The sequence below is a fragment of the Pseudoalteromonas piratica genome, from assembly GCF_000788395.1.
In the GTDB taxonomy this organism is placed as follows: Bacteria; Pseudomonadota; Gammaproteobacteria; order Enterobacterales; family Alteromonadaceae; genus Pseudoalteromonas; species Pseudoalteromonas piratica.
In genome coordinates this window covers 872,501-929,020 of sequence record NZ_CP009888.1, presented here as the reverse complement: position 1 = coordinate 929,020, position 56,520 = coordinate 872,501, and the positions used below count along the sequence as shown (strand labels likewise).

Here is a 56,520-nt window from a genome sequence, read left to right as displayed (position 1 = left end):
AAAGCAACTTTGAAAAACAACAAGAGCAAATTGCTCATTTAGAGAACTTTATTCGCCGCTTTAAAGCTAAGGCCTCAAAAGCAAAACAAGCACAAAGCCGCGTCAAAGCACTTGAACGTATGGAAAAGCTGGCTCCTGCACATATCGACTCACCTTTTAATTTTAGCTTTAAAGAGCCGCCAAGCTTACCAAATCCACTGGTGACACTTGAGAAAGTAAAAGCGGGCTATGGCGATGTCACTATTATTCAAGACATCAAACTAAACCTAGTACCTGGTAGCCGAATTGCGTTACTTGGTAAAAACGGTGCGGGTAAATCTACCCTAATTAAATTATTAGCAGGTGAATTAGCGCCCCAAGCCGGTGAATTTGTTCACCACCAAGGTTTACGTATCGGTTATTTTGCACAGCATCAACTAGAGTCGCTCGATCCAAGTGCATCGCCACTACTACACTTGCAGCGCCTTGATAAAAAAGCATCTGAGCAAGAACTCAGAGATTTCCTTGGCTGTTTTGCATTTCATGGCGACAAAGCGCTCGACCCTGTGGCACCATTCTCGGGGGGCGAAAAAGCCCGCTTAGTATTAGCTTTGCTTGTTTATCAAAAGCCTAACATCTTGCTACTCGATGAACCAACCAACCACCTTGACCTCGAGATGCGCCATGCCTTAGTTATGGCTTTACAAGGATTTGAAGGGGCAATGGTAACGGTATCGCACGACCGCCACTTACTTAAAAATACCTCTGATCAGTTCTACCTCGTAAACGATGGTCAAGTTACACAGCTCGGCTATGAAATTGAAGATTATTATGCATGGCTGGCAAACAAAGACAGCAACAAAACGGGTGAAAGCAAAACGACAACACTTGAAAACAAACCAAATAAGGTGCAAAACCGTAAAGAGCAAAAACGCTTAGAAGCGGAGTTCCGTGCTAAAATGCAGCCACTGAAACGTGAAATTGCCAAACTGGAAAAGCAATTAGAAACCGTTAGTGAGCAATTACAAGTTGCTGAAAATGCACTTGCCGATGCCAGTATTTATCAGGAAGAAAATAAAACAGAGCTCACTAAACAACTAGCTGAACAAGCTAAACTCGCGCCGCAATTAAACGATATTGAAGAGTCGCTGTTGGAAAAGCTCGAACAATTAGAAACTGAGGAAGCTGAATTTGCAGCACAATTTGCAGACTGACCGACTCTGGCAGTTTTCGCTTGATTACTACAGCAAAAGCGCGCACAGCAGTGCGCTTTTAACCTTGCAAGACAGCTATGGTGCCAATGTTAACTTGTGCTTATTGCTAATTTATCTGCAAATGCACAACTTACCTATTGATGTTTCACAAATTGACGCGTTACATTCAGAAGTGTCTTTCTTTAACAAAACCTATACATCACCGCTTCGCCAGACAAGAAGCTTGTTCAAGTTGTCTTTACAAGAGTTACCAAATTACCCTGCGCTTAGAGCACATCTACTAAACGCGGAGTTAGAGCTCGAAAAGCACGAACAACAGATATTAATAAATGCCTATAACAAGACTAAACAACAAAATCCCGACGCTAAGCTCGCTTTGCATTACTACCTTTCTAATACCTTACACGTGTCAAAAACTGACCTAGATCAAACATTAATTCAACTTAGTTGATGCGATAAAATACCTGGGAAAAACCTTGATCTAAGTCATGATCATTTGGTCCTGCTTATTCTATTCTCTTTCGTGTTGACGTTAGAGGAGAAACACAATGAACAATCTATTTAGAGACTTTTTTCAGGATCCTGTGCTGTTTTTATCGTTCGGTATTTTAGGTGTTGTTATTGTTCTGTGCCTTTTCTACGTAGGCTTTTTCATCAACAAGATCAAAAACTCTGAGCCTAGCGAGTCATAACCAGTTTTATTAAAAATTTGAAAGTGTCAGCATTTGTCTGGCATTTGAAAAACCCTGTTAGAATTAAGCACGACGCACTAAAGCATCAAGCTAGGCAACTAGTTTGGTGCTTTATTTTTTTCTGCTACACTGAGCCCATCTTTATTCTTTGTACACTGTTATGGATCATAACTTTAAACCTGCTTGGTGGATGAGCAATCGCCATGCACAAACCATCTTACCGCGATTTTTTCGTCCAACCTTAGCTATTGATTACCATATAGAAGAAATAGCAACGCCCGATGATGACTTTCTGCAACTCATTTGGAGCAAAGAACATATCGTAGCTGACGAAAAACCCTTAGCGATTGTATTACATGGCTTAGAGGGAAACATTGATAGCTTTTATGCGAAAGGCATGATGAAAGCGCTCTCGCTCGCAGGGTTTGACGTGGTGTTGTTACATTTCCGTAATTGTGGCTACAAAGCAAATCTGCAAGCCCGTGCATATCACAGTGGTGAAACCACAGATTTGCATTTTTTAGTCAATACGCTAAAACAGCGCTTTCCAAGCAAACCCTTAATGGCGGTTGGCTTTTCGCTTGGTGGAAACGTTTTAACCAAATACCTTGGTGAATATGAACACAATAGCCAGCTAAATGCAGCAGCTGTAGTCTCAGCCCCTTTTGCATTAGCGTCATCATGTAAAGTGATTCAAAAAAGCTGCTTTAAGTTATATCAAAAATACCTGCTCGACAGATTAAAGAAATCCACAGCACGAAAACTGGAACACCTGAAAGACTCGATTAACCTCACAGCAAAGCAGCTGGAAAATATTTACGATTTATGGGAGTTCGACAACAAAGTCACCGCCCCGCTGCATGGTTTTATTGACGCAGCTGACTACTACTTAAAATCAAGTGGAAAACAGTATTTAAAACGTATCACAACCCCCACACTAGTAATCCACGCAAAAGATGACCCAATGTTGTCGCAAGAAGCAATACCAAAGCAAGAAGATGTCAGTAATGCCGTTAAATTAATGGTGTCGAAGAAAGGGGGGCATGTGGGCTTTATTAGCGGTAAAAACCCGTTTCGTCCTATTTTTTGGCTTGAGCAGCAAGTCCCTCACTTTTTCCAACAACAACTATTAAGTAAATAAAAATGATCGTACCAATTGACCAAATTGATCCAGATACCCTGACAAATCTGATAAAAGAGTTTGTTTTGCGTGAAGGTACCGACTACGGTGAAGAAGAAGCCGCTTTAGAACAAAAAATAGAGCAAGTTAAAATGCAATTGAAAACAGGCACTGCGGTATTAGTGTTTTCTGAATTGCATGAAACAATCAATATAATGCCTGCCAGTGACTTTCAGTCACATGTCGACTACGAGTAGAAAAAGCATTTGCTTTTTTCTACTCACACCTACAACTTAGTAAATTATTGCTATTCGACTAGTTTTTAATCTTTCTATCGCGATTCTATTGCTTTCAAAGTTAAAGCAAGCACAATAAAGAAAACAACGACACAGAATCGACTATGAAATACCTAATAAAAACAAGCTTAATAGCCTCTGCCTTAGCCCTTACCTTTACAAGCAATGCGGCAGAATTTAAAGCTTCAGAAAAAGCAATCAAACTGGCGCAAGAAAACTTACTTATCGATACTCATATTGATGTGCCATACCGCATTTATCACAAATGGGATGATGTCTCAAAAGCCACGGAAGGTGGTGATTTTGACTATCCAAGGGGCGTTAAAGGGGGCTTAAATGTGCCTTTTATGTCGATTTATATTCCGGCCAATTTAGAATTTGAAGGTAAAGGCAAAAGTTACCAGCTTGCCAATCAACTTATTGACGGCATGGAAGCGTTGGCACAACGTGCGCCAGATAAATTCGCAATCGCGACCAGCACCAGCGACGTTGAAGCGCAATTTAAACAAGGCTTAATGTCACTTGCCATGGGCATGGAAAACGGCTCACCAATGGAAGGAGAGATGGCAAACCTTAAACACTTCTTTGACCGTGGCGTTCGCTACATTACGCTTGCCCATTCGCAAAGCAATCACATTTCAGATTCATCTTATGATATTCGTCGTAAATGGAAAGGCTTAAGCCCATTTGGTAAAGAGTTAGTCAAAGAAATGAATAACATTGGTATGCTAATTGATGTATCACATATTTCAGATGATGCCTTTTACCAAGTTATGGAACTGTCAAAAGTACCAGTGATTGCCTCTCACTCGTCATTACGCAAATATACGCCAGGTTTTGAACGTAACATGGATGACAAAATGTTGTTAGCACTGAAAGAAAATGGCGGCGTTATTCAAATTAACTTTGGTTCAAGCTTTGTGACGTCTGCAGCAGGTGCTTGGGGCGATAAAATGAAAGCTGCACGTAAACAGGCAAAAGAAGAGTTTGGCGAAAACGCACCACAAGTTAAAGATTTCCGAAAAGCTTATGTTGCGAAAAACCCATACCCATTTGCAAGTCTAGAACAGGTGCTCAATCATATTGATCATGTTGTAAAACTGATTGGTATTGATTACGTTGGCATTGGCTCTGATTATGACGGTGTTGGCGACTCTCTGCCAATCGGTTTAAAAGACGTTGCTAGCTACCCTAACTTAGTTCAGGGATTACTTGATAGAGGCTATTCCGATAGCGATATCATCAAACTATTAGGTGGTAATACGATGCGCGTTTGGCGACAAGCTGAAGCGTATGCTAAAAAGCATTAAGCTTAATCATGTTTGGGCAACAAACGTTGCCCAAATTGCAACACAAGGATGAACAACTTGGAAAATAGCTTAGAAAGCATTTCATTCTCACTGCAACAAGCTATTTTTGATCTGCTTTTACAATCACCTAACTGTAAACTCAACCACATCTTTAGCCATTTAAAAGAGCAGAAACTGCTCATTTCGCTCGATAAAGATCCTGAACAAAATTTATTTAAGCAAAACTTCTTAGTGATGAATGCGCTCTTTAATCTGCAAACTGACGCCAATGCTCTTGGGTATGCCGTAGTAATCGATTCGATTAACATTCAGCTGATTTGCTATCAAGAAAAACAACTCTCTGACACCAATTCAAAGCTCGCAGATTACTATTTAGACTTTTCAAACATTGCGATTTCTAATGAAGAGATAAAGAGTTTATTAGATAGTTTTTGGCACTACTACACTGCTCGTAACCATTTTGAATTGCATGATGTAAATGACGCTTTCGATGTACTTGGCTTACCTAATAATGCCACTTTAAAACAGGTAAAACGCGCCTGGTATAAAATTGCCCTCACCTCACACCCGGATAAAACTGCAAGCCACAACTCTGATAATTACTTAGCGGCAAATAGCGCTTATCAAGCATTGCTTAAGCATTTTTCAAGGACCAAATAACGATGCTAACCTTTTCTCAAATCGCTCCCGAGCTAATACCATTATCGCTTTTATTGGAAGCTGATCCTGATGAACAAAAGATAAGAACTTATTTATCGAATAGTTTCTGCTTTGCAGCCACTCAGGATATTAATCTAGCGGGTGCCTGTGTATTTAAAGAGCAAAGTTCACAATGTATAGAGTTAATGAATATTGCTGTAGTTCCTTCCCATCAAGCGTTAGGCATTGGTTCAAAGCTACTGGCGTTCGCTATTTCAGAGCTAAAGCAAAGCGACTTTTTACGTATTGAAGTAGGCACAGGTACATTTGGCCATCAACTCGGTTTTTATCAAAAGCTAGGATTTCGCGTAGACAGCATTATTAAAAATCATTTTTTAGATAACTACTCAAAACCCATTTTTGAAAATGGTATACAGCATAAAGATATGCTCAGACTCGTATTATGCCTGCAAGATAGAAAAATTTAATTTAAAAATAAGAGTTCAGATATAGGAAAACTTCCAGAAACCGGATTTAGGTAAATATTGAATATCTATAACGAAGACAATAATAAGACGAAATATTTTGGATTATTAAATTAGGATAATAAGGGAAAAACAAGAAATGGTTGCGGGAGCCGATTTGATATGCGTTGGGCACCAACGACGACCGTAGGGCGAAATATACTTGATTAATAAATTTGAATTATATGGAAAAATAAGAAATAGTTGCGGGAGCCGATTTGATACGCGTTGGGCACCAACGACGACCGTAGGGCAAAGTAAGTTTGATTATTAAATTAGGATTATAAGAGAAAAACAAGAAATGGTTGCGGGAGCCGGATTTGATACGCGTTAGGCACTAACGACGACCGTAGGGCGAAATATACTTGATTAATAAGTTTGAATTATATGGAAAAACAAGAAATGGTTGCGGGAGCCGGATTTGAACCGACGACCTTCGGGTTATGAGCCCGACGAGCTACCAGGCTGCTCCATCCCGCGTCAGAATGGTTCACGAACGTGAACAAGCCTTAGAAGTTTTAATTCATTCTAAAAGAATTGGCTACCAAAAAGTTGGTTGCGGGAGCCGGATTTGAACCGACGACCTTCGGGTTATGAGCCCGACGAGCTACCAGGCTGCTCCATCCCGCGCCTGTATTCTTAAGCTTTGCTGCTTAAGTGAGGCGCTATAATATAGATTTATTACATTTATGCAAGCACTTTCTGATAAAACACGTTTAACTGCTCAAATTACAATCAACGCTTGTGTGGTTTGATCATTTCTTGCCAAGGATAGCTTTGATCACCCGTTATAATAAAATCAGGATTTTCAGTAGTTTCACGCTGGTTATAGGTAATAGGGTTAAACTCAGCATCAAATAGCTTTCCACCAGCCATTTCTACAATAATTTGCGATGCGCCTGTATCCCATTCCCCTGTCGGCCCTATTCGCATAAAAGCATCTGCACGCCCTTCAGCAATTGCACAGGCTTTTAATGAACATGATCCCAAAGGCAAGGTATCAAATTCTTGCTCGATGTATTTGCTCACTGTTGCGATATTTTGGCGACGACTAACAGCTAATTTCAACTCCGACTGACGTTGCACCTGTATTTTTGTATCTTCGCCATTTTCACGTTTAAACGCACCTAAGTCAGCCATCGCCCAATAGGTAACCCCTTCTGTTGGCCAGAAAATAACGCCAAATACCGGTTTGTTATTTTCTACCAAGGCAATATTAACGGCAAAGTCACCACTTTTAAGCACAAACTCTCCCGTGCCATCAAGTGGATCTAGCAGCCAATAACGCTCCCAGTTTTCGCGCTGTTCTAATGAAGGAATCGGCGTTTCCTCAGACATAATCGGTATATCCGGGGACAGTGCTTTGAGACCTGCTAGCAATACTTCATTAGCTGCTAAGTCAGCTTTTGTAACAGGTGTGTTATCCGATTTTTCACACAGCTCAATATCGTCCTGATGGTACACTTCTAAAATAGCATCACCCGCATGCTGTGCAATTTGAATACAAGGCTCTATAAATTCTTTCATTCGTTACTACTGTTAATCTAAATTAAGATAAGTGCTGCTTCGCTAATAACAAAGCTGCAACGCTGCGTGCTTCTGTAAAATCAGTTTGTTGTAATAATGATTGCCAATCATTCAAAGGCCATTTAACCACTTCTAACGGTTCTGGTTCATCTCCAGCTAGCTTTTCAGGGTAAAGACTTTGCGCTAACAAGATGTGCATTTTAGCATTAAAGTAACTGGGAGCTAACGACACTAATTTTAGTTCAGCAAATTGTTTTGCACCAAACCCGGCTTCTTCTTTTAGTTCACGATTACCAGCTTGCACTGGCGTTTCACCAGGATCAATTAGACCTTTAGGGAAACCTAATTGATAATCATGTGTGCCCGCACAATACTCACGTACTAATATTAAGTTATTCTCAGCATCAATAGGAACAACCAAAACAGCGCCTCGGCTCCCCCCTTTTATGCGTTCATATTGTCTCTTTTCGCCGTTCGAAAATGTTAAGTCAAGTGCCTCAACGGTAAAAAGCTTACTATGAGAAACTTCATCTATACGGGTGACTTCGGGAAGGGTTAATCCTTTTTTATCGGGCATCATAAAACTCTGTTAAACTACAGCTTAGATTTATAATAAAACGTTTAAACTAAAAAACCTATGTTAAATTGGCAGGAAATTGACACCATCTTATTTGATATGGATGGCACTTTATTAGACCTTCATTTCGACAACCATTATTGGCTTGAACTGATCCCGCAAAAACTTGCCGAAAAGCACGGCATAAGTAAAGAACAAGCGTTTGAAGCATTATCTAAAAAATATCAAAAAGTAGAAGGGCAAATAGAGTGGTATTGCCTAGATTACTGGCAACAAGAGCTCGACTTACCCATTGTTGAACTCAAGCAAGAGATCAAACACCTTATTACAGTTCGCGAAGATGTGCCTGAATTCTTACAAGCGCTAAAAAAAGCTGGCAAAACATTAATCTTACTCACCAATGCTCACCCTGACAGCCTGTCATTAAAAATTGAACAAACAGCATTTGATGTGCACTTAGATGCACTAATATCGACTCACGAATTTGGCGTTAGTAAAGAGTCACAAAGCTTATGGCAGCAGGTTGAGCAAAAACTTGGTTTTGACAAAGAGCGAACGCTATTTGTCGATGATAGCCTTGCTGTATTAGACGCAGCCAAGCTGTATGGTATTAAACATTTGCTGGCTGTGGCTAATCCAGACTCCACAAAAGAAACACGCACATTACCGGGCTATATTTCAATAGAAGATTACCGCTCTCTGTTACCTATTCGCTAATTTAAAATATGAGTGAATCATCAAGTTGACAGAATTGAAGGGAAGTCATAAGTTTTCAGAAGGGGTCAACTTTTATAGGCTTACCCCACATATCGGCACTACTCATGTTCACTATTTAATACTTTGAATAAGTAATGTGCTTTTGCCTAAAACAACTTAATGACTTATCAGCTACCTAAGGTGACAAAGTGTTTAAAATCGGTGTAATGATATTCTTATTTCTGATAGTGACCGCTTGCAATGATGATGCTCATGACCACCCTTCAATAAAGTCTGGCCAAGCACTCTACGAATATCACTGCGCTGGATGCCATCGACAAAGTGGCAAAGGAAATTTCTTAAAAGGTATTCCTGCCAATATAGGAACTGGGTTAGAAGAGTGGCAACTTGTTCATAAAATGAAACAAGGTGAGAGTAATACTAAAATGCCTGTCTTTAAAACTATGAGTAAAGGCGAAGCGACTAAAATAGCCGAATACATCACTTCACACTCACACTGAACAAACAAAAAAGGTCGCAATCTGCGACCTTCTTATCTTGCAAAGTAATTAAGCTGGATAACGTTCTTTTAAACCTTGATACACTAAGTCAGCAAAGTTCGCTTGGTTAATATCAAGTGACTTAACTACTTCAACTAAGTGCTCGTTATCTTCTTGTCCATGCCATACCTTAATATAGCTACCATCTTTATAGCCATGGTCCTGACGGAAAAAGTTCAGCGTATTTTTACCCACATATCCACGGTATAAATCATCAATATCCATACCGATTTGCGCCATACAACCAGCGAATGCCGCTGCATCAAATGTTTTATTTGCCACTGCACTTGCAGCTAATAACTCTAGAGTTTGCTTGAAGTCTTCAGCTTGCGTTGGCTGTTCAAGTTCACTGGTAAGTTGCTCAGCAATCTCTTGGTAGCTTGTTGTACCATCGATGCGAAGTGATAAACCAAAGTGAAAAATATCGACTAGCTCAAGAATAACCTGCTCTGTATCTGGCGTTTGTTTTTTCCACCACTTCCAACCGTAATGATCAAGCATTTCAGCGCATTCAACCCAAATAGCACGGTACCATTCAAAACCTTGGTTAAACCATTCAGCATGCACTTTGGTATTCATTGCATTTTGCATTTCAAGCATCGTGCAGATTTTATTCACATTCGCAGACATTTTTTTTCTCTAAAATTAAACTGGGTCTAGTGTATCAAAAAGCGTGAATTATTGCCTTAACTCAAAATCACACTGCGACTTTTTCACATAGCGCGCAGCAAACGTTTCACCGGTATTGAACTCTAATCGCATAGAAGATAAATCAAAACGTGAATGCGGATATTGGTCAATCCAATTCATTGTGGCTTGGCAAATTTCTTCAAGTTTATAAATACGAAACGTATCAACAACGACTACAGCCTCTTTTGGTTCTAAGTAGCTGCGAATAATATTTTCACTCCACGCAGTTTGAGAGTAATTTTGCTTTAAAAAGTAAGTGAGATCAGAATTATCAAAACCACTATTTAGGCCAGTCACGTTGTTACTCGCTTTTTGAGCAAATTGTATTAATGATTGACCACTGTTAATAATTTCTTCTCGCTCACCCGGCGCACAGCGACGCGTTGTGAACTTAACAGTACCATCAGAGCTATAACATTTACGTTGAACTTTATCGGCTTTTGCAAAAAACGGTAATACAAGAATGCATATCGCTAGTAAAATTTTCATTGTTATTCTCAACTAGAACGAATTATCAGATTTTGCCAAATTATTTAGGGACAAATCAAGTATTAGCAAACTGTTTACATCAGTTTCACAAAGATAATATCCCTCAAAATCATTAACTATTTGTTCTCAAAACGATTGTAATCAAAGATTCCATATTCAACTGTTAATGCTTGTTTAGCAGTTTTATGCAAAATGTCGCTATATCGCCAAAATTCTGGGTGAGTTCGCCTAATCGCAAACTGATTTTTAAGCGCTATATAACTTTTCTCTGAGTTAACGGCTTGCAGTTTGCCGACAAATTCATCCACTTGCTCTTTCTCTAAATAGAACAGCACGGCTGGGTAATCACCGATAAACCCATTAACTAAACTGGCTGTATCTTCCTTTGGTGCACGCTGTGCGCCTTCATTCAGTAAGCTTGAAATATTAAGGTGTGCATTATGATGCAGCAAACTATAGCTTGTGTGTTTGTCGCCATCTTTAACAAGAATAAACGATACTTGCGCGAGTTGTTCTACCGCCGTATTAGGAAGCCGATTCAATTGTTCAAGAGCTTGGCTCACGCCGTCATTGTCGAGCTCATAGCGGGTATTTAAGACAGCCGCCAAATGCTGCTTTATTTTGCTATAAAGCTCCCCTTGTAAATCATCCGAGCTAAACTCAACGCCTGAAGGTTGGTTAAATTGCTCATTCGATTTTAAGTACTCAACTAGGCTTTTTGGTGCCTCGCGATACCAATGTGCGTTTAACTTTTTACGTTCTTCAGGTGGTAAAAATGCCAAAAAGTTTTGCTCGCCTTCCATACGTAAAAAGTCCATATACAATCGCGTTATAAGCTGATGGCCAACATTACCATAAACATCAAAACCAGCGACGAGCAAATAGTGGATACGTTCGAATAAACTGTAGTCAAGTACCCACATGGTTTTTGGCGCTTGCCCAACAAAGCCTTTGACAACAGTCGCACTATCAAAATGCCTAAAAATAGTTAGTGCGGCATTATCATTATGCCCTTCTCCTTGCCAAACAAGCGACATATCAAGCCCTTTGCCATCAGCAAATGATGTATTCATTTTCGCATTTTTCTGTTCCAAGAATTTTGCTTGCAAGCGTGAATACTTCAGCCAACTGCTAATGGGTAACGCATTGCTTTGTTCTTGTGCAGGCATGGCTAAATAGTCATCCATTTGATGAAAGAACTCATCCATATTGGCATTACCAACACGCTTAGGCTCAACAAAGGCGACCCAAAAGTGATCATTAATCACATTTAACGCTACTTGCCCTCGGCAAACAGGGCCTTTAATAAAACCCATAATGATTGTTTGTGCATGGTCCAATAAAAATTGGTATTTCACTTCAGTTGGTATTTGAGCAAAGCTCTTGAATGGATTTGAGGCTACCTCCACTTGATAACTCGGCAATTGAGCAACCTCATAGTTTGTTTCTAGGAATAACTGATGCAGCCTAGCCAACTCTTTGTTATTAAGTGCCAACGGAATATGATTTTTAGCTAAAATACTGGCTTGATTACGTGTTAAGCGGTAATAAACGCGCTCTACTTTCGGGTCATCAAACGGTCGGCGGGTTGCTATCACCTCTATAGGCTCGCCCGGTGGTGTTTTTGAGCGAACAAGTTTGTAGTAAGTGACGTCATTTGCGTTTGTAAAATAGATATTGGTTAAAAACCAATGCTCATAAATATAGCGCGACATCAATTGATGTTTAGCTGAGTCTTGATTTAAAAACGCTTCCCACTTTTTTACCTGCTGGTGAGTATATTCATCAACAGGTGCTAAGCTTGCCATTTTCGCACCTTGCATTAGCCAGTGCTGTAATACGTTAAATTCGTCGTCACTAATGGCTGGAAAGCCATAAGGCATGCCTAAATTAGGCTGTTTTGCTACAGTATCTCGATAATTTTCGATGCTCGCACAATTAGCCGAACGGTCTAACGAAAAGTCATACTCGCTGCCAAGCTTGGCCACCTGTGGTAATGGGTTAGACTTCTTAACTAACAAACTGTTGTAAAGCACACTGGCAGCCAAGTTATTTGTTGGCGATTCGGGGTATTCATTTAATACTGGCGAAAAGCCAAGATCACGCCATTGTGAGGTTGATTGTGCATCAACAAATAAGCGATGCGGAGTGGCTGCAACCAAGCGAGTACCATCGTAAACAACTTGTTTGCTAACTCCTCGATCGATGCCCGCAGGTGAGGTTAATTTTAACTGACACGGCGCATCATAGCAGCCATGACAAACAACACAGCGACTTTCTAATACGGGCTTAACAGCATCATGATAAAACTGACCTTGGTCTGTTTGACTATCGACAATTCGTTGTTTCACTTCAGGCGAACCATATTTCTGCTGCCAGTTATTAACCGCCATAACAGTACAACCTGACACCACTAAAATTAGCAATAAAACAACGAACTTTCTCATTTATTCAACATCCTCGTCATCAAGGCCTAAATCGAATTCTGGCGCAAACTCAAGCCACGGTGATATAAACTGTTCACCAGTTTGAGTACACACCATCACAGCCAATTGTGGTCCCTTTTTTAAGTGTAATTGTGCTGACTCTACTTGCTCAACCACTGCTTGCCATGTGGCATTCACATCAAGCAAAGCGTAATCACTCAGAAAAACAGTGTGTGTTTCCTCATCATTAATCTTCTGGCACATCTCAGCCATCACCATTTCTGTTAAGGCCATTGAAACAAAAAATGCCGGTTCAGCATCTTCAGAAATAGGTGCATCAGGAGCTAGAAAAAATACGGGAATATCTACACTTTCCGTTGCTAAGTTATCGTGTTCCATTGAGACTCTCAAAATTAATAAGGTATTTCTCGCTATAATAGCAAAATAGTTGAATTTTTTGGCGATTTTCGCCATTGTGTGACAATTTAGAGACACTTCTCAAGGAAGGTTTATGACCAGTGTAATTGATAACTTCTTCACAACGCTCGGTATTTTTCTACTTATACTCGCGATTGCTGCTGTTTTCATTATTGTTATTTTTAATACTTTAGTGAAATACAGAAATTTTGTTGTAAACGCATTTGCACAAATTGATGTGCAGTTACACCGTCGTCATGACTTGATCCCCAACCTAGTAAACACTTGCAAAGCGTATCTTGACCATGAACATGCAACCCTTAAGCAAGTAACTGAAGCCCGAAATGCCGCACTTAGTTGTTTAGAACAAGCAAAGCAAGCACCCAGTAACGGCTCTCTTATTAAAAAGTTAGCTGGGGCTGAAAATATGTTAACGCAGGCCCTTTCGGGGCTACAGGTAACAATTGAGGACTACCCTGAATTGAAAGCCAATGAGACAGTGAAAAACTTGCATGAAGAGCTTGTTTCTACAGAGAATAAAATTGCTTTTGCTCGCCAGGCTTACAATGATGAAGTGATGCAATACAACACTTACAAGCAAAGCTTTCCAAACAATATCGTGGCAGCAAAATTTGGCCATAAAGATGACGCCAGCATGTTAGAACTAGCACAATCAGAGTATCGTCAAGCACCAAGCGTACAACTTTAACTGATGAAAAACTTCTTTCAGCAACAAGCTGAAAATAGGCGTGCCAGTGCATTATTGGTATGCCTTTTCTGCCTTGCAGTGGCCTTAATAGTTGTTATCGCTCAATGGTTTTTTGGCCTTATTTTTGATGCCCGTATTGCAAGCAATCTTAATCTTATTTTATATCGCGGTTGGGATGTATTCCGTGAACAAAACCCCTATCAGTGGCATCTCCCTTCAGCTGTTATTACATTTAGTTTAATTGCAATTACAGGTATTTATAAATACCGGCAGCTACGCGTTGGTGGTGGACAAATTGCCAAGCAATTAGGTGCCACACGGGTACAACCCAACACCTTTCATCCACTGGAGAAGCAACTGCTTAACGTTGTAGAAGAGATGGCAATTGCGGCTCGCACAACGGTGCCTAGCGTTTATATTCAATTGCATCAAAGCCAAGTGAATGCCTTTGCCGCAGGACATACCAACCATAACGCGGTTATTTCGGTTACACGTGGCGCACTTGAGAAACTCACCCGAGATGAACTTCAAGCTGTAGTTGCCCATGAATTTAGCCATATAGTGAATGGCGACATAAAATTAAATAACCGCTTAGTTGCCGCAACATTTGCAATTAGCTTTATTGGCTTACTGGGAGAATGGATTTTACAACACGCCGCAACATCTAGGCGTGGAAGAAACAATTCTTCGGGGTTTGAACTGGTTGCGGCTATCATATTGATTAGCTATGGCTATATTGGCACTTTGCTCGCAGATTTTATTAAAGCGGCAATCTGCCGTAGGCGTGAATACTTAGCTGACGCTAATGCCTGTCAATTTAATCGTAACCCTGAAGCGCTCGCTAATGCACTAAAAGTGGCTGCTGGATTACGTTTACCGCACCGAAACGCACATTATCACCAATATAGTCATTTGTTTTTTAATCAAACAAGAACGCCATGGGTCAGCTCTTTTTCAACACACCCACCAATTATTAAACGAATTCAAAAGCTTCAACCTAGTTTTAAAGCCCCTACAGATGGTTTTAAAGAACGCACAAATGTTGCCAATTACCAAGCGATGCAACTCACAGCAACACGCGAATATTTCAGCGAAAATACGATACCTATTATAAAACCGTCTGTACGTGCAAATACTGACCATTTATCAGCCAAATTATCGCAATTGGTGCATGACCCATACTCATGTTTTACGCTAATACCGATGCTTTTACTCAGTGATGATTTTGAACTACGTAGCAACCAACTGAACAATTTACTTTCGTCTCAATATGTCGATGCCTTTACCCTCGATATTGCTGAGGCTGAACTAGCTAAGCTATGCAATAAACAGCGGTTTGAACTGATTGAACTTGCAGCACCCAGCATTGATTGCTTACCAAGAAAGCAAAAAGACGAACTCGCTAATTTGTGTTGGCAAATAATATTAATGGTAGATAACAAACAAATAAATCTGCCACTTAATCATCAGCTGTTAGTTTGGCTTTATTTAGAAATCATCTTAATGCAAACCACTCGCGCCAAAAATAAATTGCTGTTAAAAACACGTAATACCAAGCAGTTAATCCAAGCTTGGCGTTATTTTGTCAGCTTAGTCGCAATAATTGGTCACAATGACATTCAAGATCAACAACATGCTTTTGTCGCTACTTGCCAACAATTCAATATGAAAGGGCTCACTGCTCTGCCTATTACACAATTTGATAGCCAATCTGCACATCAAATGTTAGCGGCCTTGATTAGTTTGCCTGTTAAAAATCGCAATGCATTTTTGCAAGCAATTGAATTTACAGCAAACTGGGATAATGAAATAAATGAGGCTGAGCAAACCATGTTGTATAGTTTTGCGCTACTACTTGATTTGCCTAGCGCTGTAACAGATTAATTAACCTCTACCAAGGTAAAACCTCACCATTCGAGTGCCAAAATGTGCCGGTATTACTGAGGTTAAGTTCATAAATGCGTTCAATTAAGCGACTAGCCGCCACTTCTGGCGAGATATCACCAGCAAAGCCTACCATGGCCGTTTGGACAAAGCCCGGATGCAAAATTGCTAAGCTAATATCGCGCGCAGCAAGTTCAATTGCGATACTTTTACTGGCTGCATTAAGTGCCGCTTTCGACATACGATAGCCAATATATGCACCGGAGCCATTATCTTCTATGGATCCCATTCGACTTGTAATCATTGCTACTTTACTGCCAGCAATTAAATTATCTTGCAGCGCATGTGTGACGCGAATCGGGGCAATGGCATTAACATTGATTTGCTCTTCAATACTTGCAAAGTCCATATCAGCAAGGCTTTCATTTTTAAACACACCGGCGTTATTAATTAAAATATCGACCTGCTGACCTGCTAAGGCTTTCTTTAAGGTGGTAATATCGTCAGCATTAACAACATCAATACCACTAATCACGTTTGCACCACTTGCGATAAGCTCATCACTGGCGTTTCGAACGACAGCCGTTACTTTAAAACCTTCAGAAATATACTGTTTTACAAAGGCAAGTCCAATTCCTCTATTAGCCCCTGTCACCACAACGTGTTTTGACATAAATCTATTTCCCAATAAAAAAGATACCCTATAGAAATGGTATCTTTTTGATTAAATACAAGCTTTCGTATTTTTGTAACTGAGCTATACCTCAATTACCGAGAAAAAGCCCCCTTGGGGATCGGTAATCACACTAAAACGACCGACATTCGGAATATCAGTTGCAGGTACGCACACGGTGCCGCCAAGTTCAGTAACTTGTGCTAAAGTCGCATCGCAGTTATCAACTTGGAAATACGTCATCCAGTGAGCCGGCATATCGCCCCACTCCTCATTCATTTCAAGCATGCCCGCAACTTGCTCATCACCAACAGTAAAAATGGTGTAAGGCATGCCATCCATATCTTCAATCTTGTACTGCCAACCAAAAACAGATGAATAAAACTCGCGACTGGCCGCAGCATCTTTAGAAGCAAGTTCGTTCCAGCAAACGCTGCGCGGTTCATTTTTAATTAGCGAGCCACAATGCTTGTTTCCTTGCCATATCGCAAACATTGCGCCATTTGGCTCGAAGAACATAGCCATGCGGCCTGCATCCATTACATCATGAGGACCTGCAATCACTTCAGCACCAGCTTGTATTGCCTTTGCTAATGTTTCATCAACACTGTCAACAGCAATGTAGTTTAACCAGTGGCTGGGTACTTTATTATCAATGCGTTCTTTTTCCATTTGATACATGGCACCGATATCCTTACCGTTTAACTGCAGCATGGTATAAAACAAATCTTCCCCGATTGGCTGATCGTCAAAGGTCCAATCAAACAATGAAGTATAAAATGCCTTAGCAGATGCCCAGTCTTGTGAGCATAACTCTGTCCAACAAAATGTGCCGGCTTGATGTTTGGTATAACTTGCCATGTGTGTTTCCTTATTATTTACACTCGCTGTTCTAAAGTTAACCAATTTTGCTTAAATAGCAATAAAAAAAGCGAAGCTATACAATAACTTCGCTTTTTAGTTTCAAGGGGTTGTTTGTAATTAAATTTTAAACCACTTAATCGCGTTATCAAGTTCGTCGGCTTGGTGCGATACCTGGTGTGATGCTTCAGCATTGGCAACAGAACTATCAGCTAACTCATCTGCATAATCACTGATTTGTACGATATTTTGATTGATCTCTTGAGCCACGGTCGATTGTTGCTCAACGGCAACAGCTATCGTTGATGTCATTTCAGAAATCTCTTGAATATCGGCAATGATTTCAGCAAATGCTTGCCCAGCTTTATCGGTTTGCTCTGCTGTTTGTAACCCTTGAGATTTACACAGCTCAATACTCTCTACAATATTCGCAGTGCTAGACTGTAGATCAGTAATAATCTGAGTAATTTCTTGAGTTGATTCTTGTGTTTTGACTGCAAGTGAACGCACTTCATCAGCTACTACCGCAAAACCTCGCCCTTGTTCACCTGCACGAGCAGCTTCAATCGCCGCATTTAATGCCAATAAGTTAGTTTGCTCAGCAATACCGCGGATTACCTCCATAACAGCATTAATTGCATTACTCTTTTCGCGTAATAAGTTCACCTGTTCAGCTGAATCCACCAGCTGATTACTGAGTACTGTCATCTGCTCAACAGTGGCTTCAATTTGACCTTGACCTGTAGTCGCATTTTGCGAAACGGTATCAACACGATTAGAGGTTGTCTCAGCATTAATCGCAATATCATGTGCTACTGCGCCCATCTCTGTAACGGCGCTAGCAACTGTTTCTACTTCTGATTTTTGCTTCATTAATTGCTGACCACTTGATTCAACAACTTGAGCAACACGTGTCGATTCAGTATTAACAATTTCAACAGAATGTTGAATCGTTTGCAGTACAGATAAGAATTTCCCCATTAGCCCATTTACACTATCAGCTAACATTGCCAACTCGTCTTGACCATGCTTTCGCACTTTAATAGAGAGATCGCCTGAGTGTGCAATACGGTCAATATCTGTAATAACACTATCAATGGAAGTCGTTATTGAACGAATAATCGTAAATAAGAAGCCTACTAGTGCAAATGCCAAAATTAGACTTGATGCAATTTGTTGTGCTTTAGCATCTGAATACACTTCTTCTTGAATGGCTGTTAGTTCTTCGCCAAGCAATTGTAATGTTTGCTTCAATTTATCTTCGGTTTCAGAAACATCGTTCTTTAAGCCGGTAGATTGATTAAAGCCGATCGCTAAGTAACGTTCTGATGCTTTCAAAAATGCATTTTGATACTGTTTTAGTAACGTTACTAACCCTCTTTCATTACTTGCAAATAAGAGTTTTTCCAGTTCATCAACTGTTTTATTGATACGCGCAATATATTTTTTATCACCACGCATAATAAAGTCTTTCTCACTGCGGCGAAGCTGCAATACCATCACGCTCACATCAAGGCGATTGATTTGCTTTGCTTGCTCCTCTAACTTGTGGACCGCGCCTCGCAACTCTTTTCGTAAGCCTGCGTTTTGGTTATATCCATACTCTTTATATAATTCATCTAACTTTACGAAATCTTGCTGTAAAGCAGTTAAATTTCGTTGCGTATCATTAAGCGCATTAGAATTAACATCAAAGCTAGCTAATTTTTGTTGTAATTTATTGAGTGCAATTTTGGCCTCATCGACACGATCGACCAATTCTTGTCGGAACTCAGGTGCTGGTTTTTCTAAAAACTTAACCTCAATACGCAATGTATCTGCAACAGCCCGCTCAGTAGCAATTAAATCTTCTGTAGCATCCACTAATACTTGCTTCTTCCCTGCAATGTAAACATTTAATAACGTGAGAGCAGCCATTGAAACCACTGCGACCCCGATTAAGAGTTGCAACTTAGTTTTGATTTTTATGGCTTGAAACATTTATACCTCTTTACTTCTTTGACGGTGGGGGAATTGTATAAGACCTGATTAGACGATTTATTGTTCTAACGCATGTATGTTTTCGACAATTGGCCCAATAACTTTAGGAAATTATTAAGTTTTTCCTAGCAGCACCTATTTAATACCCAAAAAAGATACAAAACAACACGATTTAGAAAAAATACTTTACTCTCAGCAAGATATGTCGCATATGCAACAATGTTAAAGTGGCATCTTCAATCTCAATAACAACATTGTATTCGCTTTCATCCAGTTTCAATCGCAAGGCACTGAATATTTGAGTAATGAGTGATATGCTGCTTGTGAATTACAACAATAAATATCGATTCTGGATTGCTTTAATCCTCATCTGACAAACTTGATGAGCGAATACAGTTACACATCCCCAAGCCTTCAAATCGTTATATGGAGTTTTACTATGAAAACCACAGTTTTTGCCTCAGCATTAATGGCAACGATATTTCCTCTTGCAGTTAATGCTGCAAGTAGTTCACAAAATCTTGGGCCAGATGTCGTTAAACCCGCACCTAAAGTGAGCATTGCAAGCCATGATGCATTTTTTAATCACCTCAAAGCACATTGCGGAAAAGCATATCAAGGTAAGGTTACCGTTGATAACCAAGATAATGGGGCATTTAGTGGCAAAAAATTGGTAATGCATGTGCGCAAATGCAGTGATACTGAATTACAAATTCCATTTCATGTGGGCGAAGATGCGTCTCGCACGTGGATCATCACCAAGACAGGTTCTGGTTTAAGTTTAAAACATGACCATAGAATGAAAAATGGCGAGTATGATGTCTCTACCATGTATGGCGGCCATACGGTTGATGCAGGTTGGCAACATGCCCAGTCTTTTCCAGCAGATCAGTATTCTAAAGAGCTGTTCATTAAACAAGGGATCCCGCAGTCTAACGGTAACACTTGGCAGATTTTTATCTATCCTGAAAGATACACGTATCGTTTAGTAAGAGAAGGACGAGAGTTTAGAGTCGATTTTGATTTAACAAACCCCATTACACCACCAGCAGCGCCATGGGGTTATAAGGATTAAACACTACACGTTAGTTCCGCAACTAAGGGGCCTGGGTTTGCTCTAGGCTCCGTTGGAAACTTCTCAAATTCTTGCACACCCGATATAACCCTTAAATTAAACGCATCACTTTTACAAAGCACGGCACTGTGGCGCAATAAAAAGACAGATTGCTTAGCAAATTCTTGGTAAGTACCTTCACGAATGGACAACTTATATTTATTAGTTGCAAGCTGAGTTTGGCGATAATGAATTTTATGGTCAAAATCATATAAGGCTTGTTGTTTACCTTGCTCTGATGCAACAACCATAATAGGTGTTAAAAGCATTAAATTGCATACGAGTTTCCGTAACATCTCTTTTCCTTTCAAACTCTGTTACGAGTTGACTATACCAACTTCTAAGTTGTCAAACCACTCAAGAAACTCTTGTACAGCCTCACCTTTAAAAATGCGACCATGTTGAGGAGCCATCATTTCAATATCAAGTTCGCGAACTCGCGCAATCCAGTTTTTCTTTGCGCTATTAGAGGGCATCCAACGTTGATGAAAATATCGCATTTTATCCGCATGGCTTGCAAAATCTTCGACAAACATAGGGGCATCAGGCTCTTCTAATGCCGCACCAATATCACCACTCATTAAGATCTTGGCTTCAGGATCGTAGACATGAAAATTGCCAGACGAGTGTAAGAAATGGGCTGGAATAAAGCGAAAGGTCACAGAGTCCAAACGTAACTCTTGCCCTTCATCGGGAATAGCTTTGTACTCAATGTTATCCATACCGAAGTGACGAATAAATCCCTCCCAGAGCCAAGGAGCATACAATTTGGCATTTGGTATGGTTTTATCCCACAAACCAAGAGAAGAAATAATGTCTGGATCTTGGTGTGATGCAAATAATGTGGTGACTTTTTCAAGCTCTGTATGGCTTAAAATACCTGCTAACATTGCCGAAAATAGCTCGATTCCTCCTGGGTCTAACAACATTGTTTGCTGACTGGTGACAATCATATATTGATTGGTATCGATAATCTTCTCTGATTTCCCCTGATCTCGGCCAAAAACGAGCCACTTATGATGCTTACCCTGATACAAATCGGTCGATTTCATTTAAATACCCTTTCTAACTCATCGAGTGTATTGAGATTCGTTTCAATTGCGCCTTTAATTCGCATAGCAGCGGAGCTTATATAGTCTGAGACGGACTCTAAGCTTGCACAAAACTCACCGGCTTGAGACGCTTCAACACGTGAGGTTACTGCAATATATTCGGCAGCACGCATTTGTTGTTCAATCTCTTCAAATTGCCACTGCAAATTTTGCAGTTCATGCTTTAACGACACCATCACGTCTTTAACATCACTCGCAGCTTTAACATAAAGCGCCCTGCTTTGAGCGTGGTCGCATAAACTTAAACTCTTAGCTAAATGTTGCTCTAGTTGACTCGCACGTAAATGATTTAAGGCGAGTTTAAACAATTGACCTGCGTGTAAATTAATATGTTCTGTTGTTTGAATCGTGCGGCTTGAGAATTCGTTAATAAAATTAGTGATTGATTTAAAGCCTAATGCAGCTTCACCTGCACGGATCGCAACTACGCGAGCATTCTTTGAAGTTAACGAGAGACTTTTAGCTTCAGTGAGAATGACTTCTAATTGCGCAACAATGGTTGCAACTGTAACGAAACACTTTATTTCTGGATGTTTTTTGACGCTATCCATAGAGCTCATTTACGCTTTATTAAGTATTTTCAAATATAGGAAATAAAAAAGAATTTTGCCTAGAATTTTAAAAATTTGTTTGCGAAATGAAGTTTGAAAGTGATGCTCCAACGAGGAAATCAACGCATAAAAAAGGCTCACCAAGGTGGGAGCCGAAAGTGCATTATTAACAACTAATGCGTCAGGGAAATATCTACAAGAAACGAGTTCTTGTACTTTTATAGACTGAGGGAACAACACAAAGTTCAAAAAAACTAATTAAATTTTTACAATAATTTTAAGTTATTAATTTAATTGACTAAATGCCAGCACAGATAAAATGATAACCACCCCAAAAAAATAATGGTGTCGTGCCAAATGTTCTCCGAAAATAATACGACCAATGAGCATTGCAGATAAAATGCTGATCGCGCGTTTTACTGCCTCAACAGTACTCGCATCTAGAAATCTTAAAGCATTAAATTGCAGCAAAACCGCAGCTGAAAAGCCTATTAACCCAAACAGCCAGAAGCGATTATATACTTTAGGAAATTCAACAGCGGTACGGTTAAATAAAAGTGCTATTGATAATATGCATACCATCACAATATTAACCCAAAGTGCATGAAAACTAACATGCGTAAACTGCAAAGCATATTGATCGATACAAATACACGCCCCCCAACTTAATGTAGTTAACAACATCAAGCCTGCACCAGGCTCCGTTACCCTAAAGCCATTACCAAGCAATTGGAAGGTAGCAAAAACACAGACAGCAATTAATAAATATGCTAACCAAGAAAGTACTACCGAAAAAAGCAATGCATTAATAATCGCTGCAACTAACGGCGTAAGCGACAAAACAGGTACTAGCAAAGAGAAGCGCCCACGACCAAGCGCCGCAATAAACGACACGGCACCGATTGCAGCCAATACGCCGCTGATACTCGCTAAACCGAAATAACTGCTTTCTTTAGGAAATTGTGCGTCAGAAACAAACCAATACGTTAAGTAAATTGGCAAGGTCATAAGACTAAATATTAGGCCAACAAACAAAGGATGATGCGTTTCAACTAACCGCTTTCGGCAAATATCAAAGAGTACCCATGCGAAACTTGCTAACAACAAAAACAACCAAGACAAAGTGTATCTCCTAATGGATGGATCTTTTTTAGCATCAATACGTATAAGGATATTATGTTGTTCAAAATAAGCTACTTATGAATTTACCAGTATTTCCATTACCAATCTTTTTGCTACCTGATGGTGTAACACGGCTGCGTATTTTTGAGCCGCGCTATCTTAAAATGGTGTCAATTGCCTGCCAGCAGAATGGTTTTGTGTTATGCGTATTTGATCACAACGCTGAATTAAATGTACCAGCCTGGGGAGCCTGGGTAGACATTATAAATTTCAGTCAGGAAGGCGAGTTGTTAAACATTGATATCAAGGCGAAAAGCTTAGTTAGTATAGAAAATGTAACTATGGACGATGATCAACTTCGATTTGCTGATTGCACTGAAATACCTCATTGGCCACCGCAAGACTTGTTGCCTCATCACACCTTGCTTGCCGAAAAACTAATGCATGTTTACGAAGAATACCCAGACCAAGCTGCTCTTTACCCAGAGCCTAAATTTGATGATATTAACTGGGTATGTGCTCGCTTTTTAGAAATATTGCCACTGTCGTTTGAGAAAAAACAGTTATTCACTAAAGAAGATAGCTTCGCAAATGCTGAGGATTTTTTAAAAGTGATTATTTTAGGTCAATAAAATGATCGCTTTTTATCAACCTATCGTAATGGCTACTAGGATTTTATTGTCAGAGCGCTATGATGATATCAACAACAACGAACAGTAACCGATCTTCAATGAAGCATAATGCAAGTTTAGATGGGAAAGAAATAGACAGTAAAACGTTATCAAGCTGGCTTATTGATATAGCTGATAAGCGTGATAAACGGGCATTTGCAAACCTCTTCAAGTGGTTTTCACCCAAGATAATGGGGTTTGGTCGTAAGCAATTCAACAACCCGGCGATGGCATCTGAGTTGCTTCAAGAAACAATGACCAATGTATGGCGTAAAGCGCATCTCTACAACTCAGAGAAAGGTGCTGCCACTACATGGGTTTACACGGTGATGCGTAATATTAGTTTTGATATGTTAAGAAAGATTCAAGCTAATCATGAAGACACATTAAGTGATGATATTTGGCCTCTCGCAGAAGCGCAAAATTCAGACGAACATGTATTTGCTGATCACTTGATGGACAAACAAATTGCTCGTTATTTGAATCGTTTGCCTGACAATCAAAAACAAATCGTACAGGGAGTCTACTTTCAAGACTTATCCCAAGAACAGCTTGCGAAAAATTTAAATATACCACTTGGCACCGTTAAATCGCGCTTGCGTTTAGCATTGACTAAATTGAGACAGCACATAGGAGCAGACAATGATTAAGCATCACCCACAACTTTCACTGCTCAAGACCTATTGTGCAGGTGAATTACCAGCAGCAATTTCCGTGATTATTGCTGCACATATCGAGTTATGCCCTCATTGCCAGCAACAAGTTGAAGCACTTACAACAAAAGTTGCTAAAGAGGCATTTACTTACACACATGAAGAAGATTTCGAACAAACTGACCTTTTGGAAGTTGATTTTGCCAGCATGATTGATGATATCACGCTCGATGATGGTATCGACGAGATTTCGGTTGCAGAGCCGCTAGAAGTTACACTAAACCAAGATAACTATTACTTACCGCAGGTACTGCGCAATTTGGACTTAAGTAGTTGGGCCAGCCTTGGAAAGCTTTCTCGTTCGCGAGTAGCACTCGATGATGCTAATTTGCACACAAGTTTACTCCATATTGACGCTGACGGCTCAGTACCAGAACATACTCACAATGGCTTTGAAATTACACTATTATTAGATGGTAGTTTTAAAGACGAAATGGGCGAGTACACTAAAGGTGACTTTATTTGGTTGGATGGTAAACATACTCACAACCCAATAACTGAACATGGTTGCTTGTGTTTAACCGTTTCAAGTGACTCTTTGCACTTCACGCAAGGATTGAGCAAATTACTTAATCCTATTGGTAAATTTATTTACTAGGAGGGAGCATGACTGCAGATAAGGATAAAATTGTTCTAGGTATAAGCGCCTGCTTAACTGGCGATCAGGTTCGCTTTGATAAAAGCCATAAAAAGTCTGACTTTTGCGTAAATCAGCTTGGCAAATTTGTTGAGTACCAAAAATTCTGCCCTGAAGTCGCTGTTGGACTGCCGATACCACGACCTACCATTAGACAAATAAAACGCGAAGACATGATCCATGTCTCTCGCCCTGATGGCTCTATGGACGTCACTGACAAAATGAATGATTACGCTACGAAAGCAGCGAGTAAAATGGCTAATTTAAGTGGCTTTGTATTCATGAAAGGCAGTCCAAGTTGTGGCATGGAACGTGTTAAAGTTTATTACGACCACGGTAAAGGGTGTGAGCACGATGGTGTTGGATTGTTTGCTAAGCAAGTAATGGCGCTTAACCCCAATTTACCATGTGAAGAAAATGGTCGCTTAAATGACCCTCACCTTCGCGAAAACTTCGTATTGCGCGTGTTTACTTACAAAAAGTGGCAAAACTTGGTTGCTTCAGGGCTTTCAAAACACAAACTAACCACTTTTCACAGCCAGCAAAAATATCTAGTAATGAGCCATAATGTGGCTGCTTACAAAGCACTTGGTAACTTACTTGGTGAAAAGCATGATTTACCGATTGAAGAGTTAGCTGAACAATATATATCGATGCTAATGCAAGCACTCAAAAAGCCAGCTTCACGTAAAAACCATACAAATACCTTACAACACTTGCAGGGCTATTTTAAAAAGCACTTAACTAAACAAAACAAGCAAGAGCTAAGCGAAAATATCATCGCCTATCACGATGGTTTAGTGCCATTAATGGTGCCGTTAACGTTAATCAACCACCATTTACAAAACTACCCTAACGAATACTTAGCTAATCAAGCTTACTTAGACCCTTATCCGAAAGATTTAAGGCTCAGATACGGACTTTAAATGAGTACAGTTTATTGGATTCGACGGGATTTTCGTTTAGACGACAATCCCGCTTTATTTTATGCACTTCAACAAAATTGTCAGCATGCGGTGTTTATTACCGCATACGATACCTGGCGAGAACACAATCACTCCGGCATTCAAATCGATTTTATTGAACGACACTTAAATTGGTTTAGCGATCAACTTACCAAACTCGGAATTAAAGTGAGCTTTATTGAGTGCGATACGTTTGATCAGCAAATCTCCCAATTATCAGAGTTTTGTCAAGAAAATAACATCACATCCGTGGTGGCTAATAGCGAGCCAGAGTTACGCGAAAAAATACGTGACAACAAAATTGCACAACAAGTTAACTTCACGCTTTACGATGCTGACACCATTTTGCCTTATGGTTCAGTGCTCAATAAACAAAATGAAATGTTTAAAGTTTTTACGCCCTTCAAAAAAGCGTGGATAAATGTACTCAAGCAGCATGGTTTTGAACAACGTTATCTTGCTGCTATCACGGTGCCTTCAAACGAGTTAACAAAGCAGAGCCAGTTTTCGCTCAAGTATGAAAAGCAAGACTCAAGTAAATGGCCTCTCGCGCATGAATTTATGCAACACGTATTACCTCGCTTTCTAAATGATAAAGTTATCGACTACGCCCGCGATCGGGATGTGCCAGCAATTAAAGGCACCAGCGGTATCTCACCATACCTAACTATTGGCGCAATTAGCCCTAAGAGGTTGGTTTACGATTTACTTTCTCACTACCCATACATTTTAGAAGACATTAAAGCCCCTATTTTTACTTGGCTAAACGAACTGATTTGGCGAGAGTTTTATCGCAACTTGTTGCTGTCATTTCCTGAATTAAACAAATTACACGACTTTCAAAGCAAGTTTGAAGGCTTTAACTGGCCAAATGACCAAGCTAAATTTACCGCTTGGTGTGAGGCGAAAACAGGATTTCCAATTATCGATGCTGCGATGCGTCAACTTAAGCAAACGGGTTGGATGCACAACCGCTTGCGCATGATAGTAGCAAGTTTTCTAACCAAGCATTTATTAGTAGATTGGCGCTTGGGTGAAGCCTATTTTATGCAGCACTTGATTGATGGAGATCTGGCTGCAAATAGTGGTGGCTGGCAATGGGCTGCTGGTACAGGTTGTGATGCACAACCTTACTTCCGAATTTTCAATCCTTTAACTCAAAGTGAGAAGTTTGATCCTGACGGCAGTTTTATCCGTAAATTCTTACCTGAACTTGAAAATGTACCAGTAAAATATATTCACCAGCCACAAACATACTTAGACTCATTTGGTGATAACTCTTACTGGCCACAAATTGTCGATCTAAAAGAAGCGCGCCTTCAGGCGCTTGATTATTACCAAAAAGAGTTAAACCGAGATGAGTAACACGCAACATATTGATGATTTTTTAGCTATGTATAATAAGTTGGACAAGTCCAACTTAGATTTACTTGAGGATATCTATCATCAAGATGTTGTATTTATTGATCCGCTTCATCGAATTGAAGGTTTATCTGCGCTTACCAAATATTTTTCTAACCTCTATGAGAATTTAGATGCAGGCCGATTTGAAGTAACGAGAGTGCTACAACAAGACAATGCTGTAAGCCTTTACTGGACCATGTATTTTTCCCATAGCAAAATAAAATCAGGCAAAGAAGTGTCATTTGAAGGTAACAGCTTTCTTGAATATCAAGATAATAAAGTGATACTCCATCGCGACTACTTCAATGCCGCAGACATGCTCTATCAACACATTCCTGTGTTAGGTGGACTTATTAACCTTGTTAAAAAGCGGGCAACAGCATGAATACGGTTCTAATCACAGGGGCGTCCTCTGGCATTGGTGAGTCGTTAGCAAAATATTACGCAGAACAAGGCTTTTGTGTTTATGCCTGTGGCAGGAACCAAGAAAAATTGACTGCTTTATCGCAACAGCATAGCCAAATCACGCCACTCGCGTTCGACTTAAATGACAAAGCCGCTATTTTTGGCGCATTGGACAAAAACGTAAAACTTGATCACATTATTCTCAATGCAGGTACCTGTGAGTATATTGATAATGCCAAGCAATTTGATGGCGATTTGTTTGCAAGAGTAATTAATACTAACCTTATTTCAGTAGGTTATTGTTTAGAAGCTTGGTTGCCTCAGTTAAACTCAGGTGGTCAGTTAGGATTAATGAGCTCAAGTGCAGTTTATGTTCCCCTAACGCGTGCCGAAGCTTATGGCGCATCAAAAGCGGGCGTTAGCTACCTTGCTAAAACCCTAAGTATCGATTTAGCGAGCAATAATATTGGTGTGAGTTGTATTCACCCGGGGTTTGTTGAAACCCCATTAACGGATAAAAATGATTTTCCGATGCCTAGTCGCATCACCAGTGTTCAAGCTGCACAAGCTATTTATCTTGGTATGAAGCAAAAACGTTATGATATTCATTTTCCAAGAAGATTTACTTTAGTGCTTAAAACATTTGCACTTTTACCCTTTTTTATATGGCGCAAACTCGCAATAAGGATGATTAAAGAATGAAAAGAATAGCCATTATTGGCAGCGGTATCTCTGGACTTACCTGCGCTTACTTACTATCAAAAAAATACGAAATCACCCTTTTTGAGAAAAATGATTATATTGGTGGTCACACCGCTACCGTCGATATTGAGTACAATGGCGAAAAACACGCTATAGACACAGGCTTTATTGTTTGTAATAACAAGACTTACCCAAACTTTTTAAAGCTGTTATCGCAAATTGGCGTTGCATACAAAGACACCGAAATGAGTTTTAGTGTTCATAATGTGCAAAGTCAAATGGAGTACAATGGCCATGGCCTCAATTCCCTATTTGCACAGCGTTCTAACCTGTTAAAACCTAGTTTTTGGTTTTTAATTAAAGACATTCTCCGATTCAATAAACTGTGTAAGCAGTTACATCAAACCGACATTGATCCTTCGCTCACTCTGGGCGATTTTTTAGATACCCATGCTTTTAATGATTTCTTTTGTCAGCACTATATCTTACCTATGGGAGCGGCTATTTGGTCCACCAGCTTACAAGAGATGCGTGATTTTGAACTCAAGTTTTTTGTTCGCTTTTTCTATAACCATGGCTTATTAAACATTAGTGACAGACCACAATGGCATGTAATTAAAGGTGGCTCTCGTGAATACGTTAAACCCTTAACGCGCCATTTTGCGGATAAAATTCGACTCAACAGTGATATAAAGCAAGTCACTCGAAACGACAACGGCGTCTCGTTAGAGTTTGCCGATGGTAGCGTAGAGCTGTTTGACGAAGTAGTTTTCGCATGCCATTCAGATCAAGCTTTAATGTTACTTGGTGATGCAAATGAACAAGAAAAGTCCGTTCTAGGTAACATTCCTTACAGTGAAAATGAAGTTGTGCTTCACACTGATATAAACATGCTGCCAAAACGTAAACTGGCTTGGGCTAGTTGGAACTACCGATTAGACAGTAATAATCCCCGACCTGCTGCGGTTACCTACAATATGAACATACTGCAAGGTCTTAGAACAGATACAACATTCTGTGTCACGCTTAATCAAACTGATCAAATCGAAAAGAGTAAAATTTTACGTTCGTTTATCTATCACCACCCGGTGTTTAATAAGCAAAGCATGGCGGCCCAACAACAACGTGACACTATTTGCGGTCAAAATAACACGCATTTTTGCGGGGCATACTGGTACAACGGTTTTCATGAAGATGGTGTGCGCAGTGCGTTAGATGTCGCCAAGCGTTTCGGTTGTGAGTTATAACTATGAATAGTGGCATTTACCGTGGCCAAGTAAGGCACCGTCGTTTTTCACCCAAGCCACATTCTTTTAGCTATAACATGTATATGCTTGCATTAGATTTAAATGAGCTAGACTTAGTTTCTGACACTAGTACTTTGTTTAGTTTAAAAAAGTTTGCCCCTATAAGTTTTTTTCAGAGTGATTATGTGAAAGGTGAACCGGGCAACTTAAAGCAACGTATTGCCAGTAAAGTTACACAGTTAGGTGGTAACTGGGATGGCACAAAAGTGATCTTTATGGGGCAATGTAGAAACTTTGGTATTTACTTCAGCCCTGCTAATTTTTTCTTTTGTTACAACAGTGATGACGAATGCAATACCATGCTTGTTGAGGTTTCAAACACACCATGGTTAGAACGTCATTACTACTTAGTAGACATAACTAAGCAACAGCGAACCGATAAAACGTTTCATGTTTCACCTTTTATGGATTTAGATATGCAGTATTGCTGGCGTGTTAAAGCGCCAAACGAAAAAGTACTGATACACATTGAAAACCATAAAGAGGAAAAAGTGTTTGACGCAACTGTAGCACTAACACGCTGTGAATTTAATCGTTCAAATATGCTTAAAACGTGGTTGAACACGCCAGCAATGACACTCAAGGTTGTAGCAGGCATTTATTGGCAAGCCCTTAAACTGTTTGCTAAACGCATCCCATTTATTGCGCACCCAGAGGCGAGAGGATAATTATGGAGCAGCAAAGCACCAGCTCAGCAAATATAACACAAGAAAATGATTTATCGTGGTTCACATCACGCTGCCGATCACTTGTATTGAATGCACTCAACAAAATAGAAAATGCCGGTCTTGAAATTGAAGAAAACGGACAAATCACATTCCTCGGCAATGAAAACAGTGAACTGCGTGGCAAGTTAATCGTATTAGATCCAAGCCTTTACGTCGATTTTATTAAAGGCGGAAGTATCGCTGCTGCAGAAGCTTACATCGCAAAAAAATGGACATCACCAAACCTAACCGAGCTCATTCGTGTGTTTGCCCGTTGCGGTGAAACGCTTGATTCTGTTGAAGCTAATAAATCATTGCTGACAAAACTTAAAAATTTCCTGTTTCACTGGGGCAATGCTAATACCCAGTCAGGCTCTAAAAAGAACATTCTCGCTCATTATGATTTAGGTAACGAGCTATACACTCGCTTTTTAGACAGTACCATGATGTACTCTAGCGCGATCTACTCAAATGACGCGACCGATTTACACGCAGCTCAACTGAACAAACTGAAAACGATTTGTGACAAATTAAAGCTGTCGCCTAACGATCACTTAATCGAAATTGGCACTGGTTGGGGTGGTCTTGCTATTTTTGCAGCGAAAAATTATGGCTGTAAAGTTACCACAACCACCATTTCTGATGCACAGTACGAATATGCCGTAGAGCGAGTTAAGCAAGAAGGTTTAGAAGACAAAATCACTCTGCTGAAAAAAGATTACCGTTTACTTGAAGGTAAGTACGATAAACTCGTTTCTATTGAAATGATCGAAGCTGTTGGTCATAAGTTTATGGCGGAATTTTTTGCAAAGTGTAATAGCTTATTAAAAGATTCTGGTTTAATGCTTATTCAAGCCATCACAATTTTAGATGCGCGATACGAACACTACCGCAGTAACGTGGACTTTATTCAGCGATACATTTTCCCAGGTGGCTGTTTGCCTTCGAATGCGGTTATGAATCAGCATATTGCTGAACAAACCAATATGATGATCGACAACGTGCAAGATATTGGCTTGCACTATGCACGAACTCTATACGATTGGCGTATGAAATTCGACAACGCCTGGTCTGAACTCACTCAGTTTGGTTTTGACGAGCAATTTAAGCGCTTGTGGCATTTCTATTTATGTTACTGCGAAGGGGCATTTATAGAGCGTGTGATTAGTACCCACCAGCTTGTTATGCGCAAGCCTCATTATCGCGATCAAGATGACCAAGAAGTTCTGGCTTACTAACCTTGTTTTATTCCAGCTAGCTTGGTTTTGCTGTGCGCTACTCACAGCAAATGCCAGCTGGCTGACTCCGCTAATCGTAGCACTACATTTCCTTTTATCGCCCACCAAGCGAAGCGACGCAAAATTATTACCATTTGCATTTTTCGGTTGTGTGGTTGATTACATACTCTTTCAATTGAATGTGATCAATTTTGCAGAACAGCAATTTCCTATTTGGCTACTCTGTTTGTGGGTAATGTTTGTACTTTCCGTTAATCATTCACTTAAATGGCTTAGCAACTGCAAACTATGGCTAATCAGTATAATTGGTGCGATTGGCGGTGCATTAAGCTACCTTGGTGCAATTAAGTTTTCAGCCATTAATACTTCACTCAGCTTATTATCTCTCTTTTTAGTCTACGCCCTCATTTGGGCACTACTATTACCTGCACTGATCGTTTTTCAAGGAAAGTTCGTAGAATTAAAACAAAACTAACCGGACGTTAGCCATGTTTAAACGATTACTAATAGCTTGTCTTTTTCTGGTTCCTAGTTCATTTGCCATTCAAACAAACCAACTTGTTAAATACGGTGAAGGTGAAATGAAAGTGCTTTTTTGGGAGCTGTATAAAGCCGAATTATTTGGCAGCAAAAGTGCTTACTCGTTTGATGATAAACAACTTGCACTAAAAATTACTTATTATCGCGATATCGACAAAGTTGATTTGATTGAAGCGACTGCTGATCAATGGCAACACATTGGTGTGGCTCATCAAAATATACCATTGTGGTTAGATGAACTTGCAACGATTTGGCCAAATATTAAAAAAAACGATATGTTGATTGTGACTCGCAATAAAGATAACAGTGCCAGCTTTTTCAATGACAAAGGACTACTTGGCACAGTTAAAGATCCTGACTTTGGCAATGCATTTTTAAATATCTGGTTATCAGAAAAAACAACTCGTCCCAAATTACGAGAAAAGCTAATTGGAGAAGCCAGATGAAGCAACTTTTATTGCTGACACTTTTTACTTTTTTAGTTGCCTGTTCGAGCCCTGATATCAATGATTATGCTAACACCACACCCAGTCTCAAATTAGAGGAGTTTTTCAATGGTAAGCTCACGGCTCATGGTGTTGTACTTGATAGAAGTGGCGCCCTTACCCGTCGCTTCAGTGTTGATTTAGTTGGCACATGGCAAGGTAATAAAGGTAAATTAGAAGAATGGTTTGTTTACGATGACGGTGAAAAACAAACACGTACTTGGTACTTAGAAAACCAAGGAAATGGAAACTACAAAGGCACCGCCAATGATGTGGTAGGTACCGCAATGGGCACAGCAAAGGGCTCTGCGCTTTATTGGCGCTACCAATTAGTGATTGAGTACCAAGGTGAACCACTTGAAGTAACCTTAGATGATTGGATGTTTTTAATAAATGAAAACCGCTTAATCAACCGCACTGAAATTATCAAATTTGGTTTCAAAGTAGGTGAAGTTATTCTTACTATTGAGAAAGAATCGTAATTTTAGAATGGGCTTCACAATTATTTAGAAGCCCTCATTTTAAGCTGCCTTTACTTCTTTGGGCTGAGCTAAATCAACCACCTTTAAACTGGTTTGAATATCAGACCAATGTAACAACTCTATTCGGCCGGCTTCATCTTCCACCAGCACAGTACAATTCTCGATCCAGTCACCATCATTGCAATACAAAACACCATCTATTTTTTTTATGTCCGGTTGGTGAATATGACCGCAAATAATCCCATCCACTCCTTGTTTTTTGGCTTCGTGCACTGCGGCATTTTCAAAGGCTGCTATTGCCTGTTTCGCTTTATGAATACGATTTTTAATCCATGATGCAAGCGACCAATAATGGCTACCAAATAAGCGACGAACGCGGTTATGCCAGCGATTAAGAAACAATAAAAAGTCATAGGCATTATCACCTATAATACTAATCAACTTGCTATAACGTGTTGCTGAGTCAAAATCATCGCCATGCACCAATAAAAAGCGCTTTCCAGTTTTTGCTGTATGGATAAAACTTTTATGCACTTCGACATTCATAAACGCTTCACCGACATAAGCACGAAAGGTGTCATCATGATTTCCAGGGATATAAATAACTCGAGTGCCTGAATTTGCTTTATGACGAATACATTCGAGCACTTGATAATGGCTTGGTTGCCAATAAAACTGCCGTTTCATCGACCATAAATCAATAATATCGCCAACCAAGTAAAGCACATCACATTCAGTGTTGGTTAAAAAATCCAGTAAGAAATCCGCCTTACAGTCTTTGTAACCTAAGTGAACATCCGAAATCCAAATGCAAGAATAATATTGCTTCGCCATAGCCGTTTCCTTATGTGTAATAAGGTTACGCTAAAAATATCCCGTGACAAATTGGCGGCACTTATAAGAAAACTTTATGACAGCAACCTAACTAATTTACCGCGACGCGCTTTCTTCTAAAGGGAGTATTTTGAAATAACAATAAAATGCCTGATAAACAAAATAAAACTGCGATGGTGGAAAAGCTTATCAATAATGGATTATTGAAATCCTCTCGTTCATCATAGTCCATAATGTGAAGCATCCAAAAGAAATCAAAGATACGCCAAATTGTGCTTCGCACAGTAATTACTTGGCCTGAATTAGCTTGTATATACAATGTGGTGTTGACGTTATCAGCAAAGTCTACGCGCCAAACATTGTTTTTATAGCCAACTTCCCTCGGCCCCTCTTTTAATAGTGATGCGGTCGCACGTAATTTTGTACTATCACCTAAATAATGAGCTTTTGCCTGTTTGATAATTTGCTGTTTGTTGGGCATGCCTAGCTTATCTCCCGTTTTGCCATGCAAATAAATTCGGTCTTCCTCACCGACCAATTCAATCACTGGGGTATCTAAGAAGTGTATAAAATTAATACTTTTCAATCCGATATCATATTGTTTGAATTTATTAAAATCACTTGTATATACATCTTGCAAAAAGGGATTTTCAAGCTGACGTTTTGCAAGGTGTTTGCCATGGACATATTCTAAAGGAGTTGCACTCATCACTAAGCCACCTAATAACCATGCAAACACTTGCAGTGCGAGTAAGTAACCTAACCACTTATGACATTTGCGCGCCAATTTAAACCACGACTTTTTCATTTTTATTCTCTTTTTATAGGTTTAGCTGTCAGGATAATGATCTGTGCGAAGCTAGAGATAAAAGCCAATCTAATGTAAAGTTAGCAATTACGCAATTACAGAGAAAAACATCAATGTCAGATATCCAATTTCTTAATGTCGACCTAGAAATCGAGTCAAAACAAGATATTGCCCAATTAGTATCAGACTTAGGTAAGTCGGCCATGGTACTTCACTACGACAAAGATGAAACGCGTCAGTTAGCGCGCATAGAGGCAAACATTGACGTCACTTCTCCTGATAGTGCAATTAACCACTTATGTGAACTTATTGAATCGTGCTCTCGCAACGCCTTGAAGCAATGGTTGACCTGCACTAAACGCACATTCGATATTGGTTTTCAAAGTGGTAGAAACCCTAAATGCTTCAATCAGGCTTTGCATGCAGATACCTTGCTTAGAATTTCAGCAATAGGTGCCGGTATTGAAATCACCCTTTACCCCGTTGAATAACAACGGGAGCATCATGAAAAGCCAAGGGTTTACGATTGTAGAGCTTATTATCGTAATTGTTATATTGGCAGTAATATCCATTACAGCAAGCATCTCGTTTTTATCACTTAACGAAGATGCAGAAGCTGCAAAAACGAAAGCACTTGCAGCTAACTTTAAACAAGCTGTTGATTTTGCAAAAACCAAATGGGCTATTGGCGGTAATCGTAATTACGTTGTCAATTTAACTAACTACCTTGATGGCAGTATTGATGTAAATGCTTTTGGCTATCCTGTTGGCGTAAACAAAGGTAACAATAACACTGGCACCATGGGCAGTCCTTTTCAAATTGGACGGGGCAACCGAGGTTGTGCTGATCTTTGGAACGCCCTACTTGAAGACGCGCCATCCATAGCGCATAACAACAATAACCAAGAGTATCGCTCTTATCGCTTTTCAAGTGGTTTAAACCCAATTACGCCAAGCGCAAGCGACAGTTGCACATATGTTTTACGCAAATTAGGCGACACTTCTGGCCGAAATAATGCGCTGATCAAAATTACCTACAATGCATCAACCGGCTCGGTTATTTTTGAAGACAATCGATAACTGCATTATTTTTTTGCAAAAATTATAAATAACTCTTCATACATTCCTTTTTGGAATAACAAAGCACTTTCTATTATTTTTTTCTTTGCCACGACATCGTTATATTTCACCATCAGAGAAGCACATCTAAGTGCTAATAAATTTAGCTTTCGGTTGTCGAGGAATAAAGAGCATGTTGTTAAGTCAACTATCGGCGCAAGCAAGTCCGCTTACGCCAGAGCAAGTACAAAAGTTACAAGCACTTACTGCTGAACTGAACCCAATTCAACAAGCTTGGGTAAGTGGTTACTTAGCAGCAAATGCCAATACAGCAGCATTATCAGGTCAGGTTGCGGGCGCAGCACCACAAGCTGGTGAAGCAGCTGCACTCACCATTCTTTACGGTTCACAAACAGGTAACGCAAAAGGCGTTGCTAACCAACTTAAAGCAGCTGCTGAAGCAAAAGGCTTAGCAGTTAAGCTTGTGAACATGGCTGACTACAAGCCAGCTCAACTTAAGAAAGAGAAATTTATTGCTGTTGCTGTTTCTACTTACGGTGAAGGTGAGCCACCAGAAGATGCTGAAAACTTGCACGCATTCTTAGCATCGAAAAAAGCACCAAAACTAGATGGCGTTAAAGTTGCGGTTATCGGTCTAGGTGATTCAAGCTACGAGTTCTTCTGCCAAACGGCGATTGATTTTGAAGAGCGCTTTAAAGCTCTAGGCGCAGAAACAGTAGTTGCGCGCGCTGACTTAGACGTTGATTATGAAGACCAAGCAACAGCTTGGATCGGCGGTGCGGTTGATGCATTCGAACCTGAGCTAAAAGCACAGTCGCAAGGCTCAGCACAAGTTATTCCGATGGCTGGCTTTGGTGCAGCACCAGCGCAAAGCCAATACACTAAGCAAAACCCATTTGCGGCAGAGCTAAGTGTGGTACAAAAGATCACAGGTCGCGACTCAACTAAAGACGTACGTCACATTGAAATCTCACTAGAAGGTTCTGACATCACGTATCTTCCAGGTGATTCTTTAGGTGTTTACTTTTTAAATGACGAAGCACTTGTTGATGAAACACTGGCACTGTTAAACATTGATGGCGCGACTGAAATCACGTTAGGTGAAGAAACCTTATCAATTCGTACAGCGTTAATTGAAAAACTAGAGCTAACTCAGTCTTACCCTGGTTTTGTTGAAAAGTACGCACAAGCAACTAACAACGCTGAACTATTAAAGCTAGTTGAAGATAAAGCTGCGATGCGTGAGTACATCGAAGCGCGTCAAATCTTCGATATCATCAAGCAAAACCCAAGCGATATTAGCGCACAAGATTTAGCAAACAGCCTACGCAAGCTACAAGCGCGTTTATATTCAATCGCGTCAAGCCAAGCTGAAGTGGAAGAAGAAGTACACTTAACGGTTGGTTTAGTTGAGTTTGATGCCTTTGGTGAGAAACACTTTGGTGGTTGTTCTGGTTACCTAGCACATCGTGCAGAAGAAGGCGTACAAGTTAAAGTATTTAGCGAGCATAACGACAACTTCCGTTTACCAAGCGATGATAACACGCCAGTTATCATGGTAGGCCCAGGTACAGGTATCGCACCATTCCGTGCATTCTTACAAGAACGTGATGCACGTGAAGCGGAAGGTGAGAACTGGTTATTCTTCGGTAACCCACACTTCACCCAAGATTTCTTATACCAAGTAGAGATTCAAGGCTATGTGAAGTCTGGCTTACTAAACAAAGTAGACCTAGCATTTAGCCGCGACCAAGCAGAAAAAGTATACGTGCAGGACCGTCTTCGCGAGAAAGGCGAGGAAGTGTTTGCATGGTTAGAAAAAGGTGCACATTTCTATATTTGTGGTGATGCAAACCGCATGGCGAAAGACGTTCACCAAGCACTTATCGACATTATTAAAGCCCATGGTGGCAAAGATGACGAGCAAGCTGAAAGTTACTTAAAAGAGCTTCGCAGCAACAACCGTTATCAAAAAGACGTTTACTAACAACTTGTTAGTACACCACTACACTGACCGTCACAGTAGAATTTTAGGATAAGCCATGAGCACAGATTACAAACCTAACAGCAAGCTAGACCCAAATGCTAAGTTTGCTGATAACGAAAGATTAAAAACGCAAAGTAACTTTTTACGCGGTACCATTGAAGCGGATTTAAAAGACCAACTTACCGGTGGTTTTACAGCGGATAACTTCCAGCTAATCCGTTTCCACGGTATGTACCAGCAAGACGACCGTGATATTCGTCCAGAGCGTACTAAGCAAAAGCTTGAGCCAATGCACAACGTGATGCTTCGTGCACGTATGCCAGGCGGTATTATCACGCCTAAACAGTGGTTAGCGATTGATGAGTTTGCTGGTGATAAAACCATTTACGGCAGTATTCGTTTAACAACGCGCCAAACATTCCAGTTCCACGGTGTATTAAAGCCGGGCATTAAAGAAATGCACCAAATGCTAAATAGCGTTGGTATTGATTCAATTGCAACTGCTGGTGACGTTAACCGTAACGTACTATGTACGACTAACCCAGTTGAGTCTGAGTTACACCAAGAAGCATACGAATGGGCTGCGAAGATCTCTGAGCACTTACTACCACACACCAAAGCGTATGCTGAAATTTGGTTAAATGGTGAAAAGACTGAAACAACAGAAGAGCCAATTTTAGGTTCAACTTACTTACCACGTAAGTTCAAAACCACAGTGACGATTCCACCAAACAACGAAGTAGATGTTCACGCGAACGATTTAAACTTTGTTGCCATTGCAGATAACGGCAAACTAGTTGGTTTTAACGTACTTGTTGGTGGTGGTCTGGCGATGACGCACGGTGATGTAAACACTTACCCACGTAAAGCGGATGATTTAGGTTTCATTCCACTTGAGCACACGCTAAAAATTGCCGAGCACGTCGTATCTGTTCAGCGTGATTGGGGTAACCGTGTTAACCGTAAGAACGCAAAAACGAAATATACCCTTGATACTTTCGGTACAGATACGTTTAAAGCAGAAGTAGAAAACCGTGCTGGCGTTAAATTTGAAGAAAGCCGCCCATATGAGTTCACACACCGTGGCGACCGTATCGGTTGGGTAGAAGGCATTGATGGTAAGCATCACCTAACACTATTTATCCAAAGTGGTCGTATTCTTGATTACCCAGGCCAACCACTGAAAACAGGTTGTCGTAAGATTGCAGAAATTCACCAAGGTGATTTCCGCATGACGGCTAACCAAAACTTAATTGTTGCCGGTGTGCCAGCGGATCAAAAAGACATTATTGAGAAAATCGCTCGTGAGCACGGCTTAATTGACGATTCACACTCAGAGCAACGCTTTAACTCTATGGCATGTGTGGCATTACCGACTTGTCCACTAGCGATGGCTGAAGCTGAGCGTTACTTACCTGAGCTTATCGAGAAAACAGAAGCGATTTTAGCGAAGCACGAAATTCCGAATGACGACATCATTATGCGTGTCGTAGGTTGCCCGAATGGTTGTGGTCGCGCCATGTTAGCTGAGATTGGTTTTGTCGGTAAAGGTCCTGGTAAATACAACGTTTACCTAGGTGGTAACCGTGAAGGTACGCGCGTACCTAAGCTTTACCTAGAAAATGTTGGTGAAGATGTTTACCTACCAGCATTAGATGAATTAATTGGCCAGTGGGCCAAGGAGCGCAACGAAGGTGAATGTTTTGGTGACTTCGCTATCCGTAAGGAAATCGTTGCCGAAGTGAAAGTCTCTAAAACAGACTTCCACGCTTAAATAAATTTCAGGGTGGCATCGCCGCCCTTGGTTAGGAATTTACGTATGAGTGAATTTAAAAATATTCTAACGCTAGATAAAGAAAGCCAGCAGGCACTCCTTGCTGATGCAAATGGCTTTTTAGTGGACAAAACAGCTGAAGAGCGTGTTGCGTGGGCATTAGAAAATTTGCCAGATACTCACTTTTTATCGTCTAGCTTTGGTATTCAAGCTGCTGTGATGTTACACCTAGTGACATCACAAAAGAAAAATATACCAGTGGTATTAACTGATACCGGCTATTTATTTCCTGAGACGTATCAGTTTATTGATGAGCTTACAGAACGCCTAGCGCTTAATCTAAAAGTGTATAAGTCTGAGTTAACCCCAGCTTGGCAAGAAGCTAAATACGGCAAGTTATGGGAACAAGGTGAAGCGGGTATTAAACAGTATAATACGCTTAATAAAGTTGAGCCGATGACGCGTGCACTGAAGGAACTTGATGCAGGTACGTGGTTTAGCGGACTGCGACGCCAACAATCGTCTACCCGAGCAGATAAGCAAGTGCTTGAAATCAGCCGTGGTACAGTGAAAGTGTATCCACTTATTGATTGGCACAGCCGTGATGTATATCAGTATTTAACCAAGTATGATTTACCATACCACCCGCTTTGGGAGCAAGGTTATGTGTCTATGGGTGATGTACATACTACACGTAAACTAGAGCCAGGCATGACAGAAGAAGAAACACGTTTCTTTGGACTGAACCGTGAATGTGGCTTACATACTGACGGTGGTGGGATTTAACTTTTTTTTGCTAAAAAGTGATGCGACACCATAGGCAAATTATTTTTTGCCAACCATGCTTGGGTGAGTTGCTGTAACTCACCACTTGCATGCATTTGCTCAACAACTTTATCAAAATCATCTCTAAGCTTTTTGTCCTTAAAGATAATTTTCGAGCCCTCATTGTGCAATAAATCCAAAGCCATAAACTCTTCTACCAACCCCATGGGTTTAGCAAAACGATAAAACTTTAACCAATCTGCAATTAGTATATCTACTTTATTTGCCAGCAACATTTTATTAATTGCGTATTGATCGCCACTTTCAAAATATCGCGTTTTCTCGTTATTAATGAGTGTATTGTAATCTGTTCCAAAGTTTAAACTTGCACCAGAAAAGCTGGCGATGCGTGCGCCTTCTAATGCCAAAATATGCTGTGCACCTTGCCATGCACTAATTCGCCTTAAAATAGCTCTGTTGTAAAAAAATAAACGATGCGCCGATACATAGCCTTCGCCAGAAAAATCACCGGTCCAGTTTATCGCGAGGTCGACACGATTCTTTTGGTAATACCGTTTAATTGCTTCATTAGAAACATTGATGTATTTGGGGTTTAACAATAATTTACTGAGAGCAGAAGTGATTAAAATCTCATAAAGCCCTTGTTTATGGACTTGCGTATCAGCCCTAAAATAAGGCGCAAAATTTCCCGCTGCAATTTTGATATCACTTGCAGCAAGATGAAAGCTCATTATTAGACAAAGAATACTAATGTATCTGGTCACAGCGTAAATTATGTTTTAAAAGATATAACACTAAGTATGACGTAAAATAGCGAAAGGTAATAATGCATATTATTGCTTATGCTTATTTCTATGCTCAGCTGTTACCCAAATAAATGTCAGATACATTTTCGTAGGAAGAGAAAGGATAATACCAAAGGCATAACACCCACCGCCAATCATCATGCCTGTTATTCCCATCGTTTGTTCGATGTGAGCAACATTAATTAAATAATAACCCAAGCCGATTAAACACAAACCAAGCACAATAACCAGTTTAAGCAGTGTAATTAGGTTTTTTTCACTCATTGGCATATACCCCTAGCTAAGATATATGCCAGTGAAAGTTAAAATGCTAGCGCTAATATCCGCTAACTAGATATAGATCAATTATCGCCGCTCAACCACAGCAGCAGTCATTCTCGAGATACAGGTCAACTCACCGGCTTGATTGGCAATTTTTACTTCCCAAACAGAAGTGCGCTTACCTAAATGAATTGCTCTTGCTGTGGCGTACACCATTCCTTTGCGGGCAGCTTTAATGTGATTGGCATTGATTTCTTGTCCCACACAATAATATTTATCGGTATCGACAACAAAATTGGCAGCATAGCTCGCAACGGTCTCAGCAAGCACCACGTTAGCGCCGCCATGTAACATCCCTATCGGATTATGATGGTCTGGTGTAACGGGCATACTGGCTACAAGGTAGTCATCGCCTATTTCACAAATTTCGATACCTAAGGTGTTCATTAAACTCCCTTTACCATTTAACCCTTTATCCAATTGGTCGCATAATGCTTTATCTATCTCTTTAAACCAGATCATATAAGCTCTTTTTAATGTTTTAGATTTTTAACTATGTACTATTTACAATATCTAACAATTTTCAACAGTTACATACTTATCACGTAGAAATTATTTCATTAAGCTGCAGACAAAAAGGACGACCCAAAACCATGAAGATTCTACTGCCCTTTGCGCTGCTCTTTGCTTCAAATGCTGCCTTAGCGAATGACTCAATTCAACATCAAATCGACTTTGGTGTATCCGACCTTTATGACTTTGATGATCATTTTGTAGGGTTAGCTTATACCTATTTATTTGAAGATATCGCAAATGTAAGAGGTCCTCATAACCTAAAAGCCTACATAAACCGCATCGATAGCCTTACCACTCGCGCACTCGTATTAGATGAGTTTTATGATATTGATGTAGGTTACACTCATTATTTTGACAATAATTTAGTTTTCCGTGGTGAGGTTGAATATGCTCGTGATAACCACTTTGATGATCACTATGTAAGAGTTGCAGGTGAGCTGGGCAACCACATCACCCCCAATTTACAGTTAGGTGTTGGCGCGACCTACCTTTACCGCAATGAAACAGATTATATCGGCAATCAAGACTCAAGTAATAATTGGCGCCTCTCGCCCTACATTCGCTACACAAAAATCATGAATGGTCAGGGCTGGGACTTTGTATTTAAACAAATTTCAGGCAAAGAAAGTTACTATCAGGGACGAGCAGATTATTATTTAAGTGAGAATTGGTACGTAGGAATTCAGGCTGTTGCGCAAACAAATGACTTTGACAACAATAATACGGAGTTGCAAACCCAGTATTGGTTTAATCCACATTTATCATTCAGCTTTGGCTTGGGCGCAGGTCTTGGCAACAATGATTCAGGGTTCAACTCGGTCACACTATTAGTAACTTCTCGCTTTTAACAAAATGCGCATGATAACTCATGCGCAAAACATGTGTTTTTAATTGTTTGCAAAACGATCGTATTGTTTTGGTAAGGTGTGCTGTTTTTCTTTTACACTGATATAAACCGTACTTTCAACCGCTTCCCACGAACCTGTCACCGGATTAATTTCCCAACTGGTATGTGTTTCCAGTTCGGTAACCGGTGTGTAGCTTACATCCATTGTGGCATTGCAGCCCGCTAATGATAATGCCGTTACTGCCATAGCCATTGAAATTAGTTTTTTCATAAATACTCCCGTTTGTTTGCTAGCCATCTTAAAGTCAAGCAGCCCTTTTGCAGCCGTTTATTGATAAACGGTTTATTTTGATGTTTAACGGCCATGAATTTAAATCGAGCGATCTCGGGTCTTATCTTTTACGTAGTAAATAATTTAAGAAGGCAAAAATATGAACTATCTATTTTGTTTGAGCCTGTTTTTATTAAGTTTTACCAATCTTGCTCAGGCTGCAAGTTCCCAAACAAATCACACTGACTCAATTGTATTAGGTTCGGGTTGTTTTTGGGGCGCTGAAAAACGATATGAAGCACTTGAGGGTGTCATTGATGCTGTAAGTGGTTATGCCGATGGCAGTGGCTTTAAAGCGACCTATCGCAATATCATTAAGAAAAGTAATAAATACAACCCAGATAACTATGCGGAAGTGGTCAAAGTGACCTTCAATAGTAATCAAATAAGTCTAGAAAAAATACTGCAGCACTTTTACGAATACCATGACCCGACTCAGGTCAATCGTCAAGGTAACGACATAGGTACGCAATATCGTTCAACTATTCTATATAATTCTGAACAACAACAAGCTGTTGCAAAAAAAGTTACTCGACAATTTCAATCATTACTTAGCAAAGCCGGTTTCGGTAAAATTGCCACCAGCATAAAACCGCTCGAGACATTTTATGCAGCAGAAGAATATCATCAAGATTATCTAGCCAAAAACCCTAATGGATATTGCCCTGATTTACGAACAGGAGTGACATTTAATCAGCAAACTGTCGCAAAACTTGATAACAGTGCATTGCTAGAGGGTAAGCAGATTGTGGTAGTTGATGCGCCATTCTGCCCTTATTGCGAAAAGTTTAAAGCTGAAACAGCTAAAGGGTATGCTGGCTCCATCCCTCTCACCTTTAGAACAGCCGATCAACTTCATGATCTGAAAATTAAAACACCAACATGGGCAACTCCAACGATTATTTTGTTAGAGCAGGGAAAAGAGGTCTTTGCACGCCAAGGTTATGTCGCACGTGATGAGTTTTACAAAATTGTGGGGGCATTTAAGCTCGGTGAAAGCGAAGCGTTTAATGTTGCGTTTAACAAAGGCACTGACAACCGTTTTTGCAAACAGTATGAAATTTTTAAAGATACGCCAGATGGTATGTTTATTGACAAACTCAGTGGCGCAGCCTTATTTGATACACGAGATCGTTTTAATTCGGGTACCGGTTGGCTCTCATTTACTAAACCAGTGGACGGTGCGGTATACGAGAAGCCTGATCATAGTTTTGGAATGAAGCGCACTGAAATTCGTGCAGTGGAATCAGATATCCATTTAGGCCATGTGTTTGGTGATGGCCCAAATGGTCAGCTGCGCTATTGCATTAATGCAACGGTATTAGAGTTTGTGCCGCGCAGTTAACTTAATCGCTAACCGATACCGACTACATTGTCGCCACAGCTAAATGAAACTATTTGGCTGAGCTCTTGGTAACTCAAACCACTTTGCTGTTGCAATTCATTGAAAAAACTCTGAATTGCAACCAGCGATTTTTTCGTTTGTAAGCCACCATCAATAATTTTATGGCTGCGCAAATAGCTTTCACAATCTCGCGATAGTAAAAAGGTATCTTTACCAAGCACTCTCAGAGCATAAGGCCCGGTGTTTCCACCTAACCGTGCTCCATGTTTTTTAAGATATTGCCAAAGGCCAATAATATCTTCACTTGGCCAATCCGCCACAAACTGGCTAAAACTGCCATGCTGACTAGCAACGTCGTGAATCATATAAGCATTGGCCTGTACTGTTTGTACTTTTTTATAATTACGCACAATGCGCTCATCGCTGGCAGCTTTTTCTTGTTGCTCAGGTGACATCATTAATAATGCTTCAACATCAAAACGCCAAAAAACCTCTACAAAACCAGGCCATTTTTTCTCGATTACTGACCAGTAAAAACCACTTTGAAAAATCTTTTTGGTAAACTCAGATAACCATGCTGAATCTGGTAATTGGGCTACTTGCTTATTACTTAGAGGTTTTGACAGTAGCATTGCTAATTTGCCTTCGCCACCTTTACGTTCAGCGGCACGTAAATAAATATCGTTAAATTTTTCCATAACTCACTAGCTATCATAAATTTTATTAAGCTTAACCTCAGAGCAAATTAAGATGCAAGGCTGACGCTTAAGAACCGAGCACAAGTTGCACCAAAAGGGAGCAAAATTTATCGTGCTCTCATTCACTCACCCATTGTCACAAGCTACCTACCAATAAAAACAATAAGTTAAACAATGTGAAGATTTGGCATAGTAGATGAATAGCGTGATTGGATTATTTATAGAAGACTTTTTATGCACATTAAAATTGATGATTTATCCAGCTCTTCGGTGATTGCGTTGCTACAGGAACATTTGGACGACATGTATGCCACTTCACCTGCCGAAAGCGTTCATGCACTTGACCTTAACGCACTCAAACAAAGTGACATTACATTTTTTAGTGCTTGGCATGGTAATACCTTACTGGGCTGTATTGCAATAAAGCACCACAACACAGCATTCGCTGAAATAAAATCAATGCGAACAGCAAAACAAGCCCGCGGCCAGGGTGTTGCGTCAAGATTGCTGCAACATGTTATTGAGCTTGCCATGGCAAAACACTATCAAGTGTTATCGCTTGAAACGGGCACACAGGACTATTTTCAAGCCGCACGTAACCTTTATACTAAATTTGGGTTTGTCGAGTGCGGCCCTTTTGCAGACTACCAAGCTGATCCTAACAGTGCATTTATGACTTTATCGCTCAAAGCTGTCGCCTAACTGTTGCAATTGTGATTGTGAGATAAAGCTGCTCGTGTGCATATTATTAATGAGCACAATGAAAATCTCAGGTAAGTCAGGTAATTGACTATCACACAATTCAACTAAATCACCTTTACTTAGGCTTGCCATTGCACCAATCGCAAGCCCTGCTTTTACTAACCCATGCATTGCTGCAACACTGCCACTCATCGCTATTAATTTGAACTGCTTAGCCTGTTTATGCAGTCCCTCAATCGCCGCATGGTGAAAACGACAGTCTTGTTGAAATGTGACAAGCGGTAATGGTGTTTGCTGTGCTAAACGGGTATCACCATTACATACCCATACGCCACGATCTCTTGCGATGACGATACCTTCTTCACTGTCGAAAGAACGCGTAACTATGCCTAAGTCGAGTTCGCCACTATCAAGTTGTTCTCGAATAAGGTTACTAGGCAAACAGCGAATTTGAAGATCTAGATCTGGCCACAATACATGCATTTTTTTTACAACCTTGGGGAGAATTGTATCCGCATAATCGTCAGGACAACCTAACCGGATACGGAGTTTTGAATTGTGCGATTTAATTGCATTTAACGTGCTATCGTAATGAGTTATAAGTTGTTTCGCATGACCAACGAGTTGGTGTCCTTCTTTCGATAGCAAAAGGTTGCGACCACTTTTTTCGAACAAGCGCTTTCCTAAATCTTGTTCTAACTTTTTCATCTGCATACTTACAGCTGATTGGGTGCGATTAACCTGTTTCGCAGCACGAGTAATACTGCCCGTTTCGACAAATGCCAGTAAGCTTTTTAATGCATCGATTTCCATAACACATCAACTAATCTGATAGATAATATAAAAATTATGCGCTATTCAGTTTTTAAATAACACTATACATTTGGCGTTATACATAAAATAAATACAGAGAAGTGAACCATTATGGACTTATATATTGCCAATAAGAACTACTCGACTTGGTCCCTAAGAGCTTGGATTTTATTAAAGAAATTTAACCTCGATTTTACTGAACACAATTTAAAATTAGAAACCCCCTCTTTTATTGTTGCACTAGAGAATATCGCACCGATCGCCAAAGTACCTGTATTAGTAGATAACACTATAACCGTGTGGGATTCCCTTGCTATATGCGAATACATCAATGAAACTTATTTATCAAACCAAGGTTGGCCAAGTGATCCCTCGCACCGTGCAAAAGCCCGCGCATTGACCGCTGAAATGCATTCTGGGTTCAATTCTCTGCGCAATCAACTGCCAATGAATATTCGAGCAAACCGTAAGGTAGAACTAACACAACAAAGCTTAAATGATATTGCACGCATCGAACAAATATTTAGCGAACAACATGCACAATTTGAACAACAAGGTGGCTGGTTATTTGGTGAATGGAGCATTGCGGATGCGATGTATGCCCCCATTGCACTGCGCTTTAAAACCTATGGCATTTTACTTAACGCCACGGCAACAGCTTATATGGATAAAGTGTTAAGTTGCCCTGTTCTTGCACAATGGATTGATGATGCGTTAGCTGAAAGCGATATTGTCAGAATGGATGAGGCTGGGGTAGAAGTTTAAAACAATAAAGAAAAGGGGCTATTAGCCCCTTTTAAGAGTGACTTACTTATTAAGTAAATCTAGGAAAAAGGCATACTCAAGGGCTGTATCATTAATGCGCTTGAAACGACCTGATGAACCGCCATGACCTGCTTCCATATCGGTTTTAAATAGCAACAGGTTATTATCAGTTTTATATTCTCGTAGCTTGGCGACCCATTTCATTGGCTCGAAGTACTGTACTTGAGAATCATGTAAGCCCGTTGTTACTAGCAGGTTCGGGTATGCTTGGCGCTTAACTTGGTCATAAGGCGAGTAACTTAACATATAGTCATAATAAACTTTGTCATTTGGATTACCCCACTCATCATACTCGTTAGTCGTGAGCGGAATCGATTCATCTAACATCGTAGTTACCACATCAACAAACGGTACATGCGCAGCGACGCCTCGGTATAACTCAGGTGCTTGGTTGATGACTGCGCCCATTAACAGGCCGCCAGCACTTCCACCTACAGCAAATACTTTATCTTTCGCACCATAACCTTTTTCAACAAGTGTTCTCGTCACATCCACAAAGTCATTAAAGGTATTCTGCTTAGTTAATTTTTTGCCATCATCATACCATGGACGACCTAGCATCTCTGAACCACGAATATGGGCGATAGCGTAAACAAAGCCGCGATCGAGTAAACTAAGTCGTGATGTTGAGAAAGTCGGATCAAATGTAGCGCCGTAAGAACCATAACCATATTGGTAAAGAGGGTTTGTACCATCTTTCTTAAACTTATCTTTTCGGTAAACCAATGAAACAGGCACTTGTTTCCCATCTCGCGCCGCTACCATAATGCGCTCAGAAGCGTAATTATCAGCATTGAAGTCGCCAAGTACTTTTTGCTCTTTCAATACTGTTTTTTCGCCGTTTTCTAAAGCATATTCAAACACACTTGAAGGTGTTGTCATGCTGGTGTAGTACAAACGAACGGAAGAGTTATCAAGCTCATTGTTACCGTACATTCCCGCAGCAAATGCTGAATCTTTAAAGTTTAGTTTGTACTCTTTGCCAGTATTTAATTGGCGCACAGTAAAGTACGATAGACCATTTTCACGTTCTTGATAAACAAGGTGATTGTTGAACAGTTCAATATCTTCAAGTTTAACGTTATCACGCGCAGGGATTACTTCCTGCCACTTTGCTTTATCACCAATATTAGCTTCATCTACTTTCATTAATCGAAAGTTCACTGCATTTAAATTGGTTTTGATGTAAAAGTCTTTGTTAAGTTTAGCAATGCTGTATTCATGCTTTGCTTCACGAGGAATAAAGCGTTTTGGTGTTGCGTTAATATTATTTGCATCAAGAATAGAAACACCACTTGCTTCAGTGCTTGAGTGATGGATATACACGAGTTGGCCATCTTTACTCTTACTGATGTAAGTGTAATAAGCCTTGTTTGATTCTTCGTAAACTAACTCATCTTGGCTTTGCTCTGTGCCAAGAATATGTCGATAAACTTGGTAACCAAGCAAGGTTTGTGGATCTTTTTTAATGTAGTAGAAAAACTTGTTGTTATTTCCCCAAACAACATCACCCTCGGTGTCTTTGATTTCGTCTTTTAAGTATTCACCCGTTTCAAGGTTTTTAATACGAATGGTATAAATTCGACGACTAACAGTATCTTCACCGTAGGCCAATAATTTGTTATCTGGACTTGCAGATAAGCCTGATACGCTAAAGTAATCGTGATTTTTTGCTAGCTCATTAACATCGAGTAGCACTTCTTTGTTGTTACCAGCTAGATCTTTTGCACGTGTATAAATGCGGTATTCATTGTTACCGCTCACTTCGCTTCCGTAAAAGTAATCACCTTTTTTAACCGGTACTGATTGATCATCTTTAACGATGCGGCCTTTTATTTCATCAAATAGCTGAGATTGAAGACTCTCAGTATGCTTTAGCTGCTGTTCGGTGTAGCTATTTTCAGCCTCTAAATGTACAAGAATTTCAGGATCTTCACGTTTATCATCACGCATCCAATAATAGTTATCAACACGTGTATGACCATGTGTAGTGATTTCAAAGGGAATTTTTTTTGCAGTTGGCGCAACAATACTAGCATCTTTTTGTGAAGCACTATTATCAACAGAGCAAGCAGCAAGCACTGATGCTGATACTAAACCCAATGCGAGAGTTTTTGTTATTTTCATTGTTTATCCTTTTCCTGTAACCCTCTCATGCTATATCAGCAATTTATAGATAACTATCCCTTTACGTAACCAAATGTTAATGCTACCCCAGTATGTTCTCTTTGAACCAACTCCAAATTCCAAGTGAAAAGTTAGGGAAAAGATCAATCCCCATGGCTGACTTAATCAGATAAAGAAGCAGCAATCCCATTAATGAACAAAAAGTTAAAAAGCCACTCATCAACAAAGATTGAATGAGTAAGTTTCTTCTTTTTTCAGAGCGCGATAGTTCCCTGCGGTTTCTACCAGCGACGAATACATAATAATAACGATACGAAAAAAATGAGATAGTGCTGCGAAAATCAATTTGATGTTTGCCCCAGCTTCGCGCTCCTAAAGCGACACGTAAATTTGCCAATTGTTCTTCTGTAAAACTATGTTGTACAGAATCCGGCATTCTCTCGAGTAAACTGCGTATCGCAGGATCCTCTCTCAGTAAACTTCTTGCTTGGTTATTTTCTCTTTCTAAGTCGTGATCAAAGTGTTGCATCATGCATTACCCTAAATTGTTTATCCATTCACTCATAACAACATGCGTTTTAATCTTAACAATATCTGGCTCTGCATCTAGGTATTCACGTATTTCATGTAAACGCTGCATTGAATCTGTTTGAACAAATACGAGCAAATCCATATCACCAGTTATACCGTGACAAGTAAGCACTTCAGGGATGACTTGAAATACTTTTACGATATTTGAACAACGCGCACATTGATGTTGAATTTCAAAGTATGCTGACACTCCCGCTTTTTGCGATTCACTGAGTAATACCTGATACCCTCTAATTTGACCATTTCGTTCAAGCTTCTTAATTCGTTCAGTGACCGCAGAGCGAGATAAGTTCACAGCATCGGCGATGGCAGATACGCTTTGCCTAGCATTTATTTTCAATTGGGCGATGATCGCCTGGTCAAACTTATCCATCTGCATACAAATTCCTCATTCAATCAATATTTTTGTTGTGCTGGTTAAAACCGTCATTTTAACGGCATATGTAACATATTGCCTAGTAACTCAATCAGTATGAAAGTTTAAAAATTCTTATACTAACGCTATCAACTTACTCTCGCATTATCTCTATGAATATTAATAATAATGGCATTGGACGCTGGCAAGGTGCTGGCATGATGGCAACTACTTTGCTAGGAACTGGGGTATTTATACTGCCGCAACTAACCGTCGAAATGTCGGGTAGCAATGCAATATACGCTTGGTTATTACTGACCTTTGGGTTACTCCCAATCACCTATATATTTGGCAAACTATCATCAATTCATCCTCACTCACGAGGGCCCGCTTATTTTGTTGAACAAGCATTTGGCGAAACAGCGGGGCGCATGATTGGTTTAATGTTTCTGTTAGTCGTACCTATTGGTACACCTGCAGCAGTCATTATGACCTTTCAATTTATCCAGGGCATGATTGCCATCAATGGCTTGCAGCTTCTGTTCGCGGAGTTAAGTGCACTAGTTTGTCTTTATTTGTTAAATCGTAAAGGCATTCACGTTTCAGCAAAATTACAGTTTCTACTCACTTTAGTAATCATTACAATTATTATGCTGTTATTTTTATCGAGTAACGGTCAAGTAAATACAGTCACACCTGCCTATACTCATTTTGAATCTAGCCTAGTATTTCAAGCTGCAGGATTAGCCTTTTGGAGCTTTTTAGGTGTTGAAGCCATGTCTCACCTGGCGAATGAATTTAAGCGCCCAGCTAAAGATGTAATACCTGCAATGATAATTGGCAGTGCGCTTGTCGGCATTGTTTATGTAATCTCTACAGTGTTGGTACTCAACCATCCTAATGACGCTAAACTGGCTATCGTAGGCGTGTTTGATCAGTTTTTTGATAATGGCAGCTATATAATTGGCATACTAGGTGCGGCAGGTGGCCTTGCGACTATTAATGTTTACACAGCTAGCTTAGCTAAGCTCGTTGCAAGCTTTGCCGAACAAGGGGTATTACCAAAGGCATTAGCTCATACGAATCAACATAGGGTGCCGCACCGTGCGTTATCAACCGTTTTATTGATTATGGCCATAGTGTTAGTTATTACACATTTTACTGGGCAAGACTTAGAAGATTTAATCAATTGGGTGAATGGCGTTTTTGTTTTGATTTACCTCGCAACAATGGCATCAGCATGGGTATTAATTAACAAAAAACATAGGCCAACAATAGTACTCGGCTTTTCAGCATGCTTTGCTTTAATGTTTGGCATAGGTCCACATATGATTTATGCCATTCTATTAATCGCCATTCTGTTGCCTCTTGTGAAATGGCAAAAAAGAAAAATTTTGCCAAATCAACAAGTGAGTAAATTAACTTAAATCTGCGATAAATTACTTTGCTTTATGGTGCCATCTTTCTTCCAAAAAACTAAAGCTGGCACTTGAACTTCCCATACTTCATTAGCATTCCATACATATGGCGGTTGGTATCGTTGTGTAAAGATCGCCTCATCTATGCCTGAATTTTCTCGTGTGGAATCAAAGTATATATTGGTACTTCGAACAACCAATACCTCGCTCTGACTCAACGATTGAATATGATTACGAGTAATTTGTTTAACATAGGGTTCTTCTGGGTTCTTTGGAAACAATGAAGAAACAATCCCTTTTTCAATTTGCTCAGTATCATTGGAAATAAAATAGATACCACTGCCTAATGGAAAGCGTCCCACCATTCTTAGAAAAAGTGCACAAAAGTTGGCATTATATTCACCTTGCTTCATGCCATCTTTGAGAATGTCATACGCACGATACATATTACGGTAATCGTATTCTTCCTTTGTCGATAACATAAATGATGCGTAAACCATAGGTATACGAATTAAGTCTCGTAGCTCTGGCCCCTGATTATCAAAATCAAGTAACTGCTTCATAAACTCTAACTTCGCATTTTCCACTGCGAAAAATTCGTCACGCTCTTCTTTTTTGTCAAAACGCTTTTGTGGCAAGCCTACGCCCTGACTAAGGTATAAATAGGAGTGACGTTTAATACTTGAGAGTAACTTATTGCGCTCTTCAACATCTAGCAAACGGAAACGATTACCTTGATAAATTGCTTCCGCATGTGGTGAATAAGAACCGATATGACGTAATAATGTGGCTTTTACAATGGGCTTCAATACTTCCTCACGATAAGCCATTTTCTGCTCTTTAGAGAAAGGTTTATGATCATGACGTTGCATTAAGCTAACTTTGTCATCACCAATGACATCGCTCAAGGCTTGCTTTAAGTAAGGAGATTTATACTGATAAAATAAACGTGTTTCCTCAAACAGAGCAACGGTTAACGCAGTAATATAAATAGGTTTGTTTTTTTCATTACGTGTACAGCGTACAGTCTCATTCGGTAATGGTGTTGATAACACCATAGTGCCTAAAAACTGGCTAAATATTTTTGGTCCATCAAGTAAATCAAGAATGTTGTCAATGAGCTTTTCCAGCGCGATATAGCGCTCACCACGGGCTTTTAAGCGCTCCGTAGCGATTTGCTTAATTCGCAATTCACCTTTATCTATTTTTTGATGTAACTTTTCAAGATAACGCTGTGCAGAACGTTGCCCTTTGATTATGGGCAGCTTACCTTTTTCCTTTTTATAATTCTCAACTATATCAATATGCTCTTGATAAGCCGTATTTTTCTTCTTTATCTGTGCAAGTTCAGCTTCATATTCGTAATGTGATTCAAAAAACACAGAGGCTTCTTCCAACATCTTTCTGTAGTCAAATTGGAACTCTGATATTTTTTTCGAGATCGCACTCGCCATATTAGGAATAGCGGACAATCGATCTGTTTGATACTGAATAAAGCGTTTCATATTTTTATTATATTATTTTTGGCAATACTTTTCCGCGCACAAATAAAGTAGGAAGCGGTACTTTACTTTTATATCGGCATAAAGAAGTCAATTATTACAACAAAGTTAGCTAATGTTAATCAGGGGAAAGCCTGACTTAACAAGCCTAGTAGCAATTCAATACTACTATATTACGTTTATAAGACATAAGAAAATCAGTCCTACTTTTTTAGAATGTGCCTTTGCTAAGCTAACTTAGCTAAAAACGGATAGGTAATTTACAGGAAAATTAAAGTAGCTCATTCAGGATCGTAACTTCCACTCAGTTACAAGGGTGGCTATAACACAGTGACCTTGCTTAGCCCAGAACGCAAAAAGCCCGCTCATTGAGCGGGCTTTTTACTTAATTAGGAGCTTGGCGATGTTCTACTTTCACATGGGCGAACCCACACTATCATCGACGCTGTTTCGTTTCACTTCTGAGTTCGGCATGGGGTCAGGTGGTTCCAAAACGCTATAGTCACCAAGCAAATTCGGTTGACTTAAGAGCTTGTCTTAAATCTAAATCTGGAAAGCTTTTTTTAAGTAAATGTCTACTTTAGTATTTGTCTCTTTTTTTCAGAGACTATTCAACTTCTAACGAGTCTAAACCACTTTGGCGTTGTATGGTTAAGCCTCACGGGTAATTAGTACGAGTTAGCTTAATGCCTCACAGCACTTCCACATCTCGCCTATCAACGTTGTAGTCTTCAACGGCCCTTCAGTTAACTCAAGTTAAAGTGAGAACTCATCTCGAGGCTCGCTTCCCGCTTAGATGCTTTCAGCGGTTATCGATTCCGAACGTAGCTACCGGGCAATGCAATTGGCATCACAACCCGAACACCAGCGGTTCGTCCACTCCGGTCCTCTCGTACTAGGAGCAGCCCCTCTCAATTCTCAAACGCCCACGGCAGATAGGGACCGAACTGTCTCACGACGTTCTAAACCCAGCTCGCGTACCACTTTAAATGGCGAACAGCCATACCCTTGGGACCGACTTCAGCCCCAGGATGTGATGAGCCGACATCGAGGTGCCAAACACCGCCGTCGATATGAACTCTTGGGCGGTATCAGCCTGTTATCCCCGGAGTACCTTTTATCCGTTGAGCGATGGCCCTTCCATTCAGAACCACCGGATCACTATGACCTACTTTCGTACCTGCTCGACGTGTCTGTCTCGCAGTTAAGCTTGCTTCTACCATTACACTAACCGTACGATGTCCGACCGTACTTAGCAAACCTTCGTGCTCCTCCGTTACTCTTTGGGAGGAGACCGCCCCAGTCAAACTACCCACCAGGCACTGTCCACAACCCCGATTCAGGGGCCTATGTTAGAACATCAACACTACAAGGGTGGTATTTCAAGGACGGCTCCACACAATCTAGCGACTGTGCTTCAAAGCCTCCCACCTATCCTACACATGTAGGGTCAATGTTCAGTGCCAAGCTGTAGTAAAGGTTCACGGGGTCTTTCCGTCTAGCCGCGGGTACACAGCATCTTCACTGCGATTTCAATTTCACTGAGTCTCGGGTGGAGACAGCGTGGCCATGGTTACACCATTCGTGCAGGTCGGAACTTACCCGACAAGGAATTTCGCTACCTTAGGACCGTTATAGTTACGGCCGCCGTTTACCGGGGCTTCGATCAAGAGCTTCGCCGAAGCTAACCCCATCAATTAACCTTCCGGCACCGGGCAGGTGTCACACCCTATACGTCTTCTTTCGAATTTGCAGAGTGCTGTGTTTTTAATAAACAGTCCCAGCCACCTAGTCACTGCGACTCTCGTCCGCTTAGAGAGCAAGTCTCATCACAGATAAGAGCGTACCTTCTCCCGAAGTTACGGTACAATTTTGCCTAGTTCCTTCACCCGAGTTCTCTCAAGCGCCTTAGTATTCTCTACCTGACCACCTGTGTCGGTTTGGGGTACGATTCGAAATAATCTGAAGCTTAGAGGCTTTTCCTGGAAGTATGGCATCAACAACTTCCACTCCGTAGAGTGTCGTCTCGTATCTCAGCCTTAGAAACCCGGATTTGCCTAAGTTTCCAGCCTACATACTTTCACATGGACAACCAACGCCATGCTTGTTTAGCCTGCTCCGTCCCCCCATCGCAATTATTCCAAGTACGGGAATATTAACCCGTTTCCCATCGACTACGCCTTTCGGCCTCGCCTTAGGGGTCGACTCACCCTACCCTGATTAGCATGGGATAGGAACCCTTGGTCTTCCGGCGAGCGGGTTTTTCACCCGCTTTATCGTTACTCATGTCAGCATTCGCACTTCTGATACCTCCAGCATGCCTCCCGACACACCTTCAACAGCTTACAGAACGCTCCCCTACCCCGCGAATAAATTCGCAGCCGCAGCTTCGGTGGTATGTTTAGCCCCGTTACATCTTCCGCGCAGACCGACTCGACCAGTGAGCTATTACGCTTTCTTTAAAGGATGGCTGCTTCTAAGCCAACCTCCTGGCTGTCTGGGCCTTTCCACATCGTTTCCCACTTAACATACACTTTGGGACCTTAGCTGGCGGTCTGGGTTGTTTCCCTCTCCACGACGGACGTTAGCACCCGCCGTGTGTCTCCCGGATATTACTTATTGGTATTCGGAGTTTG

The 56,520-nt window shown here is 40.4% G+C and carries 61 protein-coding genes, 2 tRNA genes and 2 rRNA genes (2 of these 65 only partly in view); 36 read left to right on the top strand and 29 right to left on the bottom strand.

Translation table 11 applies throughout. From position 1 onward, the window contains the following. From OM33_RS04240 to OM33_RS04210, 8 genes are all read left to right on the top strand, one after another. A protein-coding gene (locus tag OM33_RS04240) for an ATP-binding cassette domain-containing protein (RefSeq protein ID WP_038639140.1) crosses the window boundary here: on the top strand, positions 1–1,193 show its 3' portion. Its footprint begins 736 nt before the window's first position; 1,193 of the gene's 1,929 nt are visible here — the last part of the coding sequence; its start codon lies off the left edge, out of view; its stop codon occupies positions 1,191–1,193. Continuing rightward, entirely contained in the window at positions 1,171–1,644 is a 474-nt protein-coding gene (locus OM33_RS04235; RefSeq protein WP_052140891.1) for a TIGR02444 family protein, read from the top strand. The genes OM33_RS04240 and OM33_RS04235 overlap by 23 nt, the downstream gene beginning before the upstream one ends. Positions 1,645–1,741: 97 nt before the next feature. Continuing rightward, positions 1,742–1,885, top strand: coding sequence for a hypothetical protein (locus OM33_RS22485; protein ID WP_199922501.1), 144 nt, complete (start codon positions 1,742–1,744; stop codon positions 1,883–1,885). 160 nt (positions 1,886–2,045) lie between these two features. Beyond that, positions 2,046–3,026 carry a hydrolase gene (locus OM33_RS04230; protein ID WP_038639137.1) on the top strand — a complete coding sequence of 327 codons (981 nt, stop codon included), beginning with the start codon at positions 2,046–2,048 and terminating at the stop codon, positions 3,024–3,026. 2 nt (positions 3,027–3,028) lie between these two features. Then, the gene (locus OM33_RS04225) at positions 3,029–3,262 is read left to right on the top strand and encodes a YheU family protein (protein WP_038639135.1); all 234 of its coding nucleotides are present in this window, start codon (positions 3,029–3,031) and stop codon (positions 3,260–3,262) included. A 143-nt stretch (positions 3,263–3,405) separates the two neighbouring features. Then, the gene (locus OM33_RS04220; RefSeq protein ID WP_038639132.1) at positions 3,406–4,611 is read left to right on the top strand and encodes a dipeptidase; all 1,206 of its coding nucleotides are present in this window, start codon (positions 3,406–3,408) and stop codon (positions 4,609–4,611) included. Positions 4,612–4,668: 57 nt separating this feature from the next. Then, on the top strand, positions 4,669–5,271 hold the full coding sequence (locus tag OM33_RS04215; RefSeq protein WP_199922500.1) for a DNA-J related domain-containing protein: 603 nt from the start codon (positions 4,669–4,671) through the stop codon (positions 5,269–5,271). Between the two features lie 2 nt (positions 5,272–5,273). Further along, complete coding sequence (locus OM33_RS04210; RefSeq protein ID WP_038639126.1) at positions 5,274–5,738, top strand: GNAT family N-acetyltransferase; 465 nt, start codon at positions 5,274–5,276, stop codon at positions 5,736–5,738. A 439-nt stretch (positions 5,739–6,177) separates the two neighbouring features. Here OM33_RS04210 and OM33_RS04205 read toward each other — a convergent pair. From OM33_RS04205 to nudE, 4 genes are all read right to left on the bottom strand, one after another. After that, positions 6,178–6,254, bottom strand: a tRNA-Met gene (locus tag OM33_RS04205). A gap of 73 nt (positions 6,255–6,327) precedes the next feature. After that, positions 6,328–6,404 (bottom strand) — tRNA-Met (locus OM33_RS04200). Positions 6,405–6,509: 105 nt separating this feature from the next. Then, positions 6,510–7,301 (bottom strand): 3'(2'),5'-bisphosphate nucleotidase CysQ, encoded by a 792-nt coding sequence (gene cysQ / locus OM33_RS04195; RefSeq protein WP_038639122.1) that lies wholly within the window; start codon positions 7,299–7,301, stop codon positions 6,510–6,512. 22 nt (positions 7,302–7,323) lie between these two features. Beyond that, a complete protein-coding gene (gene nudE, locus OM33_RS04190) occupies positions 7,324–7,878 on the bottom strand; it encodes an ADP compounds hydrolase NudE (RefSeq protein WP_038642995.1) in 555 nt (184 codons plus the stop codon). Between the two features lie 60 nt (positions 7,879–7,938). On the opposite strand from nudE, the gene yrfG reads away from it, so the two are divergent. Beyond that, positions 7,939–8,595, top strand: coding sequence for a GMP/IMP nucleotidase (yrfG, locus tag OM33_RS04185; RefSeq protein ID WP_038639119.1), 657 nt, complete (start codon positions 7,939–7,941; stop codon positions 8,593–8,595). Between the two features lie 188 nt (positions 8,596–8,783). Continuing rightward, positions 8,784–9,095 (top strand): c-type cytochrome, encoded by a 312-nt coding sequence (locus tag OM33_RS04180; RefSeq protein ID WP_038639116.1) that lies wholly within the window; start codon positions 8,784–8,786, stop codon positions 9,093–9,095. Positions 9,096–9,143: 48 nt separating this feature from the next. Here OM33_RS04180 and OM33_RS04175 read toward each other — a convergent pair whose 3' ends face one another. From OM33_RS04175 to OM33_RS04160, 4 genes are all read right to left on the bottom strand, one after another. After that, complete coding sequence (locus OM33_RS04175) at positions 9,144–9,764, bottom strand: dUTP diphosphatase (protein ID WP_038639113.1); 621 nt, start codon at positions 9,762–9,764, stop codon at positions 9,144–9,146. A 48-nt stretch (positions 9,765–9,812) separates the two neighbouring features. Continuing rightward, positions 9,813–10,313 carry a hypothetical protein gene (locus OM33_RS04170; protein WP_038639110.1) on the bottom strand — a complete coding sequence of 167 codons (501 nt, stop codon included), beginning with the start codon at positions 10,311–10,313 and terminating at the stop codon, positions 9,813–9,815. Between the two features lie 116 nt (positions 10,314–10,429). Then, positions 10,430–12,760 carry a fatty acid cis/trans isomerase gene (locus tag OM33_RS04165; RefSeq protein WP_038639108.1) on the bottom strand — a complete coding sequence of 777 codons (2,331 nt, stop codon included), beginning with the start codon at positions 12,758–12,760 and terminating at the stop codon, positions 10,430–10,432. Further along, positions 12,761–13,138 (bottom strand): hypothetical protein, encoded by a 378-nt coding sequence (locus OM33_RS04160; RefSeq protein ID WP_038639105.1) that lies wholly within the window; start codon positions 13,136–13,138, stop codon positions 12,761–12,763. Between the two features lie 112 nt (positions 13,139–13,250). On the opposite strand from OM33_RS04160, the gene OM33_RS04155 reads away from it, so the two are divergent. Both OM33_RS04155 and OM33_RS21970 read left to right on the top strand, forming a co-directional pair. Further along, positions 13,251–13,865 (top strand): LemA family protein, encoded by a 615-nt coding sequence (locus tag OM33_RS04155; protein ID WP_052140890.1) that lies wholly within the window; start codon positions 13,251–13,253, stop codon positions 13,863–13,865. A gap of 3 nt (positions 13,866–13,868) precedes the next feature. Continuing rightward, complete coding sequence (locus OM33_RS21970; protein ID WP_052140889.1) at positions 13,869–15,749, top strand: M48 family metallopeptidase; 1,881 nt, start codon at positions 13,869–13,871, stop codon at positions 15,747–15,749. A 7-nt stretch (positions 15,750–15,756) separates the two neighbouring features. Here OM33_RS21970 and OM33_RS04145 read toward each other — a convergent pair whose 3' ends face one another. The 3 genes from OM33_RS04145 to OM33_RS04135 all read right to left on the bottom strand — a co-directional run bounded on the left by OM33_RS04145 (position 15,757) and on the right by OM33_RS04135 (position 19,263). Then, entirely contained in the window at positions 15,757–16,422 is a 666-nt protein-coding gene (locus OM33_RS04145) for an SDR family oxidoreductase (RefSeq protein WP_038639104.1), read from the bottom strand. Positions 16,423–16,506: 84 nt separating this feature from the next. Beyond that, positions 16,507–17,283, bottom strand: coding sequence for a VOC family protein (locus tag OM33_RS04140; protein ID WP_038639102.1), 777 nt, complete (start codon positions 17,281–17,283; stop codon positions 16,507–16,509). Between the two features lie 120 nt (positions 17,284–17,403). Next, a complete protein-coding gene (locus tag OM33_RS04135) occupies positions 17,404–19,263 on the bottom strand; it encodes a methyl-accepting chemotaxis protein (RefSeq protein WP_038639099.1) in 1,860 nt (619 codons plus the stop codon). Positions 19,264–19,702: 439 nt separating this feature from the next. On the opposite strand from OM33_RS04135, the gene OM33_RS04130 reads away from it, so the two are divergent. Further along, positions 19,703–20,338: a hypothetical protein gene (locus tag OM33_RS04130; RefSeq protein WP_038639096.1), complete on the top strand. Its 636-nt coding sequence runs from the start codon at positions 19,703–19,705 to the stop codon at positions 20,336–20,338. On the opposite strand, the gene OM33_RS04125 is transcribed toward OM33_RS04130, so the two are convergent. The 4 genes from OM33_RS04125 to OM33_RS04110 form a co-directional block, all read right to left on the bottom strand. Then, entirely contained in the window at positions 20,335–20,673 is a 339-nt protein-coding gene (locus OM33_RS04125) for a hypothetical protein (protein ID WP_038639093.1), read from the bottom strand. The two genes, OM33_RS04130 and OM33_RS04125, sit on opposite strands and share 4 nt — an antisense overlap. A 21-nt stretch (positions 20,674–20,694) precedes the next feature. Beyond that, a complete protein-coding gene (locus tag OM33_RS04120) occupies positions 20,695–21,429 on the bottom strand; it encodes an oxygen-binding di-iron domain-containing protein (protein WP_038639090.1) in 735 nt (244 codons plus the stop codon). Beyond that, entirely contained in the window at positions 21,426–22,040 is a 615-nt protein-coding gene (locus OM33_RS04115) for a hypothetical protein (RefSeq protein ID WP_038639087.1), read from the bottom strand. Before OM33_RS04115 ends, OM33_RS04120 begins: the two co-directional genes overlap by 4 nt. Before the next feature lie 285 nt (positions 22,041–22,325). Then, the gene (locus OM33_RS04110) at positions 22,326–23,162 is read right to left on the bottom strand and encodes a DMT family transporter (RefSeq protein ID WP_038639085.1); all 837 of its coding nucleotides are present in this window, start codon (positions 23,160–23,162) and stop codon (positions 22,326–22,328) included. A 77-nt stretch (positions 23,163–23,239) separates the two neighbouring features. Between OM33_RS04110 and OM33_RS04105 the strand changes: the two genes are divergently transcribed. The 13 genes from OM33_RS04105 (at position 23,240) to OM33_RS04045 (ending at position 33,418) form a co-directional block, all read left to right on the top strand. Further along, entirely contained in the window at positions 23,240–23,794 is a 555-nt protein-coding gene (locus tag OM33_RS04105) for an LON peptidase substrate-binding domain-containing protein (RefSeq protein ID WP_038639082.1), read from the top strand. Between the two features lie 98 nt (positions 23,795–23,892). Beyond that, on the top strand, positions 23,893–24,483 hold the full coding sequence (locus tag OM33_RS04100; RefSeq protein WP_052140888.1) for a sigma-70 family RNA polymerase sigma factor: 591 nt from the start codon (positions 23,893–23,895) through the stop codon (positions 24,481–24,483). Beyond that, entirely contained in the window at positions 24,476–25,144 is a 669-nt protein-coding gene (locus OM33_RS04095; RefSeq protein ID WP_038639076.1) for a ChrR family anti-sigma-E factor, read from the top strand. The genes OM33_RS04100 and OM33_RS04095 overlap by 8 nt, the downstream gene beginning before the upstream one ends. A gap of 8 nt (positions 25,145–25,152) precedes the next feature. Continuing rightward, positions 25,153–26,109, top strand: a complete 957-nt coding sequence (locus tag OM33_RS04090; RefSeq protein ID WP_038639074.1) for a YbgA family protein — start codon at positions 25,153–25,155, stop codon at positions 26,107–26,109. After that, the gene (locus OM33_RS04085) at positions 26,110–27,513 is read left to right on the top strand and encodes a cryptochrome/photolyase family protein (RefSeq protein ID WP_038639072.1); all 1,404 of its coding nucleotides are present in this window, start codon (positions 26,110–26,112) and stop codon (positions 27,511–27,513) included. It begins immediately after the preceding gene. Continuing rightward, complete coding sequence (locus OM33_RS04080; protein ID WP_038639069.1) at positions 27,506–27,937, top strand: nuclear transport factor 2 family protein; 432 nt, start codon at positions 27,506–27,508, stop codon at positions 27,935–27,937. Before OM33_RS04085 ends, OM33_RS04080 begins: the two co-directional genes overlap by 8 nt. Beyond that, a complete protein-coding gene (locus tag OM33_RS04075) occupies positions 27,934–28,659 on the top strand; it encodes an SDR family NAD(P)-dependent oxidoreductase (protein ID WP_038639067.1) in 726 nt (241 codons plus the stop codon). Before OM33_RS04080 ends, OM33_RS04075 begins: the two co-directional genes overlap by 4 nt. Further along, positions 28,656–29,906 (top strand): NAD(P)/FAD-dependent oxidoreductase, encoded by a 1,251-nt coding sequence (locus OM33_RS04070; protein WP_038639064.1) that lies wholly within the window; start codon positions 28,656–28,658, stop codon positions 29,904–29,906. The genes OM33_RS04075 and OM33_RS04070 overlap by 4 nt, the downstream gene beginning before the upstream one ends. A 2-nt stretch (positions 29,907–29,908) precedes the next feature. After that, positions 29,909–30,634, top strand: a complete 726-nt coding sequence (locus OM33_RS04065; RefSeq protein WP_199922499.1) for a DUF1365 domain-containing protein — start codon at positions 29,909–29,911, stop codon at positions 30,632–30,634. 2 nt (positions 30,635–30,636) lie between these two features. Next, complete coding sequence (locus OM33_RS04060; RefSeq protein WP_038639059.1) at positions 30,637–31,911, top strand: SAM-dependent methyltransferase; 1,275 nt, start codon at positions 30,637–30,639, stop codon at positions 31,909–31,911. After that, complete coding sequence (locus tag OM33_RS04055; RefSeq protein ID WP_038639056.1) at positions 31,886–32,386, top strand: DUF2878 domain-containing protein; 501 nt, start codon at positions 31,886–31,888, stop codon at positions 32,384–32,386. The genes OM33_RS04060 and OM33_RS04055 overlap by 26 nt, the downstream gene beginning before the upstream one ends. A gap of 13 nt (positions 32,387–32,399) precedes the next feature. Further along, entirely contained in the window at positions 32,400–32,897 is a 498-nt protein-coding gene (locus tag OM33_RS04050) for a chalcone isomerase family protein (protein WP_038639054.1), read from the top strand. Then, a complete protein-coding gene (locus tag OM33_RS04045) occupies positions 32,894–33,418 on the top strand; it encodes a DUF3833 domain-containing protein (RefSeq protein WP_038639051.1) in 525 nt (174 codons plus the stop codon). Before OM33_RS04050 ends, OM33_RS04045 begins: the two co-directional genes overlap by 4 nt. 39 nt (positions 33,419–33,457) lie before the next feature. On the opposite strand, the gene OM33_RS04040 is transcribed toward OM33_RS04045, so the two are convergent. Together OM33_RS04040 and OM33_RS04035 are read right to left on the bottom strand one after the other, a co-directional pair. Then, entirely contained in the window at positions 33,458–34,252 is a 795-nt protein-coding gene (locus OM33_RS04040) for a UDP-2,3-diacylglucosamine diphosphatase (protein ID WP_038639048.1), read from the bottom strand. Positions 34,253–34,343: 91 nt separating this feature from the next. Continuing rightward, positions 34,344–35,060 (bottom strand): membrane protein, encoded by a 717-nt coding sequence (locus OM33_RS04035; RefSeq protein WP_038639045.1) that lies wholly within the window; start codon positions 35,058–35,060, stop codon positions 34,344–34,346. A 113-nt stretch (positions 35,061–35,173) separates the two neighbouring features. Between OM33_RS04035 and OM33_RS04030 the strand changes: the two genes are divergently transcribed. The 5 genes from OM33_RS04030 (at position 35,174) to OM33_RS04010 (ending at position 40,687) form a co-directional block, all read left to right on the top strand. Next, on the top strand, positions 35,174–35,551 hold the full coding sequence (locus OM33_RS04030; protein WP_038639041.1) for a hypothetical protein: 378 nt from the start codon (positions 35,174–35,176) through the stop codon (positions 35,549–35,551). A 13-nt stretch (positions 35,552–35,564) separates the two neighbouring features. Beyond that, a complete protein-coding gene (locus OM33_RS04025; protein ID WP_038639039.1) occupies positions 35,565–36,140 on the top strand; it encodes a prepilin-type N-terminal cleavage/methylation domain-containing protein in 576 nt (191 codons plus the stop codon). 172 nt (positions 36,141–36,312) lie between these two features. Continuing rightward, complete coding sequence (locus OM33_RS04020) at positions 36,313–38,127, top strand: assimilatory sulfite reductase (NADPH) flavoprotein subunit (RefSeq protein WP_038639036.1); 1,815 nt, start codon at positions 36,313–36,315, stop codon at positions 38,125–38,127. Positions 38,128–38,182: 55 nt separating this feature from the next. Continuing rightward, positions 38,183–39,901 carry an assimilatory sulfite reductase (NADPH) hemoprotein subunit gene (cysI, locus tag OM33_RS04015; RefSeq protein ID WP_038639032.1) on the top strand — a complete coding sequence of 573 codons (1,719 nt, stop codon included), beginning with the start codon at positions 38,183–38,185 and terminating at the stop codon, positions 39,899–39,901. Between the two features lie 45 nt (positions 39,902–39,946). After that, entirely contained in the window at positions 39,947–40,687 is a 741-nt protein-coding gene (locus tag OM33_RS04010) for a phosphoadenylyl-sulfate reductase (protein WP_038639029.1), read from the top strand. Here the strand turns inward: OM33_RS04010 and OM33_RS04005 are convergent. The 3 genes from OM33_RS04005 to OM33_RS03995 form a co-directional block, all read right to left on the bottom strand. Beyond that, complete coding sequence (locus tag OM33_RS04005) at positions 40,684–41,418, bottom strand: substrate-binding periplasmic protein (protein WP_038639026.1); 735 nt, start codon at positions 41,416–41,418, stop codon at positions 40,684–40,686. The two genes, OM33_RS04010 and OM33_RS04005, sit on opposite strands and share 4 nt — an antisense overlap. Positions 41,419–41,520: 102 nt before the next feature. Next, the gene (locus tag OM33_RS04000; RefSeq protein WP_038642990.1) at positions 41,521–41,757 is read right to left on the bottom strand and encodes a hypothetical protein; all 237 of its coding nucleotides are present in this window, start codon (positions 41,755–41,757) and stop codon (positions 41,521–41,523) included. Positions 41,758–41,838: 81 nt separating this feature from the next. Next, positions 41,839–42,276: a PaaI family thioesterase gene (locus tag OM33_RS03995; RefSeq protein WP_038639023.1), complete on the bottom strand. Its 438-nt coding sequence runs from the start codon at positions 42,274–42,276 to the stop codon at positions 41,839–41,841. A gap of 131 nt (positions 42,277–42,407) precedes the next feature. Here OM33_RS03995 and OM33_RS03990 point away from each other — a divergent pair, with 131 nt between their 5' ends. Then, the gene (locus OM33_RS03990; protein ID WP_038639020.1) at positions 42,408–43,178 is read left to right on the top strand and encodes a hypothetical protein; all 771 of its coding nucleotides are present in this window, start codon (positions 42,408–42,410) and stop codon (positions 43,176–43,178) included. Between the two features lie 39 nt (positions 43,179–43,217). Here the strand turns inward: OM33_RS03990 and OM33_RS03985 are convergent, their stop codons facing one another. Next, entirely contained in the window at positions 43,218–43,448 is a 231-nt protein-coding gene (locus tag OM33_RS03985; protein ID WP_038639018.1) for a hypothetical protein, read from the bottom strand. 160 nt (positions 43,449–43,608) lie between these two features. On the opposite strand from OM33_RS03985, the gene msrA reads away from it, so the two are divergent. Next, positions 43,609–44,853 (top strand): peptide-methionine (S)-S-oxide reductase MsrA, encoded by a 1,245-nt coding sequence (msrA, locus tag OM33_RS03980; RefSeq protein WP_038639015.1) that lies wholly within the window; start codon positions 43,609–43,611, stop codon positions 44,851–44,853. Between the two features lie 8 nt (positions 44,854–44,861). Here the strand turns inward: msrA and OM33_RS03975 are convergent, their stop codons facing one another. Next, positions 44,862–45,551, bottom strand: a complete 690-nt coding sequence (locus OM33_RS03975) for a DNA-3-methyladenine glycosylase I (RefSeq protein ID WP_038639012.1) — start codon at positions 45,549–45,551, stop codon at positions 44,862–44,864. Positions 45,552–45,785: 234 nt separating this feature from the next. Here OM33_RS03975 and OM33_RS03970 point away from each other — a divergent pair, with 234 nt between their 5' ends. Beyond that, positions 45,786–46,253, top strand: a complete 468-nt coding sequence (locus OM33_RS03970; protein WP_038639008.1) for a GNAT family N-acetyltransferase — start codon at positions 45,786–45,788, stop codon at positions 46,251–46,253. Here the strand turns inward: OM33_RS03970 and OM33_RS03965 are convergent. Next, positions 46,230–47,066 (bottom strand): LysR family transcriptional regulator, encoded by an 837-nt coding sequence (locus OM33_RS03965; protein WP_038639006.1) that lies wholly within the window; start codon positions 47,064–47,066, stop codon positions 46,230–46,232. The genes OM33_RS03970 and OM33_RS03965 overlap by 24 nt on opposite strands. Positions 47,067–47,177: 111 nt before the next feature. Between OM33_RS03965 and OM33_RS03960 the strand changes: the two genes are divergently transcribed. Next, on the top strand, positions 47,178–47,831 hold the full coding sequence (locus OM33_RS03960; RefSeq protein WP_038639003.1) for a glutathione S-transferase family protein: 654 nt from the start codon (positions 47,178–47,180) through the stop codon (positions 47,829–47,831). A 42-nt stretch (positions 47,832–47,873) separates the two neighbouring features. Here OM33_RS03960 and OM33_RS03955 read toward each other — a convergent pair whose 3' ends face one another. The 3 genes from OM33_RS03955 to OM33_RS03945 all read right to left on the bottom strand — a co-directional run bounded on the left by OM33_RS03955 (position 47,874) and on the right by OM33_RS03945 (position 50,982). Then, positions 47,874–50,018, bottom strand: coding sequence for a S9 family peptidase (locus OM33_RS03955; protein ID WP_038639001.1), 2,145 nt, complete (start codon positions 50,016–50,018; stop codon positions 47,874–47,876). An 82-nt stretch (positions 50,019–50,100) separates the two neighbouring features. Beyond that, complete coding sequence (locus OM33_RS03950; protein ID WP_234402722.1) at positions 50,101–50,550, bottom strand: 3-phosphoshikimate 1-carboxyvinyltransferase; 450 nt, start codon at positions 50,548–50,550, stop codon at positions 50,101–50,103. 3 nt (positions 50,551–50,553) lie between these two features. Beyond that, positions 50,554–50,982: an Lrp/AsnC family transcriptional regulator gene (locus tag OM33_RS03945; RefSeq protein ID WP_038642983.1), complete on the bottom strand. Its 429-nt coding sequence runs from the start codon at positions 50,980–50,982 to the stop codon at positions 50,554–50,556. A 155-nt stretch (positions 50,983–51,137) separates the two neighbouring features. Between OM33_RS03945 and yjeH the strand changes: the two genes are divergently transcribed. Then, positions 51,138–52,391: an L-methionine/branched-chain amino acid transporter gene (yjeH, locus tag OM33_RS03940; RefSeq protein ID WP_038638998.1), complete on the top strand. Its 1,254-nt coding sequence runs from the start codon at positions 51,138–51,140 to the stop codon at positions 52,389–52,391. Here the strand turns inward: yjeH and OM33_RS03935 are convergent. From OM33_RS03935 to OM33_RS03925, 3 genes are all read right to left on the bottom strand, one after another. Continuing rightward, complete coding sequence (locus OM33_RS03935; protein ID WP_038638995.1) at positions 52,388–53,887, bottom strand: hypothetical protein; 1,500 nt, start codon at positions 53,885–53,887, stop codon at positions 52,388–52,390. The genes yjeH and OM33_RS03935 overlap by 4 nt on opposite strands. Positions 53,888–54,279: 392 nt before the next feature. Continuing rightward, positions 54,280–54,394 (bottom strand): 5S ribosomal RNA (rrf, locus tag OM33_RS03930). 137 nt (positions 54,395–54,531) lie between these two features. After that, positions 54,532–56,520 (bottom strand): 23S ribosomal RNA (locus OM33_RS03925); it runs 892 nt beyond the window's last position.

Coding starts and splice junctions, on each gene's coding strand:
- OM33_RS03935 (WP_038638995.1), bottom strand. CDS start 53,887: ATGAAACGCTTTATTCAGTATCAAACAGATCGATTGTCCGCTATTCCT.
- OM33_RS03950 (WP_234402722.1), bottom strand. CDS start 50,550: ATGATGCAACACTTTGATCACGACTTAGAAAGAGAAAATAACCAAGCA.
- OM33_RS04225 (WP_038639135.1), top strand. CDS start 3,029: ATGATCGTACCAATTGACCAAATTGATCCAGATACCCTGACAAATCTG.
- OM33_RS04075 (WP_038639067.1), top strand. CDS start 27,934: ATGAATACGGTTCTAATCACAGGGGCGTCCTCTGGCATTGGTGAGTCG.
- nudE (WP_038642995.1), bottom strand. CDS start 7,878: ATGCCCGATAAAAAAGGATTAACCCTTCCCGAAGTCACCCGTATAGAT.
- OM33_RS04095 (WP_038639076.1), top strand. CDS start 24,476: ATGATTAAGCATCACCCACAACTTTCACTGCTCAAGACCTATTGTGCA.
- msrA (WP_038639015.1), top strand. CDS start 43,609: ATGAACTATCTATTTTGTTTGAGCCTGTTTTTATTAAGTTTTACCAAT.
- OM33_RS03945 (WP_038642983.1), bottom strand. CDS start 50,982: ATGGATAAGTTTGACCAGGCGATCATCGCCCAATTGAAAATAAATGCT.
- OM33_RS03965 (WP_038639006.1), bottom strand. CDS start 47,066: ATGGAAATCGATGCATTAAAAAGCTTACTGGCATTTGTCGAAACGGGC.
- OM33_RS04230 (WP_038639137.1), top strand. CDS start 2,046: ATGGATCATAACTTTAAACCTGCTTGGTGGATGAGCAATCGCCATGCA.
- OM33_RS04090 (WP_038639074.1), top strand. CDS start 25,153: ATGACTGCAGATAAGGATAAAATTGTTCTAGGTATAAGCGCCTGCTTA.
- OM33_RS04120 (WP_038639090.1), bottom strand. CDS start 21,429: ATGAAATCGACCGATTTGTATCAGGGTAAGCATCATAAGTGGCTCGTT.
- OM33_RS04175 (WP_038639113.1), bottom strand. CDS start 9,764: ATGTCTGCGAATGTGAATAAAATCTGCACGATGCTTGAAATGCAAAAT.
- OM33_RS03985 (WP_038639018.1), bottom strand. CDS start 43,448: ATGAAAAAACTAATTTCAATGGCTATGGCAGTAACGGCATTATCATTA.
- OM33_RS04080 (WP_038639069.1), top strand. CDS start 27,506: ATGAGTAACACGCAACATATTGATGATTTTTTAGCTATGTATAATAAG.
- yjeH (WP_038638998.1), top strand. CDS start 51,138: ATGAATATTAATAATAATGGCATTGGACGCTGGCAAGGTGCTGGCATG.
- OM33_RS04135 (WP_038639099.1), bottom strand. CDS start 19,263: ATGTTTCAAGCCATAAAAATCAAAACTAAGTTGCAACTCTTAATCGGG.
- OM33_RS04030 (WP_038639041.1), top strand. CDS start 35,174: ATGTCAGATATCCAATTTCTTAATGTCGACCTAGAAATCGAGTCAAAA.
- OM33_RS04050 (WP_038639054.1), top strand. CDS start 32,400: ATGTTTAAACGATTACTAATAGCTTGTCTTTTTCTGGTTCCTAGTTCA.
- OM33_RS03990 (WP_038639020.1), top strand. CDS start 42,408: ATGAAGATTCTACTGCCCTTTGCGCTGCTCTTTGCTTCAAATGCTGCC.
- OM33_RS04125 (WP_038639093.1), bottom strand. CDS start 20,673: ATGTTACGGAAACTCGTATGCAATTTAATGCTTTTAACACCTATTATG.
- OM33_RS04070 (WP_038639064.1), top strand. CDS start 28,656: ATGAAAAGAATAGCCATTATTGGCAGCGGTATCTCTGGACTTACCTGC.
- cysQ (WP_038639122.1), bottom strand. CDS start 7,301: ATGAAAGAATTTATAGAGCCTTGTATTCAAATTGCACAGCATGCGGGT.
- OM33_RS04145 (WP_038639104.1), bottom strand. CDS start 16,422: ATGTCAAAACACGTTGTGGTGACAGGGGCTAATAGAGGAATTGGACTT.
- OM33_RS04035 (WP_038639045.1), bottom strand. CDS start 35,060: ATGAAAAAGTCGTGGTTTAAATTGGCGCGCAAATGTCATAAGTGGTTA.
- OM33_RS04020 (WP_038639036.1), top strand. CDS start 36,313: ATGTTGTTAAGTCAACTATCGGCGCAAGCAAGTCCGCTTACGCCAGAG.
- OM33_RS04220 (WP_038639132.1), top strand. CDS start 3,406: ATGAAATACCTAATAAAAACAAGCTTAATAGCCTCTGCCTTAGCCCTT.
- OM33_RS04055 (WP_038639056.1), top strand. CDS start 31,886: ATGACCAAGAAGTTCTGGCTTACTAACCTTGTTTTATTCCAGCTAGCT.
- OM33_RS04060 (WP_038639059.1), top strand. CDS start 30,637: ATGGAGCAGCAAAGCACCAGCTCAGCAAATATAACACAAGAAAATGAT.
- OM33_RS04085 (WP_038639072.1), top strand. CDS start 26,110: ATGAGTACAGTTTATTGGATTCGACGGGATTTTCGTTTAGACGACAAT.
- cysI (WP_038639032.1), top strand. CDS start 38,183: ATGAGCACAGATTACAAACCTAACAGCAAGCTAGACCCAAATGCTAAG.
- OM33_RS04010 (WP_038639029.1), top strand. CDS start 39,947: ATGAGTGAATTTAAAAATATTCTAACGCTAGATAAAGAAAGCCAGCAG.
- OM33_RS03995 (WP_038639023.1), bottom strand. CDS start 42,276: ATGATCTGGTTTAAAGAGATAGATAAAGCATTATGCGACCAATTGGAT.
- OM33_RS04160 (WP_038639105.1), bottom strand. CDS start 13,138: ATGGAACACGATAACTTAGCAACGGAAAGTGTAGATATTCCCGTATTT.
- OM33_RS04000 (WP_038642990.1), bottom strand. CDS start 41,757: ATGAGTGAAAAAAACCTAATTACACTGCTTAAACTGGTTATTGTGCTT.
- OM33_RS04130 (WP_038639096.1), top strand. CDS start 19,703: ATGAAAACCACAGTTTTTGCCTCAGCATTAATGGCAACGATATTTCCT.
- OM33_RS04105 (WP_038639082.1), top strand. CDS start 23,240: ATGAATTTACCAGTATTTCCATTACCAATCTTTTTGCTACCTGATGGT.
- OM33_RS04210 (WP_038639126.1), top strand. CDS start 5,274: ATGCTAACCTTTTCTCAAATCGCTCCCGAGCTAATACCATTATCGCTT.
- OM33_RS22485 (WP_199922501.1), top strand. CDS start 1,742: ATGAACAATCTATTTAGAGACTTTTTTCAGGATCCTGTGCTGTTTTTA.
- OM33_RS04165 (WP_038639108.1), bottom strand. CDS start 12,760: ATGAGAAAGTTCGTTGTTTTATTGCTAATTTTAGTGGTGTCAGGTTGT.
- OM33_RS04025 (WP_038639039.1), top strand. CDS start 35,565: ATGAAAAGCCAAGGGTTTACGATTGTAGAGCTTATTATCGTAATTGTT.
- OM33_RS03960 (WP_038639003.1), top strand. CDS start 47,178: ATGGACTTATATATTGCCAATAAGAACTACTCGACTTGGTCCCTAAGA.
- OM33_RS04040 (WP_038639048.1), bottom strand. CDS start 34,252: ATGGCGAAGCAATATTATTCTTGCATTTGGATTTCGGATGTTCACTTA.
- OM33_RS04155 (WP_052140890.1), top strand. CDS start 13,251: ATGACCAGTGTAATTGATAACTTCTTCACAACGCTCGGTATTTTTCTA.
- OM33_RS04170 (WP_038639110.1), bottom strand. CDS start 10,313: ATGAAAATTTTACTAGCGATATGCATTCTTGTATTACCGTTTTTTGCA.
- OM33_RS04140 (WP_038639102.1), bottom strand. CDS start 17,283: ATGGCAAGTTATACCAAACATCAAGCCGGCACATTTTGTTGGACAGAG.
- OM33_RS04065 (WP_199922499.1), top strand. CDS start 29,909: ATGAATAGTGGCATTTACCGTGGCCAAGTAAGGCACCGTCGTTTTTCA.
- yrfG (WP_038639119.1), top strand. CDS start 7,939: ATGTTAAATTGGCAGGAAATTGACACCATCTTATTTGATATGGATGGC.
- OM33_RS04100 (WP_052140888.1), top strand. CDS start 23,893: ATGAAGCATAATGCAAGTTTAGATGGGAAAGAAATAGACAGTAAAACG.
- OM33_RS03955 (WP_038639001.1), bottom strand. CDS start 50,018: ATGAAAATAACAAAAACTCTCGCATTGGGTTTAGTATCAGCATCAGTG.
- OM33_RS03970 (WP_038639008.1), top strand. CDS start 45,786: ATGCACATTAAAATTGATGATTTATCCAGCTCTTCGGTGATTGCGTTG.
- OM33_RS21970 (WP_052140889.1), top strand. CDS start 13,869: ATGAAAAACTTCTTTCAGCAACAAGCTGAAAATAGGCGTGCCAGTGCA.
- OM33_RS04115 (WP_038639087.1), bottom strand. CDS start 22,040: ATGGATAGCGTCAAAAAACATCCAGAAATAAAGTGTTTCGTTACAGTT.
- OM33_RS04045 (WP_038639051.1), top strand. CDS start 32,894: ATGAAGCAACTTTTATTGCTGACACTTTTTACTTTTTTAGTTGCCTGT.
- OM33_RS03975 (WP_038639012.1), bottom strand. CDS start 45,551: ATGGAAAAATTTAACGATATTTATTTACGTGCCGCTGAACGTAAAGGT.
- OM33_RS04005 (WP_038639026.1), bottom strand. CDS start 41,418: ATGAGCTTTCATCTTGCTGCAAGTGATATCAAAATTGCAGCGGGAAAT.